This is a genomic window from Mesorhizobium sp. M4B.F.Ca.ET.143.01.1.1 (assembly GCF_004792275.1).
Taxonomy (GTDB): Bacteria; Pseudomonadota; Alphaproteobacteria; order Rhizobiales; family Rhizobiaceae; genus Mesorhizobium; species Mesorhizobium abyssinicae.
In genome coordinates this window covers 611,074-662,223 of sequence record NZ_SRSR01000003.1, presented here as the reverse complement: position 1 = coordinate 662,223, position 51,150 = coordinate 611,074, and the positions used below count along the sequence as shown (strand labels likewise).

The 51,150-nt window shown below is 64.7% G+C and carries 49 protein-coding genes and 1 riboswitch (1 of these 50 only partly in view); of the genes, 24 read left to right on the top strand and 25 right to left on the bottom strand.

The window, feature by feature from the left end:
• Nucleotides 1–200: 200 nt before the first annotated feature.
• The 3 genes from EN786_RS10515 to EN786_RS10505 form a co-directional block, all read right to left on the bottom strand.
• Entirely contained in the window at nt 201–932 is a 732-nt protein-coding gene (locus tag EN786_RS10515) for a dienelactone hydrolase family protein (RefSeq protein ID WP_127311889.1), read from the bottom strand.
• Nucleotides 933–1,036: 104 nt separating this feature from the next.
• Nucleotides 1,037–1,726 carry a 4Fe-4S dicluster domain-containing protein gene (locus EN786_RS10510; protein ID WP_127311888.1) on the bottom strand — a complete coding sequence of 230 codons (690 nt, stop codon included), beginning with the start codon at nt 1,724–1,726 and terminating at the stop codon, nt 1,037–1,039.
• An 89-nt stretch (nt 1,727–1,815) separates the two neighbouring features.
• Nucleotides 1,816–3,390 carry a trimethylamine methyltransferase family protein gene (locus EN786_RS10505; protein ID WP_127285138.1) on the bottom strand — a complete coding sequence of 525 codons (1,575 nt, stop codon included), beginning with the start codon at nt 3,388–3,390 and terminating at the stop codon, nt 1,816–1,818.
• Between the two features lie 274 nt (nt 3,391–3,664).
• Here EN786_RS10505 and EN786_RS10500 point away from each other — a divergent pair, with 274 nt between their 5' ends.
• Nucleotides 3,665–4,363, top strand: coding sequence for a B12-binding domain-containing protein (locus tag EN786_RS10500; protein WP_127285137.1), 699 nt, complete (start codon nt 3,665–3,667; stop codon nt 4,361–4,363).
• A gap of 84 nt (nt 4,364–4,447) precedes the next feature.
• Here the strand turns inward: EN786_RS10500 and EN786_RS10495 are convergent, their stop codons facing one another.
• On the bottom strand, nt 4,448–4,588 hold the full coding sequence (locus EN786_RS10495; protein WP_127393868.1) for an entericidin A/B family lipoprotein: 141 nt from the start codon (nt 4,586–4,588) through the stop codon (nt 4,448–4,450).
• Between the two features lie 64 nt (nt 4,589–4,652).
• Here EN786_RS10495 and EN786_RS10490 point away from each other — a divergent pair, with 64 nt between their 5' ends.
• The 7 genes from EN786_RS10490 (at nt 4,653) to EN786_RS10460 (ending at nt 10,075) form a co-directional block, all read left to right on the top strand.
• Entirely contained in the window at nt 4,653–5,282 is a 630-nt protein-coding gene (locus EN786_RS10490) for a DUF1638 domain-containing protein (RefSeq protein WP_127311102.1), read from the top strand.
• 25 nt (nt 5,283–5,307) lie between these two features.
• The gene (locus EN786_RS10485) at nt 5,308–5,886 is read left to right on the top strand and encodes a DUF4893 domain-containing protein (protein WP_127311103.1); all 579 of its coding nucleotides are present in this window, start codon (nt 5,308–5,310) and stop codon (nt 5,884–5,886) included.
• Between the two features lie 144 nt (nt 5,887–6,030).
• Nucleotides 6,031–6,813: a formyl transferase gene (locus EN786_RS10480; RefSeq protein ID WP_127311104.1), complete on the top strand. Its 783-nt coding sequence runs from the start codon at nt 6,031–6,033 to the stop codon at nt 6,811–6,813.
• A gap of 227 nt (nt 6,814–7,040) precedes the next feature.
• Nucleotides 7,041–7,343, top strand: coding sequence for a virulence factor (locus EN786_RS10475; protein ID WP_127285133.1), 303 nt, complete (start codon nt 7,041–7,043; stop codon nt 7,341–7,343).
• Entirely contained in the window at nt 7,336–7,935 is a 600-nt protein-coding gene (locus EN786_RS10470) for a methylenetetrahydrofolate reductase C-terminal domain-containing protein (protein ID WP_127285132.1), read from the top strand. The genes EN786_RS10475 and EN786_RS10470 overlap by 8 nt, the downstream gene beginning before the upstream one ends.
• Entirely contained in the window at nt 7,932–9,023 is a 1,092-nt protein-coding gene (locus tag EN786_RS10465) for a methylenetetrahydrofolate reductase (RefSeq protein ID WP_127285131.1), read from the top strand. The genes EN786_RS10470 and EN786_RS10465 overlap by 4 nt, the downstream gene beginning before the upstream one ends.
• A gap of 80 nt (nt 9,024–9,103) precedes the next feature.
• A complete protein-coding gene (locus EN786_RS10460; protein ID WP_127285130.1) occupies nt 9,104–10,075 on the top strand; it encodes a methyltetrahydrofolate cobalamin methyltransferase in 972 nt (323 codons plus the stop codon).
• Between the two features lie 79 nt (nt 10,076–10,154).
• On the opposite strand, the gene EN786_RS10455 is transcribed toward EN786_RS10460, so the two are convergent.
• Complete coding sequence (locus EN786_RS10455) at nt 10,155–10,415, bottom strand: hypothetical protein (protein ID WP_127285129.1); 261 nt, start codon at nt 10,413–10,415, stop codon at nt 10,155–10,157.
• Between the two features lie 71 nt (nt 10,416–10,486).
• On the opposite strand from EN786_RS10455, the gene EN786_RS10450 reads away from it, so the two are divergent.
• The 3 genes from EN786_RS10450 (at nt 10,487) to EN786_RS10440 (ending at nt 14,116) form a co-directional block, all read left to right on the top strand.
• The gene (locus EN786_RS10450; RefSeq protein ID WP_127311105.1) at nt 10,487–12,556 is read left to right on the top strand and encodes an ASKHA domain-containing protein; all 2,070 of its coding nucleotides are present in this window, start codon (nt 10,487–10,489) and stop codon (nt 12,554–12,556) included.
• Between the two features lie 184 nt (nt 12,557–12,740).
• Nucleotides 12,741–12,926 carry a hypothetical protein gene (locus EN786_RS10445; RefSeq protein WP_127284688.1) on the top strand — a complete coding sequence of 62 codons (186 nt, stop codon included), beginning with the start codon at nt 12,741–12,743 and terminating at the stop codon, nt 12,924–12,926.
• Between the two features lie 242 nt (nt 12,927–13,168).
• A complete protein-coding gene (locus EN786_RS10440) occupies nt 13,169–14,116 on the top strand; it encodes an alpha/beta hydrolase (protein ID WP_127284689.1) in 948 nt (315 codons plus the stop codon).
• Between the two features lie 26 nt (nt 14,117–14,142).
• Here EN786_RS10440 and EN786_RS10435 read toward each other — a convergent pair whose 3' ends face one another.
• Nucleotides 14,143–15,042: a LysR substrate-binding domain-containing protein gene (locus EN786_RS10435; RefSeq protein ID WP_127284690.1), complete on the bottom strand. Its 900-nt coding sequence runs from the start codon at nt 15,040–15,042 to the stop codon at nt 14,143–14,145.
• Nucleotides 15,043–15,250: 208 nt separating this feature from the next.
• Between EN786_RS10435 and EN786_RS10430 the strand changes: the two genes are divergently transcribed.
• The 3 genes from EN786_RS10430 to EN786_RS10420 all read left to right on the top strand — a co-directional run bounded on the left by EN786_RS10430 (nt 15,251) and on the right by EN786_RS10420 (nt 17,206).
• A complete protein-coding gene (locus EN786_RS10430; RefSeq protein ID WP_127284691.1) occupies nt 15,251–15,436 on the top strand; it encodes a hypothetical protein in 186 nt (61 codons plus the stop codon).
• Nucleotides 15,437–15,634: 198 nt separating this feature from the next.
• Complete coding sequence (locus tag EN786_RS37660; protein ID WP_187331318.1) at nt 15,635–15,928, top strand: hypothetical protein; 294 nt, start codon at nt 15,635–15,637, stop codon at nt 15,926–15,928.
• A 339-nt stretch (nt 15,929–16,267) separates the two neighbouring features.
• Nucleotides 16,268–17,206, top strand: coding sequence for a GlxA family transcriptional regulator (locus EN786_RS10420; protein ID WP_348627112.1), 939 nt, complete (start codon nt 16,268–16,270; stop codon nt 17,204–17,206).
• A 64-nt stretch (nt 17,207–17,270) separates the two neighbouring features.
• Here EN786_RS10420 and EN786_RS10415 read toward each other — a convergent pair whose 3' ends face one another.
• The 18 genes from EN786_RS10415 to EN786_RS10330 all read right to left on the bottom strand — a co-directional run bounded on the left by EN786_RS10415 (nt 17,271) and on the right by EN786_RS10330 (nt 37,915).
• A complete protein-coding gene (locus EN786_RS10415; protein WP_127284694.1) occupies nt 17,271–17,618 on the bottom strand; it encodes a peptidase inhibitor family I36 protein in 348 nt (115 codons plus the stop codon).
• Nucleotides 17,619–17,714: 96 nt separating this feature from the next.
• Nucleotides 17,715–18,560, bottom strand: a complete 846-nt coding sequence (locus EN786_RS10410; protein ID WP_127284695.1) for a DUF1194 domain-containing protein — start codon at nt 18,558–18,560, stop codon at nt 17,715–17,717.
• Nucleotides 18,561–18,640: 80 nt separating this feature from the next.
• Nucleotides 18,641–21,202, bottom strand: coding sequence for an FAD-dependent oxidoreductase (locus EN786_RS10405; RefSeq protein WP_135908296.1), 2,562 nt, complete (start codon nt 21,200–21,202; stop codon nt 18,641–18,643).
• Between the two features lie 158 nt (nt 21,203–21,360).
• Nucleotides 21,361–22,119, bottom strand: a complete 759-nt coding sequence (locus tag EN786_RS10400) for a hydroxymethylpyrimidine/phosphomethylpyrimidine kinase (protein ID WP_127284701.1) — start codon at nt 22,117–22,119, stop codon at nt 21,361–21,363.
• Nucleotides 22,110–22,715 carry a thiamine phosphate synthase gene (locus EN786_RS10395; protein WP_127284697.1) on the bottom strand — a complete coding sequence of 202 codons (606 nt, stop codon included), beginning with the start codon at nt 22,713–22,715 and terminating at the stop codon, nt 22,110–22,112. The genes EN786_RS10400 and EN786_RS10395 overlap by 10 nt, the downstream gene beginning before the upstream one ends.
• Nucleotides 22,712–23,485 (bottom strand): thiazole synthase, encoded by a 774-nt coding sequence (locus EN786_RS10390; protein WP_127284698.1) that lies wholly within the window; start codon nt 23,483–23,485, stop codon nt 22,712–22,714. Before EN786_RS10390 ends, EN786_RS10395 begins: the two co-directional genes overlap by 4 nt.
• A gap of 2 nt (nt 23,486–23,487) precedes the next feature.
• Nucleotides 23,488–23,685, bottom strand: a complete 198-nt coding sequence (gene thiS / locus EN786_RS10385; protein ID WP_095783628.1) for a sulfur carrier protein ThiS — start codon at nt 23,683–23,685, stop codon at nt 23,488–23,490.
• On the bottom strand, nt 23,606–24,655 hold the full coding sequence (gene thiO / locus EN786_RS10380; protein ID WP_127284699.1) for a glycine oxidase ThiO: 1,050 nt from the start codon (nt 24,653–24,655) through the stop codon (nt 23,606–23,608). The genes thiS and thiO overlap by 80 nt, the downstream gene beginning before the upstream one ends.
• Nucleotides 24,652–26,487, bottom strand: coding sequence for a phosphomethylpyrimidine synthase ThiC (gene thiC / locus EN786_RS10375; RefSeq protein WP_135908293.1), 1,836 nt, complete (start codon nt 26,485–26,487; stop codon nt 24,652–24,654). The genes thiO and thiC overlap by 4 nt, the downstream gene beginning before the upstream one ends.
• A gap of 103 nt (nt 26,488–26,590) precedes the next feature.
• Nucleotides 26,591–26,707, bottom strand: a riboswitch (TPP riboswitch).
• A 95-nt stretch (nt 26,708–26,802) separates the two neighbouring features.
• Nucleotides 26,803–27,555 (bottom strand): FkbM family methyltransferase, encoded by a 753-nt coding sequence (locus EN786_RS10370; RefSeq protein ID WP_127311338.1) that lies wholly within the window; start codon nt 27,553–27,555, stop codon nt 26,803–26,805.
• Entirely contained in the window at nt 27,552–28,793 is a 1,242-nt protein-coding gene (locus EN786_RS10365; RefSeq protein WP_127283748.1) for a DUF2029 domain-containing protein, read from the bottom strand. The genes EN786_RS10370 and EN786_RS10365 overlap by 4 nt, the downstream gene beginning before the upstream one ends.
• An 18-nt stretch (nt 28,794–28,811) precedes the next feature.
• Entirely contained in the window at nt 28,812–30,278 is a 1,467-nt protein-coding gene (locus tag EN786_RS10360) for an aspartate aminotransferase family protein (protein WP_189340632.1), read from the bottom strand.
• A 33-nt stretch (nt 30,279–30,311) separates the two neighbouring features.
• A complete protein-coding gene (locus EN786_RS10355; RefSeq protein ID WP_127283746.1) occupies nt 30,312–31,319 on the bottom strand; it encodes an NAD(P)-dependent oxidoreductase in 1,008 nt (335 codons plus the stop codon).
• Entirely contained in the window at nt 31,316–31,750 is a 435-nt protein-coding gene (locus EN786_RS10350; RefSeq protein WP_127311339.1) for an EamA family transporter, read from the bottom strand. Before EN786_RS10350 ends, EN786_RS10355 begins: the two co-directional genes overlap by 4 nt.
• Before the next feature lie 122 nt (nt 31,751–31,872).
• Nucleotides 31,873–33,219, bottom strand: a complete 1,347-nt coding sequence (locus EN786_RS10345) for an FAD-binding oxidoreductase (RefSeq protein ID WP_135908291.1) — start codon at nt 33,217–33,219, stop codon at nt 31,873–31,875.
• Between the two features lie 2 nt (nt 33,220–33,221).
• Nucleotides 33,222–34,655, bottom strand: coding sequence for a UbiA family prenyltransferase (locus EN786_RS10340; RefSeq protein WP_127311274.1), 1,434 nt, complete (start codon nt 34,653–34,655; stop codon nt 33,222–33,224).
• A 220-nt stretch (nt 34,656–34,875) separates the two neighbouring features.
• Nucleotides 34,876–35,139 (bottom strand): hypothetical protein, encoded by a 264-nt coding sequence (locus EN786_RS10335; protein ID WP_187331283.1) that lies wholly within the window; start codon nt 35,137–35,139, stop codon nt 34,876–34,878.
• A 292-nt stretch (nt 35,140–35,431) separates the two neighbouring features.
• The gene (locus EN786_RS10330) at nt 35,432–37,915 is read right to left on the bottom strand and encodes a mechanosensitive ion channel family protein (RefSeq protein WP_127311275.1); all 2,484 of its coding nucleotides are present in this window, start codon (nt 37,913–37,915) and stop codon (nt 35,432–35,434) included.
• Between the two features lie 204 nt (nt 37,916–38,119).
• Between EN786_RS10330 and EN786_RS10325 the strand changes: the two genes are divergently transcribed.
• The 5 genes from EN786_RS10325 (at nt 38,120) to EN786_RS10305 (ending at nt 44,919) form a co-directional block, all read left to right on the top strand.
• A complete protein-coding gene (locus EN786_RS10325; RefSeq protein WP_127283740.1) occupies nt 38,120–39,379 on the top strand; it encodes a sarcosine oxidase subunit beta in 1,260 nt (419 codons plus the stop codon).
• Between the two features lie 11 nt (nt 39,380–39,390).
• Complete coding sequence (locus tag EN786_RS10320; RefSeq protein WP_127283739.1) at nt 39,391–39,687, top strand: sarcosine oxidase subunit delta; 297 nt, start codon at nt 39,391–39,393, stop codon at nt 39,685–39,687.
• A complete protein-coding gene (locus tag EN786_RS10315; protein ID WP_135908289.1) occupies nt 39,684–42,677 on the top strand; it encodes a sarcosine oxidase subunit alpha in 2,994 nt (997 codons plus the stop codon). The genes EN786_RS10320 and EN786_RS10315 overlap by 4 nt, the downstream gene beginning before the upstream one ends.
• On the top strand, nt 42,670–43,272 hold the full coding sequence (locus tag EN786_RS10310) for a sarcosine oxidase subunit gamma (RefSeq protein WP_135908286.1): 603 nt from the start codon (nt 42,670–42,672) through the stop codon (nt 43,270–43,272). Before EN786_RS10315 ends, EN786_RS10310 begins: the two co-directional genes overlap by 8 nt.
• 204 nt (nt 43,273–43,476) lie before the next feature.
• Nucleotides 43,477–44,919, top strand: a complete 1,443-nt coding sequence (locus EN786_RS10305) for an MFS transporter (RefSeq protein ID WP_135908283.1) — start codon at nt 43,477–43,479, stop codon at nt 44,917–44,919.
• Between the two features lie 25 nt (nt 44,920–44,944).
• On the opposite strand, the gene EN786_RS10300 is transcribed toward EN786_RS10305, so the two are convergent.
• On the bottom strand, nt 44,945–45,649 hold the full coding sequence (locus EN786_RS10300) for a nitroreductase (RefSeq protein WP_127311983.1): 705 nt from the start codon (nt 45,647–45,649) through the stop codon (nt 44,945–44,947).
• A 236-nt stretch (nt 45,650–45,885) separates the two neighbouring features.
• Between EN786_RS10300 and EN786_RS10295 the strand changes: the two genes are divergently transcribed.
• The 5 genes in view from EN786_RS10295 to EN786_RS10275 are tightly spaced (at most 15 nt apart) and all read left to right on the top strand, a layout consistent with a single transcriptional unit that may run on beyond the window.
• Nucleotides 45,886–46,473, top strand: a complete 588-nt coding sequence (locus tag EN786_RS10295) for an XRE family transcriptional regulator (protein ID WP_127311982.1) — start codon at nt 45,886–45,888, stop codon at nt 46,471–46,473.
• A 15-nt stretch (nt 46,474–46,488) separates the two neighbouring features.
• Nucleotides 46,489–48,942 (top strand): FAD-dependent oxidoreductase, encoded by a 2,454-nt coding sequence (locus EN786_RS10290; RefSeq protein WP_135908281.1) that lies wholly within the window; start codon nt 46,489–46,491, stop codon nt 48,940–48,942.
• Nucleotides 48,939–49,835, top strand: a complete 897-nt coding sequence (locus tag EN786_RS10285; protein ID WP_127311498.1) for a homocysteine S-methyltransferase family protein — start codon at nt 48,939–48,941, stop codon at nt 49,833–49,835. The genes EN786_RS10290 and EN786_RS10285 overlap by 4 nt, the downstream gene beginning before the upstream one ends.
• Nucleotides 49,835–51,016, top strand: coding sequence for a pyridoxal phosphate-dependent aminotransferase (locus tag EN786_RS10280; RefSeq protein ID WP_127284947.1), 1,182 nt, complete (start codon nt 49,835–49,837; stop codon nt 51,014–51,016). The genes EN786_RS10285 and EN786_RS10280 overlap by 1 nt, the downstream gene beginning before the upstream one ends.
• A protein-coding gene (locus EN786_RS10275; RefSeq protein WP_127284948.1) for an FAD-dependent oxidoreductase crosses the window boundary here: on the top strand, nt 51,013–51,150 show its 5' end (the start). The gene runs 2,310 nt beyond the window's last position; 138 of the gene's 2,448 nt are visible here — the first part of the coding sequence; its start codon is at nt 51,013–51,015; its stop codon lies beyond the right edge, outside the window. Before EN786_RS10280 ends, EN786_RS10275 begins: the two co-directional genes overlap by 4 nt.

Sequence of the window (51,150 nt, the reverse complement as noted above, 5' to 3'; positions counted from 1 at the left end):
CGGGGTCGATGGAACGGCGGACGAAGACCCTCGCTCTCCCACGGGCTTCAAGGCCCAAAGATGCTCCGGTCTCTCGTCCGCCACCGCACCTGCTGCAATAGCAGAGTCGGCAAGGGACAAGTTACAAAGGTGTCCGAAGGACGGACAACGTTCGAAGGCTCGCGCTACATGGTGCCCTCGCCGCGATCTGCGAGAGAAGGCTAGCCAAGCGTCTCGGCAAACAGCGTCGTCAAGCGCTTCCAATGGCGCTCGGCGGCGGCCGCGTCGTAGACGCTGTGGTCGGGCACGCACCAGCCATGCGCCACGCCGACATAGTTCTCGATCGCGTGGTCGACCTCGGCCACCCTCAGCGCTTCGGCCAGTCGCGCCGACTGCTCCGGCGGAAAGCTGCGGTCGACGCCGGCTACGCCGACATAGACCCTGGCCTTGATTGACGCCGCCTTGCGATGCGGGCTGTCGGCGGCATCGCTGGCCAGATTGCCGCCATGGAAGCTCGCCGCGGCGGCGATCCGGTCCGGATAGCTCGCCGCCGCGTTAAGCGCCCGCGCGCCGCCCATGCAGTAGCCGACGACGCCAACCGGCCCGGTGATCCCTGCGGCGGTCAGCGCATCGAGGAAGGCGGCGCCGTCGCGGATGGTCATGCCCTGCGTCGTGCCGCCGCTCAGCATCAAAAGCGCAGCCTTGCTCTTTTCCTCGGCAAAGGCGGTCTTGGGGTCGAACGGACCATAGGGCACATAGCGATAGAAGAGATCGGGCACCAGCACCGCATAGCCATGCCCCGCGAGCCGCCCGGCCATCTGGTCGAGCGCCGGGCGCGGACCGAAAATATCCATGTACAGGATGATTCCGGCCTTGGCCGGCGCGGCTGGACGAAACAGCCGGGCTTTCGCCGAACCATCCTGGGTCTTGATCTCAAGGTCCTGCTTCGTCATTGCGCGCTCCGCTTGTTGCCACGCGATAGATATCCGCGTCGGCCGTCAGGGCAAGCCAGGACATCTCAATCGCAGTCAAGTTCCCGTGCGACTCGGAACCATCTCTACAGGCCGGCGAACGCCGCCATGTGGAAGGCCTGAACATCGGCTGGGTAGCGATAGTCGGAGCCATAGGGGCAGGCGTTGCGGTCGAGGCAGCCGCCGCTGCGGCAAGGCGCGCCATCGGCGCCGCGCACATGCGCCAGACAGGCCTGGTTCGTGAAGCCGTCCGCCGCATAGGCGTCGACCGGGCAGGATTTCAGGCAAGGTTTGTCGACACATGCATCGCAAAGGTGAATCGATGCCTCAGGTGCGGGGATGGCAATCGCCTCCTCGAACAGCAGCGCGCCGCGATAGGCATGCCAAAGCCCGTAGCGCGGGTGCATGAGGATACCCAGTGGCGACGGCCTTAGCCCCTCCGCCCGCATCGCCCATTGCTGGAACGGCAGATAGGGCCTGTCGGAGGGCGACACGGCGCGCGCGCCGAACTTTTCCGCGACCGAACCGATCACCCCGCGCGCCCATGTGTCGAGCGGATCGGCGATGGCCTGCGGTTGCCGCTCCCGCCAGCGCAGGAAATGCGGCCACGGCGCAGCACCCGCCTGCCCGACCAGCAGGATGGACCTGGCGGGCATGCCGGAGCGCCCGGCGGGTGCTGTGTCCTGGCTGGTGAAACGGAAGCCGCCGCGCAGGATCAAGCCATCGACCGCGAGCACGGCCGAGATATCGTCGACCGTGCCGCGCGAAACAATCATCCCTTCTTGCCCGGCTCGGAGAATGCGCTCCGCCAGACTTCCTTGTGGATGATGTCGGCCACTTTAGCCCGGCCTGACTCGGGCTCCTTTCAAGTGAAGGCGTCGGCCATCGAGCCTTTCTTCCTGGCGATGAAGTCGGTCAGGGCTTCCTCGATCGCCGGATCGAGGTAAGGCGCCTCGTAGCTTTCCAGCCAGCGGCGGGCGAGCTCGTTGGCCCGCTGCGGCGCGGTCTTTTCGCCTTCCGCCAGCCACTGCTCGTAGGAATTGTTGTCGGCAATGTTGGAGCGGTAGAAGGCGGTCTGGAAATTGGCCTGGGTGTGGTCGCAGCCGAGATAGTGGCTGCCCGGACCGACCTGGCGGATGGCGTCCATCGCCTGGCCGTTTTCCGACAGGTCGACGCCCTCGGAGAATTTCTGCTGCATGCCGAGCTGGTCGATGTCCATCATGAACTTCTCGTAGCAGGACGCCAGCCCGCCCTCGAGCCAGCCGGCCGAGTGCAGCACGAAATTCGCACCGGCAAGAATGGTCGAGTTCAGCGTGTTGGCGCTCTCGTAAGCCGCCTGCGCGTCCGGAACCTTCGCGGCGCAGAGCGAGCCGCCGGTGCGGAACGGCAGGCCGAGACGGCGGGCAAGCTGCGCGGCGCCATAGGAGACCAGCGACGGTTCCGGCGTGCCGAAGGTCGGCGCGCCCGACTGCATCGAGATCGACGAGGCGAAAGTGCCGAACAGCACCGGCGCGCCCGGCCGGATCAGCTGCGTGAACGAAGCGCCGGCCAGCACTTCGGCCAGCACCTGCGTCAGCGTGCCGGCGACAGTCACCGGGCTCATCGCGCCGGCAAGGATGAACGGCGTGACGATGCAGGCCTGGTTGTGGCGCGAATAGACCTTCAACGCGCCGAGCATCGTCTCGTCGAACACCATCGGCGAGTTGGCGTTGATCAGGCTGGTCAGCACCGTGTTGTTCTCGACGAAGTCGTCGCCGAAAACGAGTTTGGCCATCGCCACCGTGTCCTCGGCGCGCTCCGGCGCGGTCACCGAGCCCATGAACGGCTTGTCGGAATATTTGATATGGCTGTAGACCATATCGAGATGGCGCTTGTTGACGGGAACGTCGACCGGCTCGCACACCGTGCCGCCCGAATGGTGGATCGACGGCGCCATATAGGCGAGCTTCACGAAGTTCCGGAAATCCTCGATCGTCGCATAGCGGCGGTTGCCGTCGAGATCGCGCACGAAGGGCGGGCCATAGACCGGCGCGAACACCGTCGCTTTACCGCCGACCTGCACCGAGCGTTCGGGGTTGCGCGCATGCTGGGTGTAGACGGACGGCGCTGTCTTCAGCAGCGAACGGCAGAGCCCCTTCGGGAAATGCACGCGCTCGCCCTTGACGTCGGCGCCGGCCTCTTTCCAGAGCTGCAGGGCTTCGGCGTCGTCGCGGAAGATGATGCCGATCTCTTCGAGCACCGTGTCGGTGTTCTTCTCGATCAGCGCCAGGCCTTCCTCGTCCAGCACTTCATAGACGTTGATCTTGCGCTTGATGTAGGTGAGCTGGGTGCCCGGACCGCCGCCCGAGCGCGCTGCCCGTCGCGCCGCCGCGCCACTGCCAGCGCCGCGCCCGCGTCTGCCGCTCGACGGCTCCTGCTCGACTGCCGCGTTCTCGCTCATGATCGTTCTTCCCTGATTTTGTTCTGACCTGATGTGGATTGCGGCCGCGTGCGGCTGCTTCTCGCCGGATCGTAGCCATGCACCCTATTCGAAACGGCCAGCCAGCGCCAACGCCTGTCGCAAAATCGACAAGAATTCCAATAGATTTGCGGTCGCTTTCCTTTTGCGGGAAGTCGCAAATCAGCTATGGATACGCGGCCCTCGCGGGTTAGGTATTGGCGCATCGATTTTAGGCTGCCGCAGACATTCCAAGCAGCAAGGAGCCCGAGAAAAAATGTCCGACGACGAGATCATCCTTTCCGAGCTTTCCGACGACGAGCTCGTGCAGCAGATGCACGACGACCTTTATGACGGGCTGAAGGAAGAGATCGAGGAAGGCACCAACATCCTTCTCGAGCGCGGCTGGGTTCCCTACAAGGTGCTGACCGAGGCGCTGGTCGAAGGCATGCGCATCGTCGGCGAGGATTTTCGCGACGGCATCCTGTTCGTGCCGGAAGTGCTGCTGTCGGCCAACGCCATGAAGGCCGGCATGGCCATCCTTCGTCCACTGCTCGCCGCCACCGGCGCGCCCAAGCAGGGCAAGATGGTGATCGGCACCGTCAAGGGCGACATCCACGACATCGGCAAGAACCTGGTCGGCATGATGATGGAGGGCGCCGGCTTCGACGTCATCGATCTCGGCATCAACAATGCGGTCGAGAAGTATCTGGAGGCGATCGAGCAGCACCAGCCCGACATCATCGGCATGTCGGCGCTGCTGACCACCACCATGCCCTACATGAAGGTCGTCATCGACACGATGAAGGAGAAGGGCATCCGCGACGACTATGTCGTGCTGGTCGGCGGCGCGCCGCTCAACGAGGAGTTCGGCAAGGCCGTCGGCGCCGACGCCTATTGCCGCGACGCGGCGGTGGCGGTCGAGACCGCCAAGGACTTCATGAAGCGCAAGCACAATGTGCGGGCTTCGGCTTGAGCCCAGCGGCTTCGCAATGAACGATGAAAAAAGCCGCGCCTTGCAGCGCGGCTTTTTTGTTCCCAGATTCTGGAAGACCGTGGATCAGGGATTCTTGACCGTGTCCTCGACGGCATTGGCGGTCGATTTGACGTCCTTGCCGACACCGCGGATCGTATTGGCGCAGGCCGAAAGGGCCAGCGCGCAGGCAAGAATGGCGATGGGGCCAAGGCGCGACAGTTTCATGGACGGTGTCTCCCTCGTTCTGTAGGTAAGAAGATAACGCAACCAAATCGGTTCGGCTGGTTCTATGAGTGCGGTGCGAAAAGCGCAACCCGATCAAGGCGAAAGGCTGCTCGTCATCGCCTGCGGGATGATTGCGCGCGAAGTTCTGGCCGTCAAGCAGCAGCTCGCGCTCGACCATCTCGACCTGACCTGCCTGCCGGCGGAGTTCCATTTCTATCCGGACCGCATCCCGCCGGCGATGGACAAGGCGATCGAAAAGGCCAAGGCGGAGGGCTACCGGCACATCTTCGTCGGCTATGCCGACTGCGGCACCGGCGGCATGCTTGATCGCATCTGCGAGAAGCACGGCGTCGAGCGCATGGCCGGACCGCACTGCTTCGCCTTCTACCAGGGCATGGACGCCTACGCGAAGGTCGCCGACGACGACATGATGTCGTTCTACATGACCGACTTCCTCTGCCGCCAGTTCGACGCCTTCTTCATGAAGCCGCTTGGCCTCGACAGGCATCCCGAGCTGATCAAGGACTATTTCGGCAATTACCAGAAGCTGGTCTATATCGCCCAGACCGACGATCCGGGGCTCGACAGGGTCGCGGAGAAGGCAGCCGCGCTGCTCGGCCTGGCCTATGAGCGCCGCTCGACCGGCTATGGCGATCTGACGACGGAACTGGCCGAGGCCGCCGCGTGCGGCTGACCTGCTGATCAAGAGGGGGGAATCGATGCGTTTTCGGACTTTGCTTCTGTCTGTGTGTCTGGGTGCCGGCTTGACCCTGCCGGCTCACGCCGATGGCGAGGTGCAAAAACTGATCACCGCTGCCGACAAGACGCGGCTCGACAAATATGGCGAGACGCGCAAGGCCGCCCTCGAGGAGGCCAAGGCCGGCGACCCGGCCGAGGTCAAGCAGTTGGATACCCTCCTCGCCAAGCCGCTGGTGGCGTTTTCCGACAAGGACCTGACCGGCACCTGGAAATGCCGCACCATCAAGGCCGGTGGTTTGAGCCCGCTCGTCATCTATGGCTGGTTCAAATGCAAGGTGAGCGATGACGGCTCCGGCTGGAGACTGGAAAAGATCAGCGGCTCGCAGCGCACCAAGGGCCGCTTCTTCGACGAGAGCGAAAAGCGCGCCATCTATCTCGGCTCGTTCACCGTCAACGAAGATCCGGCCAAACCCTATGGCAGCGGCCCGCAGAGCGACCAGGTCGGCTATGCCTTCCGCAACAGCGCCGCCGAATGGCGCATTGAATTCCCGGCGCCCTACTACGAATCAAAGCTCGACATCATGGAATTCAAGCGCTGATTCCTCCCCCAAAGGCCGTCGGCCTCGCGCCGTCACCAAGGATTAACCCCGCCAGCCTAGCATGCCGCGCGTTTGCGCAAGCCGCTCCCATCCGGGCGCGCCGGGCGCTCCGACACCAGGTGTTCCCAGGGGGCGGCACGAACCATGGCAGCGCCAATGGCAGATCCACGACCGATCGTCGTCGTCACCGAGGGCGGTCCGCACATCTGGGCGATCGTCAACGCCATCGCCGATCGGCTCGGCCCTGTCAGCGTCGTCCTCGAAACACCTGAATCCAAAAAGCAATTGCTTCTCGGCCGGGCTCGGCGCCAGGGCTGGATCTCGGCCATCGGACAGCTCGGCACCATGGTGCTGACGCGGCTCGGCAAACGGTTCTTTTCCGGCCATGCGGCACGATTGATCGCCGAGCAGAAACTGGAGACCGAACCCCGCCCCGGCCAGACCATCATCGACATCCCCTCGGCCAATGGGCCGGAGTGCCTTCGGGCGATCGCCGACCTCCAGCCGGGTGTGGTGCTGCTGGCCGGCTGCCGGCTGCTGTCGCGGCAGACGCTGGCGAAGATAGCCTGTCCGGTGCTTAACTATCATGCCGGCATCGCCCCCAAATATCGCGGCATGAATGGCGGCTACTGGGCGCTGGCCTCGGGCGACGCGGGCAATTTCGGCAGCACCGTGCATCTGGTCGATGCCGGCGTCGACACCGGCGGCGTGCTGCGACAGGCGCGCGGCAAGCCTGAACCGGGCGACACCATCTCAAGCTACGCGCTGCGGCAGGCGGCATTCTCGCGCGACATCTGCGTCGAAGCGGTCGGCGACGCACTGGCGGGCAAGCTCGCCACATTCGATCCCGGCCTGCCCTCGAAACAGTGGTATCATCCGACGATCTGGTACTACCTTTGGACCGGCTTGACGAAGCGCATCTGGTAGCCGGCTGGCCGCGCTATTTCACCTTTCTTTTTGCGACCTCCAATAGCGTCGCTTTTGAATGCGCGCGCGTCGTCCCATAACAAGCGGCCCCAGTGCGCATGCGGCAATGCTCGCAGCTGCTGCATCGGCCCGAAGTCGGAAAGCACGATGCAGCGAAGTTGAAGTGGTAGAGCGTCCTTTGTGCGTCCGAGAAGGACGCACGGCGCTCTACGGGGAGTGAGAAATTTATGGCCGATCTGATCGTCGTCTACTGGCGCGACATCCCTGCCCAGGTCATCGTCAGGAAGGGCCGGCAGAACGCCAAGCGCGAACTGCCGCTGCGCTTCACCGAGGCGATCGACATGTGCGCCATGCGCACCGGCGCTGGCGGCACCGACGACTATCTGGCCGAATGGCGCAAGGCCGACCCGGTTCCGGTCGGCGACGACCTCGAGGCCGAGGTCGAAAGGGCCTTCCACGAGCTCGACACGAAATACGACCGCGAGCGGCTGGTCGCTCTGGTCAAGGCGGGCGGAAAAGAAAATGTCTGAACAGCAACCGGCGGTTACCCAGGCCACTCTGGTCAAGAAGGCAGCGCCGAAATCCGACTACAAGCCGGCCGACGTTTCGCCGCAGCGGCGCGTCCAGCGTTCCTTCGCGGTGAGATTGTGGTCTATCCGGCACTCGCGATTGCTCGAATGGTTCTACAGCCGCTTCGCCGACATCTTCCTGCTGTTGCATCCCTTGTGGAAAGGCATCGGCTACGGTCGCGTCGAGGCTCCGGTCAAGTTCGTCGAGAAGCGCGTCAAGGGCTTCATGTTCGACTGTCGCATGTGCGGCCAGTGCGTATTGTCCTCGACCGGCATGTCCTGCCCGATGAACTGCCCGAAGCAGCTTCGCAACGGCCCGTGCGGCGGCGTGCGCGCCAATGGCAATTGCGAGGTCGAGCCCAACATGCCCTGCGTCTGGGTCAAGGCCTGGGAAGGTTCGCGCAACATGGTGCATGGCGACAAGATCCTCGACGTGCAGAAGCCGGTCGACCAGTCGCTGCGTGAAACCTCCGCCTGGCTGCGCGTGACCGCGCAGGCAGCCGCCGCACGCCAGCCGGCCGACAATGCAACCAAGACCGGAGCGTCCGCATGACCATCCGCCAGCGCGACGAGAACCCGGCCGGCATCCACCTGCCACTCGATCCCTTGCCCGGCCACACCTCGCGCGGCCGTCTGGAGCGCGTGCTGAGGCGCGGCGAGTTCGCGGTGACCACCGAGCTCAACCCGCCGGACAGCGCCGATCCGGAGGACGTTTACAACCGAGCCAAGATCTTCGACGGCTGGGTCGACGCCATCAACGCCGTCGATGCCTCCGGCGCCAACTGCCACATGTCCTCGGTCGGCATCTGCGCGCTGCTCACCCGCATGGGCTATGCCCCGATCATGCAGATCGCCTGCCGCGACAAGAACCGCATCGCCATCCAGGGCGACGTGCTGGGCGGCGCCGCGATGGGCGTCGCCAACATGCTCTGCCTCACCGGCGACGGTGTGCAGGCCGGCGACCAGCCCGGCGCCAAGCCGGTGTTCGACCTCGATTCCATGTCGCTGCTCGAGACCTGCCGCATCATGCGCGACAACGGCAAGTTCCTTTCGGGCCGCAAGCTGACGACGCCGCCGCAGATCTTCCTCGGCGCCGCCGTCAATCCCTTCGCCCCGCCCTTCGACTTCCGCCCCATCCATCTCGGCAAGAAGATCGCCGCCGGCGCCCAGTTCGTGCAGACGCAGTACTGTTTCGACGTACCGATGTTCAAAACCTTCATGCAGAAAGCGCGTGACCTCGGCCACACCGAGAAGGTTTTCGTCCTGTGCGGCGTCGGGCCGCTGGCCTCGGCCAAGACGGCCAAGTGGATCCGTTCCAACGTGCCGGGCATCCATATCCCCGACGCGATCATCAAGCGGTTGGAAGGCGCCCAGGACCAGAAGAAGGAAGGCAAGCAGCTCTGCATCGACATCATCAACGAGGTGAAGGAAATCCCAGGCGTCGCCGGCGTCCATGTGATGGCCTACCGCCAGGAGGAGTACGTCGCCGAGATCGTCGATGAATCGGGCGTGCTGAAGGGCCGCCAGCCATGGAAGCGCGAAATCCGCCGCGACGACCAGCTGGTCGCCGACCGGCTCGACCACATTCTGCATGACGAGATTACCGAAACCCAGGTGGACATGGTGAAGACCGCGCATTGAAGGACGCGGCCGTCACCATTCGCTTGAACGAAATCAGATAACGATATAAAGAACTCTTTATATCACGACGGAGAGATTGCATGACCCGCACCATCGTCGCGTCCGCGACCAAAGAAATCATCATCGGCTTCGACCAGCCCTTCTGCGTGATCGGCGAGCGCATCAACCCGACGGGCCGCAAGAAGCTCGCCGCCGAAATGGTGGCCGGCAACTTCGAGACCGTCATCAAGGATGCGCTGGAGCAGGCCGCGTGCGGCGCCACCATGCTCGACGTCAATGCCGGCGTCACCGCCGTCGACCCCAACGCCACCGAGCCGGCGCTGCTGGTGCAGACGCTGGAGATCGTGCAGGGCCTGGTCGACCTGCCGCTGTCGATCGACAGTTCGGTCACCGCCGCCATCGAGGCGGCGCTGAAGGTCGCCAAGGGCCGGCCGCTGGTCAATTCCGTCACCGGCGAGGAAGAGAAGCTTGAAGCCATCCTGCCGCTGGTCAAGAAGTACAATGTCCCGGTCGTCGCCATCTCCAACGACGAGACCGGCATCTCGATGGACCCGGATGTCCGCTTCGCCGTCGCCAAGAAGATCGTCGAGCGCTGCGCCGATTTCGGCATTCCCGCCCATGACGTCGTCGTCGACCCGCTGGTGATGCCGATCGGGGCGCTGGGCGATGCCGGCCGCCAGGTGTTCGCGCTGCTGCGCCGTCTTCGCGAGGAGCTCAAGGTCAACACCACCTGCGGCCTTTCCAACATTTCGTTCGGCCTGCCGCACCGCCACGGCATCAACGCCGCCTTCATCCCGATGGTGATCGGCGCCGGCATGACCTCGGCGATCATGAACCCGGTGCGTCCGCAGGAAATGGAAGCGGTGCGCGGCGCCAATGTGCTCAACGGCACCGACGAGAACTGCACCAACTGGATCCGCACCTACAAGGACTACAAGCCGGCCGAGGGCGGCCACGCCGTCGCCGCCCCCGTGGCGGTTACCGCTCCTGGCGAAGGCGCCGCTGGCGGCCGCCGCCGCGGTGGCCGTGAAGCCCGGATGGCCAGGGGATAAGCGCGCAATCGTGAGCCTTTCCGCAAACCTCGCTGAACCGATCGCACCTTTGGTGTGGTCGGTTCAGTCTGCTTTGCGCTCAGGCCAGGCCCAGGATCGCGTCGAACACGGCCATCCCCGCCCACGATCCGAAAATGCCGGTCGCGCCGCCAACGATGAGATCATCGTCGGCGGCAGGCCAGAAGGCGTGCAGCAGCAATGCCGCAACGATCGCGCCGACAATGCCGGACGCCAGATATTGCGGATTGTGCAGCCAGCGGCCCTTCAGCACCCGCACCATCGTGAAAGCGGTGAATATGGCGGACAGCAGGAGATCGGACATGGTTGGCCTCTGGACCATCAAACACTCCACCCAACAGTGAAACGATCCGTTAAACGGCATCGACAATCATCACCGAGACCCATGCAGGCATGAACTCGCACACCAACATCACCGACCCGCTCGTGCTGTTCATGCCGTCCGGCAAGCGCGGCCGGTTCCCGGTCGGCACGCCGGTGCTCGATGCCGCGCGCCAGCTCGGTGTCTATGTCGAGAGCGTGTGCGGCGGGCGCGCCACCTGCGGACGCTGCCAGATCGAGGTGCAGGAAGGCAATTTCGCCAAGCACAAGATCACCTCCTCCAATGACCACATCTCGGCCAAGGGCGCCAAGGAGGAGCGCTACGAACGCGTTCGCGGTCTGCCCGAGCGGCGGCGCCTGTCCTGCTCGGCGCAGATCCTCGGCGACCTCGTCATCGACGTGCCGCAGGATACGGTCATCAACGCCCAGACCATCCGCAAGGACGCCGACACCAGGGTCATCGCCCGCGATACCGCGATCCGCATGTGCTATGTCGAGATCGAAGAGCCCGACATGCACAAGCCGCTCGGCGATCTCGATCGGCTGAAGATCGCGCTGATGAAGGACTGGGGCTTCAAGAGCCTCGAGTTCGACTTCTATCTGCTGCCGCAGGTGCAGGGCATCCTGCGCAAAGGCAACTGGACGGCCACCGCCGCCATCCACAAGGATGCCGACAGCGACATCGCGCGCGTCATAGCGCTTTGGCCGGGCCTCAAGAACGAGGCCTACGGGCTGGCCTGCGACATCGGTTCGACCACCATCGCCATGCATCTGGTGTCGCTGCTGTCGGGCCGCGTCGCCGCCTCGTCGGGCACGTCCAATCCGCAGATCCGCTTCGGCGAGGATCTGATGAGCCGCGTCTCCTATGTGATGATGAACCCGGACGGCCGCGAGGGCATGACGGTCGCCGTGCGCGAGGCGGTCTCCGGCCTCGTCGACAAGGTCTGCGCCGAAGGCAATGTCCATCGCAACGACATCCTGGATTCCGTCTTCGTCGGTAATCCCATCATGCACCACCTCTTCCTTGGCATCGATCCGACGGAGCTTGGCGGCGCTCCCTTCGCGCTCGCTGTGTCGGGCGCCGTGCGCATCAAGGCCTCCGACATCGGCCTGAAGCTGAACCAGGGCGCGCGCCTTTACATGCTGCCCTGCATTGCCGGCCATGTCGGCGCCGACGCTGCGGCCGTCACACTGTCGGAAGGGCCGCACCGCCAGGACGAGATGATGCTGATCGTCGACGTCGGCACCAATGCCGAGATCGTGCTCGGCAACTCGACGCGGGTGGTGGCGGCCTCCTCGCCCACCGGGCCCGCTTTCGAAGGCGCGGAAATTTCCGGAGGCCAGCGCGCCGCACCCGGCGCGATCGAGCGCGTGCGCATCGATCCCGAGACGCTGGAGCCGAAATACCGCGTCATCGGCTCGGAGCTTTGGTCGGACGAGCCGGGCTTCCTCGAAAGCGTGCAGGCGACCGGCGTCACCGGCATCTGCGGCTCCGGCATCATTGAGATAGTGGCGGAGATGTACCTTGCCGGCATCATCTCCGAGGACGGCGTGGTCGACGGCTCGCTCGCCGCGCGTTCGCCACGCGTCGTCGCCAATGGCCGCACTTTCTCCTATGTGCTGAAGGACGGCGAACCCAGGATCACCATCACCCAGAACGACGTGCGCGCCATTCAGCTCGCTAAGGCAGCCCTTTACGCCGGCACCAAGCTGCTGATGGAAAAGCAGAACACCGAGCATGTCGACCGCATCCATTTCGCCGGCGCCTTCGGCTCCTTCATCGATCCGAAATACGCCATGGTGCTTGGCCTGATCCCGGACTGCGATCTCGACAAGGTCTCGGCAGTCGGCAACGCCGCCGGCGCCGGTGCGCGCATGGCGCTGCTCAATCGCGGCTACCGCCGCGAGATCGAGGAGACGGTAAGCCGCATCGAGAAGATCGAGACCGCGCTTGAGCCGAAATTCCAGGAGCACTTCGTCTACGCCATGGCGCTGCCGAACAAGGTCGATCCGTTCCCCAAGCTTTCGGCTGCGGTGAAATTGCCGCCGCGCAAGACGGTCAGTGAGGACGGTGTTGCCGGCGACGCCACGCCGCGCCGGCGCTCGCGCGAGGGCCATGCGGCAAGGCGCGGCCGGGAATAGTAGCCTCTCGCCGCCTCCCAAAGTCTCCCATTTTCATTTGCATGCAAATGTTTCCGGATCTCCCGATCCGGAAACCGAAACGCCGTTTTCGTGAAATCGGCTGGAAACACGCCGGGCGCATTTAGGCACCCGTCGAACGGCAGGCCGGAAATGTCTTCCCGCCGCCGCTTCCGGAGGAAACACCATGTCGATGTTCGAAAGCCTCGGCCGCTATGGGGTGGCCATCAAGCATGCGCACAGCAGGAACAAGTCGATCCGGGCTCTGAACAGTCTGCCCGTCGACATCCAGAAGGATATCGGCTGGCCGGCGTCGCCTCCGAATGATCCGCAGGCCGTGCTTTCCCAGTTGCTCCTGGGCTCGGCGCGCTGATGACCTTCGCCGACAAATGCAAGTTGCTGGCCAAGCGCCGGGGCCGTGATGCGGCTCCGGCCGCCGGCGACAACAAACTGCGCGTCGCCTTGCTGCCGCGCCGCTAGACTGGATGCAGCGGCACGGCAGGATCACACAAGCGTGTTGCACCCGGCGCAAATCTTGACATTTCCGCCCCAGACACGATCTTCGGATTAGAGGGGAATTCTCTTAGTCGGCTCCGCCGAAGTTCGTGTATCCGCATGCCCAGCTTCAAAAGCCACGTCGTTTCTTTTGTCCTCAGGCATAGCCGCAAGCAGGCCTTTTCCAGTCCGGAAAACCTGCAGCGCTGGATCGCCTATGCGCGCAAGACCGAGGATCACCATCCGCCGGCCTCGCTGCGTTCCCGCTTCGACATCGCCGAGCGCATGGTGAACGGCTTTCCCGTTTATGAGATCGCGCCAAGGACCGGCGAGCTCAAGCGCATGCTCTATCTGCATGGCGGCGCCTTTGTCTTCCAGATCACCTCCTACCATTGGGGCCTGATCGCCGAGATGGCCGAGCGGCTGGGCTTCGGCATCACCGTGCCGATCTACCCGATCGCGCCCGAGCACGACTTCCACGCCATGTTCGGCATGGTCGGCAAGGTCTACCGGCAGATGCTCGAGGAGACGGAAGCCGCGGACATCGTCTTCATGGGCGATTCCGCCGGCGGCAACATGGCCGTGGTGCTGACCATGATGGCGGCCGAGGACGCCTTGCCGCTCCCCTCGCACCACGTCCTGATTTCGCCCGGGCTCGACATGTCGCTCTCCAACCCCGAAGTGTTCGAGGCTGAGCGCAACGATCCGTGGCTTGGCATAGCCGGCGGGCTGGAGGCGATCCGGCTCTACAGCGCCGGCATCGATCGCGCGGACTGGCACATCAGCCCGCTCTACGGCGACCTTTCGGTATTGCCGAAGACGCTGCTATTGACCGGCTCGCACGACCTGCTCACCCCCGACAACCTGATCTTCGCCGAGAAGGCGCGGGCCGCCGGCGTCGAGGTGGAGGTCGTCTATGAGGAAGGTATGTTCCACGTCTGGCCGCTGATCGAGATGCCGGAGACGCGGCGCGCGCGCAACAGCATCGTTGCCTTCCTGACTGGGGAAACCAGGGCGCGGCCGGTCAAGGCTCGTGGCTGGTCGCTTGAGGGTCAGGCCGCGACCTGACCCTTACCCGGACTTGCCAGCCAAGCTCAGAACTTGCCGGTTTCCTTGAACACTTCGAAAGTAGCGCGGATATGGTCCGCGACCGCCTTCACCGGCGCACTGGCGTCCGGCGTCACCACCATGGCCAGGTTGTAGGTGCCGATATCGGGCATGCCGTCCTTCGGGCTAAGCGCGACCATCTCGTCGCCGAGGAACGATCGCGGCAGCGGCGCGACGGCGAGGTCGGCCATGATGGCGGCGCGCTGGCCGGCCGTGTGCGCGCTCATATAGGCGACGCGGTAGTTGCGGCCCTCGCGGCCGAGCGCCTCGAGGGCGCCGGCCCGCCACACGCAGCCCTCCTCCCACAGCGACACCGGCAGCGGCTCGCGCAGATGCGCGCAGCCGCCCTTGGCGCCGGCCCAGACGATCGGTTCGGTCAACAGCACCTCGGCGCCGAGCGCGCTGGTCTTGTAGGAGTTGGTGAGCAGCGTGATGTCGAGCGCTCGGTCGTCCATGCGCCGGCGCAGATTGATGCTCTGGTCGATGGTGACGTCGACGGCGATCGAGGGATGCGACTGTGCGAAGCGCTTCAGGACATGCGGCAGCACGCGTTCGCCGTAGTCGTCCGGAGAGCCCAGCCGCACCACGCCGACAATGTCGGGGATGATGAACTTCGACACCACCTCGCGGTTGATCGACAACAGCCGGCGGGCATAGCCGAGCAGCATCTCGCCGTCCGTCGTCAGCGTCACCGAGCGCGCGTCGCGCGCGAAGACGGAGCGGCCGAGGATGTCCTCTAGCTTCTTGATCTGCATGGAGACGGCCGACGGCGTACGGAAGACGGCGGTGGCGGCCGTGGTGAAGCTGCCGGTTTCGGCAATCGCCACGAAGGTGCGCAGGACATCGAGATCGAGCAGCGGCAGCGGATGATTGAGTGGGGCGTTCATCGGGATCGGCCTTCAATTTTTCTGATGCGAACGATCATTCCATTTCGTTTGATTGAACATCAGTTTGGGAGGATAGTCAACTCCATCGAAGCAGGCTGTTGCCACAAACAGCCATCAAACGACCCCGGCACGGACCTGCATTCGACAGAAATGAAGCTGAAACAGACTGCCGCCGGGCAACTCCCGGCCCAACGCAAAGGAGAATGAAATGTCCATCCTTTCCTCCATCGGCCGGCTTGCGACCGAATTCACCGCGGCCCGCGCCCGTTACCAGACCGAACGCGCCATCCATGCGCTGCCGATCGAACTGCAGAAGGATATCGGCTGGCCGGAAGCCGCCGATGCCAGGACCGGTGCTCGCCACGGTGTCGGATCCTGGGCTGGAGCAAAGTAAATCGTGTGTATCAAAACCTAAAGGCCTGCCCGGCGGACCCAGCCCGGCAGGCCTCTCTATTTTGTCCAACCGCCTGTTTTGTTTGCATTCAAATGATTTTTCCGAGCCATGCTACGGCTGCATGACGCATATGAACCAATCGCATAACGCTGCTTTTTCGATTTAACGCGTTGTAAACAATCGTAAATCCTGGGCACATTGCCCAAAAATGTCGCAATTGGTGTCGCTTTTCATAACAAGCGCTTCGCTTTTGCGATTTCGTTTTCGTTCGCACAAGCCTATATCAACGCCAGCAAACGAGCTGCCCCACTCCATCACGCGAAGGCGACCCGTCTGAGCAACCGAATGGAGATGATTATGAAGCTTCTTGCCCGCCTGTTCCACCGCCGCGAAATGAACCTGACGACCGCGCTCGAGCGCCAGCGCCTTTCGAAGACCATGCCCGGCCAGACCGGCGCCCTGGCCGCCGCGCGCCTCGGTTTCGTCGCCTGATATTGAGACTTTAGCGCGGCGCCTCCCAGCCGACGCTGTGAAGTTGACCTCCCCGCCGCTTCGGCAAGACCGAAGCGGCGTTTCTTTGCCCAGGGGCCGTTCTGCCCGCTCCGGTAGCACATCGGGGCCCATTCCCCAGGCGATTGCCCATTTGCGACCCATGTCGCAAATTTAATTGTCCCAAACCTCTCTAGGCGATTGACAGGAATGGTTTTTCCTGATGTCGCTATGCTATTCGCGACATCCTGTTCGCGTCATGGCCGCGTGAGGTTTCCCGTGAATGCCGTAAAGCACCCGATCAAGAGATCGTTTGTATTTTTCCTCGTCCCCGACTTCACCATGATCGCCTTCGCGACGGCGCTCGATCCGCTGCGCTCGGCCAACCGCATGCTTGGCTACGAGGCCTATAGCTGGCGCCTGGCGAGTATCGACGGCAAGCCTGTGCGCGCCTCGAACGGCGTCGAATGCGCCGTCAACACCTCGCTTGAGGAGGAGCGCAGGAAAATGGCCGGACCGGACCGGCCGAACATGGCCATCGTCTGCAGCGGCGTCAATGTCGAGCGCTACCAGAACAAGTCGGCCTTCGCCTGGCTGCGCGAGGAATACAATCGCGGCGTCGCCGTCGGCGGGTTGTGCACGGGCGCGCATATCCTTGCCGCCGCCGGCCTGTTGTCCAACAAGCGCTGTGCCATCCATTGGGAGAATCTGCCCGGCTTTTCCGAGGCCTTCCCCAAGGCCAACGTCTTTGCCGACCTGTTCGAGATCGACCAGAACATCTACACCTGCGCCGGCGGCACCGCCGCGCTCGACATGATGCTGAAGCTGATCGGCGACGATTTCGACGAGAGCCTCGTCAACCGCGTCTGCGAGCAGGTGCTGACCGACCGCGTGCGCAGCCCGACCGACCGCCAGCGCCTGCCGCTGCGCGCCCGCCTCGGCGTGCAGAATTCCAAGGTTCTGACCATCATCGAACTGATGGAAGCGAACCTCTCCGAGCCGCTGTCGCTGATCGAGATCGCCGACCATGTCGATCTCTCGCGCCGACAGATCGAGCGCCTGTTCCGCACCGAGATGGGCCGTTCGCCCGCCCGCTACTACCTGGAGATCCGGCTCGACCGCGCCCGCCATCTCTTGATCCAGTCGTCGATGCCGGTGGTCGAGGTGGCGGTGGCCTGCGGCTTCGTCTCCGCCTCGCATTTCTCCAAATGCTACCGCGAGCTCTATGCCCGCTCGCCGCAGCAGGAACGCGTCGACCGCAAGCAGCTGCTGGCGGCCTGACCCTCATAGGTGTCCAAAAAAGGCTAGATCGCTGGAGCGGCTTCCCGCTCCAGCTGGGATAGTTTTAGTACCTCTCGCCGCAGTAGCATTCGGCCGATGAGATGCGATCGTTCCAGCCGGTATTGCTGAAATCGCGGACCCTGCGATTGAGCTCGATCGACCGACCTCGCATCCTCGTATCCGAATAGGCGACGAGGGTGCAGCCGCGGCTCACGATCACCGAGGAGACGCGATCGTTCCAGAACTGGCCGCCACGAAAGCTCACCGAATCGTCCGCTCCCAATTCCAGCGCGCGGCCGCGAAAATTCGAGTGCTCGAACATGATGCAGCCCGCATCGCCGTAATACTGAGCACTGGCGCTGCCGGCGCAAAACACCGATGCGGCCGCCATCAGGATTGCGACAGATTTCATGGGACGTCTCCTCGTTTGCGCATGGAAGCCGTATGATCGGCACGGCGCGACGACTTTGCATGGCCGACACCGGACAGGCAAGCCGGGGCATGACAACTAGCGGCTGTCGAACATCCAGCTGCGGTCGCGCCACATTTTCTCGCCGACCTGACAATCCACGATCGGCTTGTCCTGGGCGAGCACCATCGGCGGATCAGCTGCCTCATCGGCCGCCCGTTGCGGCGAACCTGGACCGGCAAGCTCCAGCACCAGCTTGCGGCGGATCGCTTCCGGAAACTGCGTCCAGTCGTTGACCGGGATCATGAAGGCGCCGGGACCACCGATGACGCAGTCGCTGTAATAGCGGTCGAGATCATTGACGTCGTAGGCGCCGGTGAAGCCGCCGCGCGTCATCAACGGCAGCCCGTTGATGGTGATGCCCTGGCTCACCACGATATCCCGCGCGAGGTTGACGGGCGCCCCCTGGTTGTTGGGCCCGTCGCCGGAAATGTCGATGACGCGCTTGACGCCCTGAAAGCCGCTTTCGGCGAAAAGATCGCTGCCGAATTCCAGCGCGCCGGAAATCGAGGTGCGCCTGGCGCTGTCCGGCGGGTGGGCGTTGAGCTGCTCGACCACGCGCTCGGCATCGGCCCGGTTGGCGATCGCCGTCCACGGCACGATGACCCGCTGCCAGTTGCTGCCCGCCCATTCGACATAGGTGACGGCGATCTTGCCATAGGCGCCGTCGGCAATCGCCTTGAGCACCAGATCGTGCGTCAGCGCCGCCGCGTAGCCATGGCGCTGGATCTCGAGCTCTTCAGGCGACATCGACAACGAGACGTCGACGGCAAGCACCAGCTCGATGTCGACGGATTCCGCGGAGGATGCGGGCGTCGCGCAAAGTGCCGACGCCAGCGCGGCGCAGAACGGAAGGAGATGTCTTGCACTGGCAAAAGCAGACATGCCGCGACGGTAAGCGAGAATCGCGGCCGGACAAAGCGAAAAGCCCGGCGGGGGCCGGGCTTCTCGTGCGCTTGGAAAACTCAGCTGCGCGGCTTCAGACTCTCCGGATCGTAGAGCGGCTTGTAGCCGACGCCGGCAACCTCGACCGGATAGGTCTCGCCGAAATACTCGACCTGCAGCTTGCGCCCTTCCTGGGCGTAGGCCCAGGGCAGATAGGCAAGCGCGATGTTCTTGCCGATGGTCGGGCCGTAGGCGACCGAGGTGGTGAAGGAGCGGCGGCCGAGTTCGTCGACCAGCGTCTCGCCGGTCGCGGGGTCCAGCACCGGCATGGTGCCGACCGGATAGCGCGCGACGCCGTTCGCATCGATGTTGTCGGTCATTACCAGCGTGCACAGCATCGCCGGCTGATGCTCGCGGGCGCGATACTCCACATGCTTGGCCTTGCCGCAGAAATCGTTCTCCTTGACCTTCGGACGTGCAAGGTCGGCCTCGAGCAGATTGTACTCGGTCAACAGGTCGGCGTTCTGCAGCCGCAGGCTCTTTTCCATGCGGCGCGTGTTGGCATAGGTCTCGACGCCGAACGGCATGACGCCGGTCGAACGCAGCGCGTCCCAGACGGCGAGGCCATCCTCGTAGCGCATGTGCAGTTCCCAACCCTGCTCGCCGACATAGGAGATGCGGAACGCCGTCACATCCTTGCCGCCGATCCGGATCGGCTTGATCGCGGCGAAGGGGAAATTCTCCGGCGTCAGCCCGTTCGGATCCTCGACCACCTTCTGCAGAGTGGTGCGCGCGTTCGGGCCCCAGATGCCGATGGTGACGTATTTTTCGGTCACGTCGGTGACGGTGACGTCGAAGCCCTTGTCCTGCGCGGTGCGCTGCATGTAGCGGAAGTCGCGCGGACCGGCGTCGGCGCCGTCGATCACACGGCAGCGGTCGGCCATGCGGATGACGGTGAAGTCGGCGCGCACCATGCCTTCCTCGTCGAGGAAGTGGGTGTAGATGCCCTTGCCGATGTTGTTGTCGCCGCCGATCTTGGCCGCGCACAGCCATTCGAGCAGCGCGACATGGTCGGGCCCTTCGACGTCATACATCGAGAAATGCGACAGGTTGACGATACCGCAATCCTCGCTCATCGCCAGATGCTCGGCATTGGAGACGCGCCAGAAGTGGCGGTTGTCCCATTCGTTCTGGCGCACCGGCACGCGGTTGCCGTATTTCTCCAGCAGATACTCGTTGGCGGCATAACCGTGGGCGCGCTCCCAGCCGCCGAGTTCCATGAAATAGCCGCCGAGTTCCTTCTCGCGCTCCCAGAACGGCGAGCGGCGTATGTTGCGGCCCTTCGAGAACGGCTCGCGCGGATGCACAGCCGGATTGTAGACCTTCATCGCCGTCTCGGTGCAGCGCTCCCAGATGAACTCTTCCTTCGTCTGGTGCGGGTAGAAGCGCGCATAGTCGATTGCGTGATGGTCGATCGAGGTGCGGCCGTCGGTCATCCAGTCGGCGATCAGCTTGCCCATGCCGGGGCCGTCCTTGACCCAGATGGCGACGGCGTACCACAGGCCCCTCACCTTCTGGCTCTCGCCCATCGATGGGCCGCCGTCGGTGGTCACCTGCAGCAGGCCGTTGAAGGAATGGCTCTCATTGTAGCCGAGCTCGCCCAAGATCGGCGTCAGCTCCATGGCGCGTTCCAGCGGCGCCAGGATCTGCTCCATGTCGAGATCGCGCTGCGACGGCGACAGCCGCGCCTGGTACTTTTCGAGCAGGTCGCGCGGGTGGCAGAGACGCGGATTGTTCTCTTCGTAATAGCCCCACTCGATCTGCCCGCCCTCGGCGGTCTTGGGATCGCCGGTGTCACGCATATAGGCCGAATTGCCCTGGTCGCGCAGCAGTGGCCAGCCGATCTCCTTGCCGGTGCCGGCGAACTCGTTGTAGGGGCCGAAGAAGGTCAGCGGATGGTCGATCGGCATCACCGGCAGGTCCTCGCCGACCAGCGCCGCGGTCAAACGGCCCCAGATGCCGGTGCAGACGACCACATAGTCGGCCATGATCGTTCCGCGCTCGGTCACCACGCCCTTGATGCGCCCGTTCTCGACGATCAGCGACTTGGCCGAGGTGTTGGCGAAAGACTGGAGCTTGCCGGAGGCCACACCCTGGTCGACGAGCTTGCCGGCGACCGTCTGCGAGCGCGGAATGACCAGGCCGGCATCCGGATCCCACAAGCCGCCCTGCACCATGCTCTCTTCGATCAGCGGAAACTTTTCCTTGATCTCGGCCGGCTCGATCAGCCGCGCCCGGGTGCCGAAGGATTTGGCCGAAGCGATCTTGCGCTTGATCTCCGCCATGCGGCTGTCGTCGCCGACGCGCGCGACTTCGAGGCCGCCAATGCGCGCGTAATGGCCCATCTTCTCGTAAAAATCGATCGAATAGAGCGTTGTCCAGCAGGACAGGAAGTCATGGCTGGTCGTGTAGCAGAAGTCGGACGCGTGCGCCGTCGAGCCGATATCGGTCGGGATGCCGGACTTGTCGATGCCGACAATGTCGTCCCATCCGCGCTCGATCAGGTGATGGGCGATGGAAGCGCCCACGATCCCGCCCAGCCCGACGATGACGACCTTCGCCTTTTCCGGAAACCCTGCCATTGCCCGTGACTCCAAAGTGGTAAAGCGGGCGGACTATAGGGCGGAGCGGTGTCGCGATTGAAGCCTGTTTGCGACATTACGAAAAGACCGAGCGACCCTGACGACCGAACATGCTTCCTTCGGACGCCACAGGCGAGGATTTTTGCCATGCGACGGAGTCAGTCGGACCGCTCCATGAGCTTCTGGAAGACAAGCTGCTTACCTTCGCGCACGCTGTCTTCAAGCGGCTTCGCCTTCGCCAGATGCGCGGCGATCGCGCTGGCCAGCATGCATCCCGTCCCACGCATCGATGCTGCAAGGCGTGGTGTGTCGAAGCGGAGTGGTTCTTGGTTCGAGCGCAACAGAATGTCGGTCGATCGCGGTCCCGATGCATGACCGCCCTTGATCAGCAGGGCCTGCGCACCTGCGCCGAGCAATTCCTGACCCTGCCTGATCGCGCCATCCTCGTCGGTTGCGCGTTCCGCCGGGACAAGAAGCGCCAGCTCGATGAGATTGGGCGTGACCAAGCGGCAAAGCGGCATCAGGTCATGCTTCATCGCCGCGACCGCGTCAGCTTCCAGCAGCGCCCGGCCTGAGGTGGAGGCCAACACCGGATCGAGTATTGCCGGCACCCGAGGACTTTCGCGCAGCACGGCCGCAACGGCCACGACGGTCTCGGCAGTCGCCAGCATGCCGATCTTGATGGCGACCACCTCGTTGGCCTGCAGCGCGGCGCGCATCTGGTCGGCCACCAGGCGTGGCGATGAGCGGTGTATTTGCGCCACGCTTTCTTGCGTCTGTACTGTCAGCGCGGTCACGGCCAGGCAGGTGCGCACGCCAAGCGAAGAGATCGTCTCGATATCGCGTGCAAGTCCGGCACCCCCGCTGGAGTCGGATCCGGCAATGACAAGGACGTGCGGTTCTTGCCTCAGCGCCATCGCTCCGTCTTTGCGATCCATTCCCGCGTGCGCGCCTCGGGATCGGCATTCAATGTGATGTCAGTCACAACCGCCGCGCTGTCGGCGCCAGCCGCAAAGACATTGTCGAGCCGGTCAGGGTTGAGGCCGCCGATGGCGACCAAGGGGATTGGCGCGACCCGGCGCTTCCACTCGCCGATCCGCTCCAGCCCTTGCGGCACCCATTTCATCTTCTTCAGGATGGTGGCATAGACGGGACCGAGCGCGATGTAGTCGGGCTTGGCGGCGATGGCCGTTTCCAGTTCGGCATGATTGTGCGTGCTGAGCCCGAGCCTCATACCGGCTGCGCGTATCGCCGAGAGGTCGGCGGTCTGCAGATCCTCCTGGCCGAGATGGATGAAGTCGCAACCTTCCTCGATTGCCAGTTGCCAGTGGTCGTTGACGATGAGCTGGCATTGGTGCTCGGCACACAAGGCTTTCGCCTTGCGGATTTCGGCGCGCAGTCCGGCCTCGTCCATAGCCTTGATGCGCAACTGAACCAACCTGACGCCGAGGGGCGCCAACCGTTCGATCCACGCGGCGCAATCGACGATCAGGTAGAAGGGATCGAGCTTCATACGAAAACCGCCCTGCCGAATGTCGGCGTCGACGGCATCGCGACCTCGCGCGGTTCGAGCATTCCCGAGCGGAACGCCTCATGGCCGGCTTCCACCGCCTTGCCGAATGCGCGCGCCATGCCGACCGGGTCGGCAGCCTTGGCGACCGCCGTATTCAGCAGCACCGCATCGAAGCCGAGTTCCATCACGGTCGCGGCATGTGATGGCCGGCCCAATCCCGCGTCGACGATCAGCGGGATGCCAGGGAAATGTGCGCGCATCGATCGCAGCGCCGGGATGTTGACCGGCCCCAGCGCCGAACCGATGGGCGCGCACCACGGCATCAGGACCTTGCAGCCCGCCTCAAGCAGCCGTTCGGCGACGACGAGGTCGTCGGTGGTGTAGGGGAATACCGAAAAGCCGTCCTCGCTGAGGATGCGCGCCGCCTCGACCAGGCCGAACACATCCGGCTGCAGCGTGTCGTGGTTGCCAATCACTTCCAGCTTGATCCAGTTCGTGCCGAACACTTCGCGTGCCATCTTCGCGGTCGTGACCGCTTCCTTGACGGAATGGCAGCCGGCGGTGTTGGGCAGGATTTTCGTGCCAAGCGTGCTGATCAGCGCCCAGAATTTCTCGCCGGCTTTGCCGCCCGCCATCTCCCGCCGCAAGGAGACGGTCAGCACCGATGTGCCCGACGCCGTAACCGCATCGGCAAGGATGGCTGGCGACGGATATTGCGCCGTTCCGAGAAGCAGACGAGAGGGAAGCGTCGTCCCGAAAAGCTCCAGCATCGCTAGCCTCCCTGCATGGGCGAGAGGATTTCGATCCGGTCGCCGTCGCTCAAATGGAATTCCGCCCGATGGGCTTTGTGCACGAGGTCGCTGTTGACGGCCGTTGCCAGCCAATCGCCCTCATAGTCGAGCGCCGCAAGCAGCGCCGCCAGGGTTGTCGCCGTGATCTCGAGCGCTTCGCCGTTCACGATCAGTTTCATGTGTAGACTCCACAGGTTCGTGCTGCCTGAAGACAATTTCGGCTGCTTGCCGTGCCATGGCAGGCGCCAGAAGAAAGCCATGACGATAGAGGCCGTTGATCCTGACGGTGTCGCCGCTGGTTTCGACGCGCGGCAGGTTGTCTGGAAAGGCCGGGCGAACGCCGACGCCGGTCTCAAGGACCTCCGCCTCGCCAAAGGCCGGATGGAGCGCGCAGGCAGCGCTGAGCAACTCCATGATCGAACGGGCCGTGATCGATCCCCCGGACTGGCTTTCGATCATCGTCGCACCGATCATGAAACGGTGGTCGGCGCGCGGCACGATGTAGAGCGGAAAGCGCGGATGAAGCAGCCGGACCGGCCGCGACAGCGAGACGTCGGGCGCACGCAGGATCAGCATCTCGCCGCGCACGCCGCGCAGCCTGTCGTCGACAGCGGCCATTCCCGTGCAGTCGATCCGGCGATCGAAACCGCACACCTGCCTGATATCGGCGCCGAAGTGGAATGCGGCGCCCATGGCCGCGAGCCGGTCATGAAGTTTCGCCATCGCCTGGCGCGGGTCGAGGTGGGCCTCGTCGGGGAAGAGCAGCCCACGACGGAAGCGGCCGGCAAGGTCGGGCTCGAGGCGCGCGACTTGGTCTTCATCGACACGCCGGTGACCCGTCGTGCGGCTGGCGAAGCGGTCGAGCTCGCCCGCATCGCGCGGCGCGGCCACGACCAGCGTTCCGGCCCGCGTCACCTGGCCGGGCGTCGCCGCATCCCACCAGTCGGCGGCGTCGCGTCCGAGATCGAGCACCGGCTGCTCGGCGCTTTCACGCTCGCACCAGGGCGCCAGCATGCCGCCGGCGAACCACGACGCATTGCCGCCAAGGCCGGGCCTTGTCTCCGCAACCGTCACAGTCGCGCCGCGGATGGCGAGCTCGAAGGCGGCGGTGAGGCCGGCGACGCCGGCCCCATTGACCAGCACCTTCATGACGGCTCACGCCCCTGTGGTATGAGCGGTGCGCCGATCTCGTCCGCCGGCACATAGAGATCGCCGCCCTCACGGTATTTCAGCGCCATCGCCGCCATGCCTTCTTTCTGTGCCTCGGCCCGGATGTCGTGGGAAATGCGCATGGAGCAGAATTTCGGCCCGCACATCGAGCAGAAATGCGCCAGCTTGTGCGCCTCCTTGGGCAAGGTCTCGTCGTGGAACGAGCGCGCCGTTTCGGGGTCGAGCGACAGGTTGAACTGGTCTTCCCAGCGGAACTCGAACCGCGCGCGGGAAAGAGCATCGTCCCTGACCTTCGCCGCAGGGTGGCCCTTGGCGAGATCCGCGGCGTGTGCGGCGATCTTATAGGTGATCACGCCGGTCTTGACGTCATTACGGTCGGGCAGGCCGAGATGCTCCTTCGGCGTGACGTAGCAGAGCATTGCCGTGCCGAACCAGCCGATCATGGCAGCACCTATGCCGGAGGTGATGTGATCGTAGCCCGGCGCGATGTCCGTGGTGAGCGGCCCCAGCGTATAGAACGGCGCCTCGCCGCAGACGGCGAGCTGCTTGTCCATGTTCTGCTTGATCTTGTGCATCGGCACATGACCGGGCCCCTCGATCATCACCTGGCAGTCCTTGGCCCAGGCGATCTGAGTCAGTTCGCCTAGCGTTTCCAGCTCGGCGAACTGCGCGGCGTCGTTGGCGTCGGCGATCGAGCCCGGACGAAGGCCGTCGCCTAGTGAGAACGACACGTCGTAGGCACGGCAGATGTGGCAGATCTCGGCGAAGTGTTCGTAGAGGAAGCTCTCCCGGTGATGGTGCAGGCACCATTTGGCCATGATCGAGCCACCGCGCGAGACGATCCCGGTCACCCGGTCGACGGTCAGCGGGATATAGTGCAGCCGCACGCCGGCGTGGATGGTGAAATAGTCTACGCCCTGCTCGGCCTGCTCGATCAGCGTGTCGCGGTACACCTCCCAGGTCAGGTCCTCGGCGATGCCGCCCACCTTTTCCAGCGCCTGGTAAAGCGGCACCGTGCCGATCGGCACAGGCGCATTGCGCACGATCCATTCGCGAATGTTGTGGATGTTGCGGCCCGTCGACAGGTCCATCACCGTGTCGGCGCCCCAGCGGATCGCCCACACCATCTTCTCGACCTCTTCGGCCATCGACGAGGTGACGGCGGAGTTGCCGATATTGGCGTTGATCTTGACCAGGAAATTGCGCCCGATGATCATCGGCTCGCTCTCGGGATGATTGATGTTGGCGGGAATGATCGCCCGTCCGCGCGCCACCTCGTCGCGCACGAATTCCGGCGTCACGAAGTCGGGGATTGCCGCGCCGAAGGCTTCTCCGTCGCGCTCGAGCTTGCCGCGCAGGGCCTCGCGGCCCAGATTCTCGCGGATCGCGACGAACTCCATCTCGGGCGTGATGATGCCGGCGCGCGCATAGGCAAGCTGGGTCACCGCCTTGCCGGCTTTCGCCCGCAGCGGGCGATTGCGGATCGGAAATTCCGGCGTCAGGCGCTCGCCTGTCGCGAACCCGTTGTCTTCCGGCCGTACATGGCGGCCGTCATAGGCTTCGACATCGCCGCGTGCTGTAACCCATTCGTGGCGAAGCCGGGCAAGGCCCTTTTCGATGTTGGTTTCGACAGCCGGGTCGGTATAGGCGCCGGATGGATCGTAAACGGTAACGGGCGGCTCGCCGGCCGTCGGATGGACAGAGATCTCGCGCATCGGCACTTTGATCTGGGGGTGGAGGCTGCCTTGCTTGTGGATCTTGCGCGAGGCGGGCAACGGCCCCATCGACACGGTGGGGGTAAGGGCATTCATCTTGAGGCTCCTTTGCTCATGCATTGGAGACCCAGTTCTGTGCCGGAAGGATGAAAAGACGCTTTGGTCGCCCTGCCGAAACAGGACCTCGGGCATAGACTCCCGCAAAGCGCTTGCACCGTCCCTACGCCAGTATGAACTGGATCAGGTTCAACGGGTCACTGCGCCGCGAAAGCCAGCAGTATCTCAGCCCCTTGCCGGGACTCCCCTGGTGATTGCCTCAGGTTGGACGGGCCGGCGCCGCTTTGTCAAGCCGTGTTCGGCCGGCGCGGCGGCGGGAGAGACTTGCCCTTGTGGACGGGAGGTCGGCGAAACTCAGGCGAAAGCCCAGACGTCCTCGGCCTGGAAGCCGACCTGGTAGCCAGCGGTCTTCAGCTTGACCACCACCTGGCCGATCTCGGCCGCCGGCAGCGCGCCGACTTCGATCTTGATCATGCCGGGACGGTAGCGCTTGAGGTCGAGCTGCTCGAACACCATCCAGTCGGCGCCCTCGCAATCGACGAGGAAGGCGTCGATATAGGCAATGCCGTTGCGGTCGAGCAGCGTCTGCAGTGTCTCCGACGGCACCTCGATGTCCTTGAGGTGCGGCGCGAACTTGTTGAAGTTGGCGTCCGCCTCGCCCCAGGCGTTCTTGCCCGACATCAGATTGGTGTCGGTTACCGACGAGCAGCCGATGAACTCGATCGGCAGCGTGCCGTCTTCGAGCGCGGCGGCGTCAAATGTATGAACGGTGATCGTCCCCCTGGTCCGCGTCACCGCCACAGGCTCGATGATGAAGCGCCCGGTATCGGGATAGTTGGCGCGCAGGCGCTTCTGATTGTAGGGGATCGGTTCGACCAGCATCGCCCGCGCCCGCGCAATGCGGTGCAGCCAGGGCGTCACGTCGTCGAACAGCGCGCCGTCGCAGGCGCCGACATTGACCATCTGGAACGGCCTGCCGCCGAAGCGTGCCTTCAGCGCCGCCCGGGCGAGGAATTTCGTGCCGCGCAGCGCCGGCCCGCGATCGAGCAGCCCGGCCGGAAGGCCGAACGAGAGCGCGATGCGCGCCAGGTTGGAAGCGGAACTCATTGCGGGTCTCCGGGCTTGTCTCCGCCAACGACGTGCGGCGCGACGCGACGCTGGCCGGCCGAGGCCCATAGCGCCATCAGCGGGCAAGCAAGCAGCAGGAAGGGCGGCAGCAGGTTGGGGAAATAGATGCGTGTGTCGTGGATCGGGAACACCGTGAACTTGGCCAGAACGCCGAGCACCAGCGCCGCAAGCAGGATACCGGCGCGACGATCGAGGCGGAAACCGGCGCGGCCAAGCGCGTACCATCCGGCCAGCGCTAGCACCGAGACGCCCACCCAACTGTTGGCGTTGATCGCACGCAGCAGCGAGGCGGCGAAGGCCTTGAGGTAGGCCGCGAGCGAGAATGGCGGCTCGAAGCCGTCCATATTGTAGTGCTGCTCGATCGTGGAGAACCACAGATGCGGCCACCAGCCAGGGTGCTGGGCCCAGTGCGAAATGGCGAAATAGGCAATGAAGGAGGCGGCAAAGCCCGCCAGCGCGCCCCAGGCCCTTTGCCGGAAGATGATGAGCAGCATGGCGAAGATGGCCAGGAAGACGATGTTGTCCGGCCGCGCCATGAAGGCGAGGAACAGCAGGATCGCGGTCGCCGCCTCGCGTTTGCGCACATAGGCGAACAGGCCGCCGAGGAACAGTGCGGAGCACATCAGGTCCGGCGTCGACGCGCGCGCCGCGTCGCCGAAATCGGCCATGATCAGCACCGCGCCGACTATCGGAGCCAAGGCCAGCGCGCCTTCCGAACGCAGCCAGATGAGCGTGATGCCGCCGAACAGCAGCACCGAGACCACGGAGACCAGCCGCATAGCCTCGACCGGCGACACGACATGGCTGAGGCCGGACAGGATCTCGGCATAGAGGAACTTGATCCGGTACATGCCGAGCAGCGAATGGAAGTCGGCGGCATTTTCCGCCATATGGCTGCGGTAGCCGCCGCCATCGTCGGTCAGCGTCTTGTAGTCGGCGGCCGAGACGCCCGCCTTAACCGTGCTGTAGGCATAGTCGTGCAGGACCTGCGGATCGGGATAGGTGCCTTCCTCGGCGACCGCCAGATAGGGCAGCATATCCCAGTTGGCGTCGGGCATGATCCAGGCCGTTGCCGCCGTCAAAAGGATGTAGAGCGAGAAAGCCGCCGCGCCGATGGGTGCCGCCAGCCGCGCATAGGTCCCCTCGCCCCAGGCGAGACCAGCCCCGGCGAACCGGTCGAGCGGATTGGTCGGGACAGTCGGCGGCCTGGTCAGCATCGTTCTGCTCAGCGCCCTCTACTTGCCGACCTGGCTTTTGACGAAATCCTTCACGATCGCCACGATGCCGCGCGACAGAAGGTTGTCGAAGGCATCGACGAAGCGGTCGACATGCTCGCGCTGGCAGATCAGCGGCGGCTCCAGCCGGATGACGTTGCGATTGTATTCGGTGAAGGCCACGAGCACGTCGTAGTCGCGCAACAACAGCGAGCCGACGAAGCCGGACAGCGAGCCCTTCAGCTTGTCGTCGAGCACGCTGACGATTGGCCTCAGCACCATCGGCAAGGTCTGCGAGAAATCGTGGAACTCGAGCCCGATCATAAAACCCCTGCCGCGCACGTCCTTGATGATCTTCGGATACTTCTCCTTGAGCGCCTGCAGCCGCTGCAGAAGGTAGTCGCCCGTCGCGGCCGCATTGTCGATCAGGCCTTCGTCGTAGAGCACGTTGAGCCCCTCGATCGCGGTGACGCAGGCTTCGCCCATGCCGCCGAAAGTCGCCATGGCATGGATCATCGCCGTCTTCGGCGTGCCATAGGCCTTCATGTATACGTCGCGCCTGGCGATCATGGCGCCGACCGCCGCCTTGCCGGCGCCGAGCGATTTCGCCAGCGCCGTCACATCCGGCACGACACCGTAGTGCTCGAAAGCGTAGAAGCGGCCGGAACGGCCATAGCCGCACTGCACCTCGTCGGCGACCCACAGCACGCCGTACTGGTCGCAAAGCGCGCGCAGCTTCTGCCAGTATTCGGCAGGCGCCTGGATGATGCCGCCGCCGCCCTGGATGGTTTCGAGCACGATGACGCCGATCTCGGGATCGCTCCTGAACAGGCGCTCGACCGCATCGATGTCGGCGAAGGGCACCCGCACGACATTGTCCGCCACCTTGAAGTCGGCGCGGTAGAGCGAACCGTCGGTGATCGCCAGCACGCCCTTGGTCTTGCCGTGGAATGAATTCTCCGCATAGACGACCTTCGGCCGCTTCGGGCCGGCGGCGCGCTCGGCAAGCTTCACAGCCGCTTCCATGGCTTCCGAACCGGACGAGCCGAGGAACACCATGTCGAGGTCGCCGGGCGAGCACTTGGCGATGTTGTGCGCAAGCGCCGCTGCATATTGCGACATGAAAGCGATGGCGATTTCCTGCCTCTTCTCCTCCTGGAATTTCTTGCGTGCTTCGAGGATGCGCGGGTGGTTGTGGCCGAAGGCCAGCGAGCCGAAGCCGCCGAAGAAGTCGAGGATCTTGCGGCCGTTCTGGTCGATGTAGAACATGCCCTCGGCGCGCTCGATCTTGACCTTGTGGAAGCCGAGCAGCTTCATGAAATGCAGCTGGCCCGGATTGAGATGGGCCTTGAACAGGTCGGTGATGCGGGCGACGTCCATCGCCTTGGCCTGCTCGACGCTCATCAGCTCGGGCTTGGCGATGGTGGCGGGCGACAGCGCCGGCGCCTCGACCAGCGTGCGCGTGCTCGTGTGTTCCGGCTTGGCCATGACGGTCATCTGAAAATCTCCCCTTCGTCGCCTTTATTCGGCAGGAACGTGTTTGGTGGCGACGGCGTGGCCGTCCTTCTTGGCGCGGTACTCGCTGTAGGCGGCGATCAGCATGTCCTCGTCGCGATATTGCGGCACCCAGCCGAGCTGGCGCTCGGCCTTGGACACGTCGAGCACGCACTCCTCGTCGGCGATCAGATACTGCTCCGGATCCATGATCGGCATGTTCATGAGGTCGAGCAGGTCGAGCGTGCGCTTGACCGCCCAGCCCGGTGTCGGGATCAGGACCGATTTCGAACCGGCATGCCGGATCAGGTCGCCAAGCAGCTTCTTCACCGGCGGCGGGTTGAGGGAGCCGAGATTATAGGCCTCGTTCGGCACGCCGGCCTTCCAGGCCGCGCGGGCAGCTTCCGCGCAGTCGAAAACAGAGATGAACTGGTAGGGATTCTTGCCCGAGCCGATCATAGGCACGGGCAAATTCCAGTCGATCAGCTTGAACAGTTTCTCCAAAATGCCGAGGCGGCCGGGACCGATGATCAGGCGCGGCCTGAACAGCGAGATTGACATGCCGCGCTTGCGCCATTCGGCAGCCAGCTCCTCGGTCCTCAACTTCGACAGGCCGTACTCGCCGAGCGGCGCGACCGGATGCTCCTCGGTCATCGGCATCGTCACCGTGTGCCCGTAGATCATGTCGGTCGTGTAGTGGACGAGCTTCGAGGCGCCGGCCTTGTCCATCGCCTTCATGATGTTCTCGGTGCCGTGGAAATTCACCGGGAAGAAGAAGTCGTGCCGCTTGGCGCGCACCTGGATCGGCGACAGCATCTTCGCCGACAGGTTGTAGACCATGTCCTCTCCCCTGAGCCCGACGGTCGCGACAGAGGCCGGATCGGTGACGTCACATGTGACGAAACGAGCCGAGCGATAATGCGGCAGATCGCTCTTGACGATGTCGGCGACAACGACCTCTTCGCCGTCGGCAACAAGCTTGGGGGCAAGGTGGCGGCCGACGAAACCGTCGCCGCCGAAAATCACATGTCTCATCGAACGATCTCGCTTGTGCCGATCTTGTCTTGGGTGATGGAAGCGGTCTGGTCCTCGTGCCCTCGCCCACTTTGGGCGATCAGCACCGTGCCGACGCAGATGCAGGCGATGCCGGCGACGCGCCAGCCATTGAGGTCCTCGCGGAAAACGAAATAGGCGAAGACCGCGACCGCGACATAGGCGAGGCTGAGGAATGGATAGGCGAAGCTGAGCTCGACCTTGGACAGCACATAGAGATGCGAGGCCATCGAGATGACGAAGGTGCAGAGCCCGAGGAACACCCACGGGCTGAAGACGATCTGCAGCAGCTTCAACAGCGGATTGGTGCCCTCGAACGAAATTGGCCCGAGCGACATCATGCCTTGCTTCAGCATCAGCTGCGCTGCCGCATTGGTCATGACCGTGAAGAGAATGAAGACGATGTATTTCATTGTTGCCACCCTGCCCGCAGCGGTCCTATTACAAACCTGCAAACATTTCGTGAAATCACGTGACTGTTTTGAGTAAACCCTGGCTTTAACGCTTCTTGTACCAAGATTTATTCGAATTCTACCTATTCCGCCGCCTGCGCCGTTCCTTGCCGCTCATCCAGTTTCTTTACCGTGCGCGCCCAGAAGTCGGACATGAAGGCGGGATCGCGCACAGCTTCCAGCCGCGGCCAGTCCGGGAAGGATGCCGCGAAGGTCTCGGCGCCCATGCGCGCGTCCTTGTATGGGTTGACCGCGCCGCCCGCCTCGATCGTAATGCGGTCGAGTTCGGCAAGGAGCCTGAGCGTCTTTTCGCCCCGGTTGGGGAAGTCGAGCGTCAGCGTGAAGCCTGGCCTCGGAAACGACAGCAGCGCCGGCGAGCGGACCCTGCCAAAACGCTTCAGCACGGTGAGAAAGGACCCCTGCCCGGCGCGCCTTGCCGCTTCCAGCAGCGCCGGCACGGCATGCCGCGCCGGCCCCTCCGGCACCACGCTCTGGTGCTGGAAAAGGCCCGTCGGTCCATAGAGCCGGTTCCAGTCGCCAACACCGTCGAGCGGAAAGAAAAAGCCCTGGTAGCCAACCTGGCGCGGCGCCGCCGATCGCCCCTTCTTCCATCGATAGGCAGCATTGAAAGCAGTCAGGAACGGCCGGTTGAGCACATTGAATGGCGGCTGCAGCGGCACCGAAAGGCGCGCGCCGGCACGGGACGCCGCATGCAAGCCATGCTCGGCATGGTTGCCGGTGAACAGCAGGCCGCGCCCTCGCCCTCCGGCGAGCTGGTCGATCCAGGCGACGGCGTACTCATTGGCTTGGTCGGCCGCTTCGGTCAGCTCGAAGAATTCGCCGAGATCGCCAAAGGGCGTCGCCTTCTCGACGATGTCGAGCGAAGGCACCCGCATGAGCCGGATCGACGCCGACAGGATCAGCCCGGTCAGCCCCATGCCGCCGATGGTTGCCCGAAACAGCCGGGCATTGCTGGTCGCCGAGCAGCGATAGGTCTTGCCGTCCGAGCGCAGCAGCGTCAGCGATTCGACATGGCAGCCGAAGGTGCCGCGCCGGTGATGGTTCTTGCCGTGGACGTCGTTGGCGATTGCCCCGCCGAGCGTCACGAACTGCGTGCCGGGAACCACCGCCGGGAAAAAGCCGTGGGGCGCGGCGTGGGCGATGATGTCGCACAACAGAACGCCGGCATCCGCCTCCAGCACACCCGTCTCGGCGTTGAACGCGCGGACGCGGTTGAGCGGCCGCATGTCGACCACCGAGCCGGCCTGGTTCTGGCAGGTGTCGCCATAGGAACGACCATTGCCATAGCCGAGCAAGGAACCGTCCTTCGCCGCGCCGCTCTTCAGCAGCGCGATGGCGTCTTCCGCAGGGATCGCATGGCGCGCCGCCGGCGTGGCGCGGCCGAAACTTTGGAAAATGTCACCGGCCATGCTCACCAGCCTCCGGCAACCAGGAACGCCGCGCCGATGGCGACGACGATCTGGCTGCGCCAGTCGCGGATGATGAAGACGACCGGATCGTCATGCATCTCGTCGCGGCGGGCGAGGATCCAGACGCGCATGGTGAGGTAGAGCACGATCGGCGCCAGTGGCCAGACCAGCCACGGATGCGGATAGAGTTCGCGCACCGAGACGCTGTCCATGTAGAGCGCCAGCACCAGCGCCGAGGAGAAGGCCGAGGCCATGCCCGCCTGGGCGACGATCTCCTGGTCCTCGGTGCGGTAGCCGCGGCCGGCAATGCGCTCGCCGGCCGGGATGGCGGTGGTGCGCAATTCGACGAAGCGCTTCACCAGCGCCAACGACAGGAAGAAGAAGATCGAGAAGGCGAGCAGCCAGAACGAGACGTCGACGCCGGTCGCCGCCGCGCCCGCCAGCACCCGGATCGTGTAGAGGCCGGCGAGCGTCAGCACGTCGACCAGCAGCATGCGCTTGAACGACAGCGAATAGGCCGTGGTGACGACCATGTAGCCGCCCAGCACGCCGAGGAATTCGATCGGCAGCAGAAGCCCGGCGGCAATGCCGAGGGTGATAAGAGCAACCATCGCGCCGAAGCCGAAAGGGATCGACAGCGCGCCGCTGGCGAAGGGGCGATAGCGCTTGGTCGGATGCTTGCGGTCGAGCGCGAGGTCGAAGAAGTCGTTGAGGATATAGATGGCCGAGGCCACCGCGCTGAAGGAAATGAACGCCAGCACGCATTCCCAGATCATGTCGATGTTGAAGTACTCGTGCGAGAGCACCATCGGCACCGCGATCAGCGCGTTCTTCAGCCATTGATGCACGCGCAGCATCTTGACGAATGTCTTCAAGGTCGGCTTCGGCGCCGCAACCGTTTCGCCGCCATGCGCGGCCTGCCAGCGCGCCGCATGACGGTCGGGCGCCACGATGATCGCGCTACGCGCGGCGTCGAAGACCTTGAGGTCGTGCCGGCTGTTGCCGGCATAGTCGAAGCCGCCGTCGCCATAAGCAGCGACCAGCGAGTCGCGTTTCCTGCCCGAGGTCATGTTGTGCGGGCCATCGGTCGCCAGCACGCGATCGAAAATGCCGAGATGCGAAGCGATCGCCTCCGCGAACTTGCGCGGCGTACCGGTCGCCAGCACGATCTTGCGGCCTTCTTGATGCTCGGCGCGAAGCCGCTCGAGCAACGCCTCGCGATAGGGCAGCGAAGCCGGATCGATATCGATGCGGGCGGCGATCTCCTGCTTCAAGCGCGCCGGGCCGCCGGCCAGCCAGAACGGCACCATGAGGACATAAAGCGGGTTCTTCTTGAGCAGGATGAACAGGCCTTCCCACAGAAGATCGGTTGCAATCAGCGTGCCGTCGAGATCGACCGCAAGCGGAATTGCGTTCCTGTCCGACCGCGCGTCCATGATTCCCTGCCTGCCTGATCCTTCGCGCCGCGTTTCGGCGTCTTCGCGGCTGGTATAGCGGGGAACGGCGTAGCGAACGTTAAAACGCCCGGTTGCATCCGGTGTGTACGGTGGTATTTCCCCCGTCATTGTTAAACGACTGCTACCGGAAACAATAAAAGGCCGGGCAATGTGCCCGGCCTTCGCAAGAGATGTTGCCTTGGTTACTTGGTGCGGACGACTACTTGATGCGGCCGACGCCGCCTGAGATCTCAACCGTCTCCGAGCCGGTCAAGGCTTCGAGGTCACCATTCGGCAAGGTGACGAAACAGCCGTTGGGGCAGAATTCCACGGTTTCGCCGGCGGCCAGCGCCAGCTCCGTCTTGCCGCCGCCCTCGGTCACGATCAGCGTCCTGGTCTCGGCGTCCTTGTTGACCGCGCTGGCGGCAAAAGCCGACCCGCTCACGGCCAGGAAAGCGATGGCGGCGACGACAGACTTCCACATTTTGCAATATCGGTGTTTCCACACCGCCTCTTGTTGCATTTCGCAAGGCATTCTCGCCCTTTGCATGCGAGCTTATATGAGATCGAAGCTGAACCGCAACTGAATGCCGCATTCATGCCGCAATTGGTTAGCGAGCACGCTGCGGCGTCTCCAAGGTGTACTGAGATTCAGGTCAGGCCGTGTCGAAAACGGTGGGTTCCGAGAACCGGAGCGAAGCGTTTAAAGTAGGTGAGCACCGGAAGCGCAGGCAGCCGCCGTTTGCAGGCCGGCCTCACCTGAATATCAGCCCACCTCAATCCGGGTCGGGCTTGCTGCCCTTGCGCCTGGACTTCGCCAGGCGCGCCTTCTCTACCGCGGCTTCGGCTTGCTCCTTGTCGGCAAAGTCGGCCTCCATCTTGTCGTCGTCGAGCGGCCATGCCTCGGGCTTCTTCGTCTCGACCACGGCGCGCGGCGTCGACGGGATCTCGATGTGCTCGCTGTTGAACTCATCGAAGATGGCGAAACGGATGTCGTTCTGGACGATGTTGCCGTTGAGGATGTCGGCGAGGAAGACGCGGATCTCGAATTCGAGCGCGGCGGCGCCGAAATTGGCGAACAGCACGAACGGCTCGGGGTTCTTCAGCACCAGCGCATGGCTGCGCGCGATGTCGAGCAAAAGGGCATGCACCCGCTTGACGTCGCTGCCATAGGCGACCCCGACCTTGATATCGACACGGCCGAGCTTGTTGCGGTGCGTCCAGTTGCCGACCGCATTGTTGATCAGGTTCGAATTGGGCAGGATTACCGACTGCCGCTGGAACGTCTCGATCTCGGTGGCGCGCACGCTGATCTTCCGGACCGTGCCTGTGGTGTCGCCGGCGACGATCCAGTCACCGACCTTGAACGGCCGCTCGGCGAGCAGGATCAGGCCGGAGACGAAGTTCGACACGACATTCTGCAGGCCGAAACCGATACCGAGCGACAGGGCGCCGGCAACGAGGGCCAGGTTCGACAGGTCGATGCCGGCCGCCGAGACGCCGACGAGGCCGGCAATGGCGACGCCGGCATAACCGACCGCCAGCCGTATCGAGTTGCGCACGCCGGGATCGACCCTGCCGCGCGCCATCACTGAGCCGTCGAGCCAGCCCTGGAACCAGCGCGTCAGGAAATAGCCGATGACGAAGACGACGATGCCGCTGAGGATGCCGGTGAACGAAATCGTCACCGAGCCGATGGTGACGCCCGTCGCCAGCTTATAGGCCCAGGCCTGGATGTCGCCGGGCTGGAACCCCCACATCAAAAGGATCAGCGGCAGGAACACCAGCACGATCATCAGGTTGATGGCGATGCTGACGACCAGGCCGAGTTGGTCGAGCGCGGTCTCGTCATAGCTGGAATTGGTGGTCAGCCAGCGCCCGATCGATGTGTCGGCGAAGCCGCCCTCCTCGCCGATCGCCCGCGCCGACAGGAAGCCGATATAGGCGGTGACGAGGACAGTGCCGGTGACCACCACCTGCAGGGAGACGAAGAGCGCAAGGCCGATATAGCCGAGCAGCGCCGCGGCGATGGTGAACAGGCCGAGCGCCACGGCGGTGACGCGAAGCCAGGCTGGCCACGGGCGCCATGTCCCATCCCTCGCCCGGAATGGCTTCAGCAATGCCATCAGGATCAGGATGACGCCTACGATGATGGTGGCGACGAAGCTTCTGGCAATGGTCAGCGACAGCGGCGAGCCCATCTTGTCGTTGACGACCGCCAGGAAATTGTTGAAGCCGATGACCACAGCCATCGCCGTCGTCAGCCGCACCAGCCAGCGCGCCGGGCCGGTTGCGACCGGGATCAGGCGCCAGTTCGGCAGGCGCGGCTCGAGTGCGGCATTGGTCAGCCGGTTGACGCAGAACACCACCGCGATGACGGCCAGCAGCGCATTGAGGAAGACGCCGATGTCGCCGCGCAGCACATTGTAATAATTGAAGAAAAACACAGTCGAGGCGAGGAACACTGTGAGCGCCGCGGACGGCAGCAGCGTCGACCAGAACGCCACGGAAAGCCGGCTGAGATAGGACGGCTCCTCGATGGACGGGTCGGGTTCGAAGATCCGCCCGAACAGTCGCCGGCCGCCGACCAGCAGCACCGCCGCCAGCCCCAGCGCCATCAGGGCCGCCGCGAGCACGGCCTGGAGCTTGAATTTGAAGGCGAAGCTCAGCCAGGACGCCACCGCCTTGTAGAGGCCGGTGAACTGATCGTGAGCATCGGAAAAGGCCTGCGGGCTGAGTGCGTCGGTCAGCTCGTAGCGTTTGGTCAGAACGTTGCGGAAAAGCTCGCTGCGCATGATGCCGATCTTGTCGATCAGCCCGTTGATGCGGATCGACAGGTTCTGCGCGCCGGCGATGACGGCGTTGATCTCGGCCTTTTCGGCGGCAAGCGCGCCGCGCTCGTTGGTGACGATCGCGGGCTCCGGCGGCTGCCCCTGCGCGGGTGGCGACCCCAGCACCTCGATGCGGTTGTTGATGTCGGTGAGGCGCGACCGGAAGGCCAGCGCGCTGTTCAGTGCCGCCCGCGACATATCCTCGAGCTGCAGGCGGATGTCGACGAGCGCGGCGTCGTCCTCGGCATCGTCGGTGACCTTCTTTTCGAGACCATCGGTCTTGGCCGTCAAGTCCTGGACGACCTTCTGCTGGTCGGCGATCAGCTGGGCGGAACCCTGGCCGATCGCCTGCGCCATCGCGTCGAACGACGGCTGCGCCGACACGGCGAGCATGAAGACCAGGATCAGGCGAAGCAACCGGAAGAGCATGACGTTGTTGGCGACTCGCTGCCGAAAGACTTGGAAAAACTCCGTTCTTGATAAAGACCGCCATACCATGCGGCAAGCCGTCCCCGTCCAGAGCCGCCGAACGGACCGGAGTCGGCCAGTCGAAAAGCGATGGCGCAATCTTGGCTTTGCGCCCGCCGCCTGCTCTATAGTCTGCCGCATCGCACAAACCGGACGACATGAAACATGGCGGAATATTCGGCCTTTTCGCTCCTCAAGAACGCGCTCAGCGGAAACCAGGACTGGAAGCCGGCCTGGCGCAAGCCGGACCCGAAGGCATCCTATGACGTGATCGTCATCGGCGGCGGCGGGCACGGTCTGTCGACCGCCTACTACCTCGCCAAGGAGCACGGCATCACCAACGTCGCGGTGCTGGAAAAGGGCTGGCTCGGCTCGGGCAATGTCGGCCGCAACACCACCGCGGTTCGCTCGAACTACCTTTTGCCGTCCAACACGCGCTTCTACGAGCATTCGATGAAGCTGTGGGAGAACCTGTCGCACGATCTGAACTACAACGTCATGTTCTCGCAGCGCGGCTGTCTCAACCTAGCGCATACGCCGGCCCAGTTCGATGACTATGCCAGGCGCGGCAACGCCATGCGCCATCTCGGCGTCGATGCCGAACTGATGACGGTCGACCAGATCAAGCGGCTGGTGCCTGTGCTCGACGTCTCCGGCTCGGCGCGTTTTCCGGTCATCGGCGGACTGATGCAGCGGCGCGCCGGCAGCGCCCGCCACGACGCCGTCGCTTGGGGCTATGCGCGCGGCGCCGACCGCCGCGGCGTCGACATCATCGAGAATTGCGAGGTCACCGGCTTCCTGCGCGACGGCGACCGCATCACCGGCGTGTCGACGACGCGCGGCGAAATCCGCGCCAGGAAGGTTGCGCTCGCCGTCGCCGGCAGCACCGGCCGGGTCATGCAACTGGCCGGCATCGACAAGATGCCGATCGAGAGCCACGTGCTGCAGGCCTTCGTGTCGGAATCGCTGAAGCCGATCATCGACACCATCCTGACCTTCGGCATGGGCCACTTCTACATCTCGCAGTCCGACAAGGGCGGCCTGGTCTATGGCGGCGACCTCGACGGCTACAACAGCTATGCCCAGCGCGGCAGCCTGCCCATCGTCGACGAGGTGATGAGCGAGATGCTGGCGCTGTTCCCGGGCCTGGCGCGCGTGCGCATGCTGCGCTCCTGGGGCGGCCTCTGCGACATGACGATGGACGGCTCGCCGATCATCACAACCGGCCCGCTGCCCGGCATGTATCTCAATTGCGGCTGGTGCTACGGCGGCTTCAAGGCGACGCCTGCCTCCGGCCTGTGCTTTGCCTGGACCATCGCCAAGGACGAGCCGCACGAGCTCAACGCGCCCTTCACGCTCGACCGCTTCTATCGCGGCCTCGTCATCGACGACAAAGGCCAGGGCGCGACGCCTCGGCTGCATTAGGGTTTAGATAAATGCTCATTACCTGTCCCTATTGCGGCCCGCGCGACGTCATCGAATTCACCTATCAGGGCGACGGCAACCGCGAGCGCCCGCAACCTGCCTCGCAGGACATCGACGCCTGGAACGCCTATGTCTACGACCGGCTGAACCCCGCCGGCGACCACAATGAGATCTGGCAGCATTCGGGCGGCTGCCGCGCCCATGTCAGGGTCGTGCGCAACACGCTGACGCATGACATCTCCAGCACCGCCTTCGCGCATGGCGGCCACAAATCCGCCGCGCGGCACAAGACGGAGGCGAAGTCGTGAGCCCGCGCCGCACTGAGACCGGCGGTCGCGTCGACCGCCTGCGCACCATCCGCTTCAGCTTCGACGGTGCTTCGTACACAGGCCATGCCGGCGACACGCTGGCCTCGGCGCTGCTCGCCAATGGCGTCACGCTGTTCGGCCGCTCGTTCAAATACCACCGGCCGCGCGGCGTGCTCACCGCCGGCGTCGAGGAGCCGAACGCATTGGTGACGGTGCTGCGCGGCGAGGTCCGCGAACCGAACATCCCGGCCACCATGGTCGAGATCTATGACGGGCTCACCGCCGTCAGCCAGAACCGCTTCCCCTCGCTCGCCTGGGACGTCAGCGCGGTCAATCAGCTCGGCGGCAAGCTGCTGTCGGCCGGCTTCTACTACAAGACCTTCATGGGGCCGGTGATCGGCCCACTCAAGGGCACGCGTTTCTGGATGTTCTGCGAGCATTTCATCCGCCGCGCCGCCGGCCTCGGCAGGGCCGGCACCGCCGCCGACACGTCGCGTTACGAGCGCATGAACGCCTTCTGCGACGTGCTGGTGGTCGGCTCAGGTCCGGCCGGGCTGATGGCCGCCAAGGCTGCCGCCGACCAGGGCGCGCGGGTCATCCTCACCGAGCTGGAGCCGCGCTTCGGCGGCTCGGCCAACTGGTCCGGCGAGACGATCGACGGCATGCCGGCGGCCGACTGGGCGGCGCGCGCAGCCGGCCAGTTCGAAGGCAACGACAATGTGCGGCTTTTGCCGCGCACCACGGTCTGGGGCTACTATGACGGCAACACGCTTGCCGCGCTGGAGCGTGTCACCGACCACAAGGAGAGCCCCGCCAGGGGCGAGCCGCGCCACCGCTACTGGGCGATCCGCGCCAGGACCGTGGTGCTCGCCACCGGTTCCTTCGAACGGCCGCTCGTCTTTCCCGGCAATGACCGGCCGGGCGTCATGCTGGCGCATGCGGCGGAGCGTTACGCCAATGAATATGGCGTGCTGCCAGGCGAGCGGATTGCCCTCTTCACCAACAATGACAGCGCCTACCGCTCCGCCCAGGCATTGAAGCAGGCAGGGGCCGCGATCGTCGCCATCATCGACGTTCGCGCCGAGCTGTCGGATGAGATGCGCAGGCTGGCCACCGAAGCCGAGGCGGAAATCCTGTCCGGCCATGCCGTGATCGCGACGGAAGGCGGCAAGGCGCTCAACGGCCTCAAGGTGCAGCGCTTCGACATGCTGAGCGGCGCGCTCACCGGCGATGCGCGCAGCATCCACGCGGACTGCCTGCTGATCTCGGGCGGCTGGTCGCCGACCATCCACCTCGCCAGCCAGGCCGGCGCCAGGGCCGAGTGGGACGCTTCCCGCCAGGCTTTCCTGCCGCCCAAGCCAACCCAGCGCTGGGTCGGCGCCGGCGCCTTCACCGGCAGTTTCTCGACCGCCGAGGCCATTGCCGAAGGCCGCGCCGCGGGTCTCGCCGCCGCCGGCGGCCCTGGCACGCCGGCGGCGTTGCCGGACGTCGAAGCAGCGCCCGGCGAGCCCGATCCGGCACCGGTGTTCGAGATCAAGGCTAAGGGCAAGAGCTTCGTCGATTTCCAGCACGACGTGACGGCGGAAGATGTGCGGCTGGCGCATCGCGAGGGCTTTGTCTCGGTCGAGCATCTGAAGCGCTACACCACGCTCGGCATGGCGACCGACCAGGGCAAGAGCTCAAACGTGCCGGGCCTCGCCATCATGGCCGAGGCGCTCGGCAAGCCGATCCCCGAGGTCGGCACGACGCGCTTCCGCCCGCCCTATACGGCGGTGTCGATCGGCTCGCTGGCGGCCGAGCGTTTTGGCGACGTCAAGCCCGAGCGGCTGACGCCGATGCATGACTGGCACATCGCCAATGGCGCGAGGATGTATTCGGCCGGCCTCTGGTACAGGCCGATGATCTACGGGCTCGCCGGCGAGACGGTCGAGCAGGCCTATGTCCGTGAGGCCAAGGCCACCCGTGACAGCGCCGGCATCGTCGACGTCTCGACGCTGGGCAAGATCGCGGTGCAGGGGCCGGACGCGGCGGAGCTCCTCGACCGCGTCTACACCAACATGTTTTCCACGCTTGCCGTCGGCAAGGCGCGCTACGGCCTGATGCTGCGCGAGGACGGGCTTGCCTTCGATGACGGCACCACCTGGCGGCTCGGCGAACAGGACTTCCTGATGACCACCACCACCGCCAATGCCGGCAAGGTGATGCAGCATCTGGAATATTTCCTCGACGTCATCTGGCCGGAGCTGAAGGTCACTGTCACCTCTGTGACCGACGAATGGGCTGGCGCCGCCATCGGCGGGCCGAAGGCGAGAGCCATCCTTGCGGCCTGCGTCGCCGGCACCGCCGTCGACAACGCCACCCTGCCCTTCATGGGCATCGTCCACGGCCAGATATCAGGCGTGCCGGTGATGATCTGCCGTCTCTCCTTCTCCGGCGAAATGGCCTTCGAGGTCTATTCCGGGGCCGGCTACGGCACCCATGTCTGGGAGGCGCTGATCGCGGCCGGTAAGCCGTTCGGCCTGGTCACCTACGGGCTCGAGGCGCTGGGCACGATGCGCATCGAGAAGGGCCATGTCACCGGCGCCGAGATCGACGGCCGCACCACGGCGCGCGACCTGCATCTCGACTGGATGCTGTCGAAGAAGAAGCCCTTCATCGGCTCGGCAATGATGGACCGCGAAGGATTGATCGCGCCTGACCGGCTGCAACTGGTCGGCCTGGTCTCGCTCGACAATCGCCCGCTCAACGGCGGCGCCCATATCGTCGAGGAATTGGACGAAGCCAATCCGCACGATTCGATCGGCCACATCACCGCCTGCTGCTACTCGCCGGCGCTCGGCAAGCATATCGCGCTGGCGCTGGTCAAGGGCGGCAAGGCCCGCCACGGCACGCGCGCTTTCGTCTCCGACCCACTGCGCAACCGGTTCGGTCCGATCGAGATCGTCTCCAACCACTTCTACGACCCGGACGGGAGCCGCATGCATGGTTGAACGCCAATTACCCGTGCGCTTGTCTCCGCTCGAGCCGGAGTACCATCCGGGCTCGCACGGCAATTTCGAACAAGGCGTCGACGTCATCCTGTCGGAGACGCGGCCGGGGTCGATCCTGCAGCTCGCCGCCTGGCCGGGCGAGGAGAAGCGCCTGATGTCGGCCATATATAAGGTTGCGGGCCTTGCCCTTCCGGACGGCGCAGGCGGCGGCGTCGCCAACGGCGTAAGAGCGGCATTCGGCTTCGCCCCGGGCAAGTTCACCGTCGTCGACGAAGCCGAGGGCCTTGCGGCCGCGTTCTCCGGCGTCGTCACGCCGGACGTAGGCACCGTCACCGATCTGTCGCACGGCCGCACCGCGATCCGCATCGCCGGCCCGAAGGCCGAATGGGTGCTGGCGAAGTTCTTCGCCATCGATTTCGCCCTGACGGCCTTCCCGGTCGGCGCCGGCCGCTCGACCACGCATCACGACGTCTTCGCGCAGATCCAGCGCAGCGGCGGCGACCAGTTCGACATCTACGTCTTCCGCTCCTTCGCCCGCTCGTTCTGGAAGGCGCTGTGCCACGCCAGCGAGGAAGTCGGCTACGAGGTGCAATAGAGCAATTCCAGGAAAAGGGTGCAGCGGTTTTCCGTCCGGAATTGCGTAAGACAAGAGGACAATTCTGGAAAAACACGCAGCTGGCACTACGGACGGCTGCAACTGCTGCTTGAGCCTTAGGCCAGCCGGGACGATAGATGGGAAATCACGGGCTCCTGTCGGGGCAGGTGCCCGTCCAGGCAACCCGTTCGACCATATCCTCCAATGACCGCAGAGACTTCGGCGACAGCCACAACCCGCTTTGCCCCGGCGGGCGAAGCGTCGATGCTGTTGCCGGCGACGGTCGCCTGCGGCGTCTTCATGACCAGTCTCGATCAGAATGTCGTGGTGACTGCGCTTCCCGGCATCGGTGAAAGCCTGGCCCGTCCGCCGAGCCAGCTTGGCCTGCTGATCACCGTCTATGTCGCCAGCCTCATCATCTCGATGCCGCTCGGCGGCTGGGCAGCCGACCGCTTCGGCCTGCGCAACGTCTATTGCTTTGCCCTGCTGGTCTTCGCCAGTGCCTCCGCACTTTGCGGCCTCTCGGAGAACATCTGGATGCTGGTCGCCTCGCGGGCCCTGCAGGGTTTCGGCGGCGCGCTGATGGGCACGCTCGGCCAGGTGGTAATCCTGTCGAGCTTTCCGCGCGACCGCACGCTGAAGATCAACATGTACATTTCGCTGGCCGGCCAGTCCGGACCATTGGTCGGCCCGCTGATCGGCGGCGCGCTCACCACCTACGTTTCGTGGCGCTGGATCTTCTACATCAACATCCCGATTGCGCTCATTGCCGCGCTGCTCGCCGCCTCGCTGTTCCCCTCCGCGACCAAGCCGGTCCGCACGCCGTTCGACTTTCCGGGCTTCCTGCTGGTCGGCAGCGGCATGGCGCTGCTCGTCTTCGGCATGGATTCGCTCGCCGCCAAGGACGCCGCCGCCGGCATCATCGCCGCCGAGTTGGGTGCGGCCGTCGCCATCCTGACCGTCGCGTCCTTCTATTGCCTGCGCGTCCGCAATCCGCTGCTCGACCTCAAGCTGCTGCGCATCCGCACCTTCCGCGTTAGCTTCCTGACTGGCGGCGGCCTCGATACGATCGGGCTGAGCTCGGTCGTCTTCCTGTTGCCGCTGATGTTCCAGCTCGGCTTCGGCATGAGCGCGGTGCAGGCGGGATCGCTGACCTTCGTTGCCGCGATCGGCTCGCTGCTGACGCGCTTCATGATGCCGCGCATCCTCAACCGCTTCGGCTTCCGCCGCGTGCTGGTCGCCAACACGCCGATCGTCGCCTGCCTGGTCGCTGGCTTCGCCTTGATGCAGGCAAGCCTGCCCGCCTGGATCGTGCTCGCCTATATCTTCGTCTTCGGCGTCTTCCGCTCGGTGCAATGGGCCTCGACCGGCAACCTGTCCTACTCGGACATCGCGCCCGAGCAACTCGGCCGCTTCAGCGCGCTCTACTACATCCTCTGGCAGCTTGCGGTGGCGATCAGCGTCGGCCTGGCGGCGGCACTTCTGTCGCTGCTCGCCGGCGGCGGCCAGGCGAGCGTCAACGATTTCCGCATCCTGTTCGTTATCGAAGGCCTGATCACGCTCTGCGCCCTGTTCGCCTATCTGCGGCTGACACCGCAGGACGGCGCCCATGTCAGCGGCCACGGCGCGCATATGAACACCGAGTAGGCTGCAGGCGTGGCGGTCGCGAGCCTTACTCGCTGAACGTCACCCATTCCTCGAGCGGCGCGCGGTCGGTGCGGAATTCGTTCTCCGGCTTCGACGTGTCCTCGTAGCCCAGCGCCATGCCGCAGACGACTATTTCCTCGTCCGGGATGTTGAGAACCGGGCGGATCTGCCGGTGATATGGCGCGAAGGCCGCCTGCGGGCAGGTGTGCAGGCCCCTGCCCCGCGCCGCCACCATGATGTTCTGCAGGAACATGCCGTAGTCGATCCACGAACCCTTGTTCAGCCGCCGGTCGACGGTGAAGATCATGCCGACGGGCGCATCGAAGAAGACGAAGTTGCGGTCGTGCTGGGCACGCATCCTGTCGACCTCGCGCCGGCCGATGCCGAGCGCGCCGTAGAGGCCGAAGCCGTTGGCGCGGCGACGGGTGAGATAGGGTTCGAAGAACTGGTCGGGGTAGTAGCGATATTCGTCCCACTCCGCCTTCTCGGCGCGAATGCCGGAATTGAGGATGGCGTCGGAGATGCGCTGCTTGACCTCGCCCTTGGTCACATAGACCCGCCACGGCTGCATATTCGTGCCGGAAGGCGCGCGCGAGGCAACGGAAAGGACGTCGCGGATGGTCTCGTCGTCGACCATGTCGGGCAGGAAGGCGCGCACCGAGCGGCGCGACGTGATCGCCTCGTCGACGATCGCCGCGTCCTTGGCAATCCGGCTGTTGTTCTCCAGCATGGGTCGTCCCTTTGCGCGTGGCCGGAAACCGAAACCGGTTCCCGCGAAGGACCACGCGCAGACTGCTTGAAACCTGGTCCACGACCGGACGTCCCCACCCGCCGTTCGTGGCCGAGCCTTTGCATGAACCGCAAAAAACGCGCAAGCAAATCTTGTGGGAGTATGAAAATACTCTTGATTTTTTCATGCGGCTGGCCTCTCATGAAATTTATCGGAATTTTTTCACCGGGAGGCCGATGACCACGACCACCCTCAGATCGGAACAGGACAATGGCGAGCGGCTGCTGGCCGGCGACATCCGTGCGCTGCGCAAGGCGCGCGGGCTGACGCTGGCCGAGATCGGCCTGAAACTCGGCCGTTCCGTCGGCTGGGTCAGCCAGGTTGAGCGCGGCCTGTCGGTCCCTTCGCTCGGCGACCTTAGGGCCTTCGCCGAACTGTTCGGCGTGCCGCTCAGCCTGTTCTTCGGCCACGACGTGCCTACCGAGAAGGAGCGCGGCGTGGTCGTGCGCGCCGGCAGCAGGCGCTCGCTTGGCACAAGCGAATCCGGCCTGGTGGAGGAGCTTCTGTCGCCCGATCTCGGCGGTAGCTTCGAGATGCTGCGCTCGGTCTTCGCGCCGGGAGCGGAACTGAAGACCGAGGCGCGCCGCCCGACGGAAGAAGCCGGCTACGTCGTGTCGGGTGTTTTCGAGATCGAGATTGCCGGCGTCTGGTACCGGCTCGGCGAAGGCGACAGCTTTCGCTTCGAGGGCAAGCCGTTCCGCTGGCGCAATCCGGGCGCCGAGCCGGCGGTGGTCATCTGGGTGGTTTCGCCACCTGTCTATTGATTGAAGGGGAAGAACATGGCGGGTTTGCCGAGCACGGCACGCGTGGTGATCATCGGAGGCGGTGTCGTCGGTGCCTCCTCGCTCTACCACCTCTGCAAGGCGGGCTGGACCGATTGCGTGCTTCTGGAAAAGAACGAGCTGACCTCGGGCTCGACCTGGCATGCCGCCGGCAACGTCCCGACCTTCTCGTCCTCATGGTCGCTGATGAACATGCAGCGCTATTCGACCGAGTTCTATCGCGACCTCGCCGAAGCGGTCGACTATCCGATGAACTATCACGTCACCGGCTCGCTCAGGCTCGCCCATTCGAAGGAGCGCATGCAGGAGTTCCAGCGCGCCAAGGGCATGGGCCGCTACCAGGGCATGGACATCGACGTCGTCGGGCTCGACGAGATCAAGCGCCGCTACCCCTTCATCGAGACGCATGAACTGAAAGGCGCGCTCTACGACCCGAGCGACGGCGACATCGACCCGGCGCAGTTGACCCAGGCGCTGGCCAAGGGCGCGCGCGACATGGGCGCCAAGATCATCCGCTTCTGCCCGGTCACCGGCGTGCGCCGCGAGAACGGCGAATGGGTGGTTGCGACGCCGCAAGGCGACATCCGCTGCGAGATCATCGTCAACGCCGCCGGCTACCGCGCCGCCGAGGTTGGAAAAATGTTCGGCCGCGAGGTGCCGATGATGGTGATGAGCCATCAGTACATCTTGTTCGAGGAAATCCCCGAGCTTGCCGCCTGGACCAGGGAACAGGGCAAGAAGCTGCCGCTGCTGCGCGACGTCGACACGTCCTACTATCTGCGCCAGGAAAAGAGCGGCATGAATCTCGGCCCCTACGAGCGCAATTGCCGCGCGCACTGGGCGACCCACAACGACCCGATACCCGAGGATTTTTCCTTCCAGCTCTTCCCCGACGATCTCGACCGGCTGGAGCACTATCTCGCCGACGCCGTCGCCCGCGTGCCGATCCTCGGCACCGCCGGCCTGTCCAAGGTCATCAACGGGCCGATCCCCTACGCGCCGGACGGCAACCCGCTGATCGGCCCGATGCCCGGCGTGCCGAACGCCTTCGAGGCCTGCGTCTTCACCTTCGGCATCGCCCAGGGCGGCGGCGCCGGCAAGGTGCTGGCCGAATGGATCACCGAGGGCCAGACCGAATGGGACATGTGGTCCTGCGATCCGCGGCGCTTCACGTCCTTTGCCGCGGCGCCCGACTATTGCGTCGCCAAGGGCATGGAAATCTACGGCAACGAATACGCCATCCAGTTCCCGCGCCATGCCTGGCCGGAGGGGCGCAACCGCAAACTGTCGCCGCTGCACGATCGCATCAAGGCGCTCGGCGGCCAGTTCGACGCCTATAATGGCTGGGAGCGCGCCACCTGGTACGCGCATCAGGGTGACGACACATCGGAGCAATCGACGCTGACCTTCCGCCGCGACGGACCGTGGCAGCACCGCGTGCGCGAGGAATGCCTGGCGGTGCGCGACGCCGCCGGCATCCTCGACCTGCCCGGCTTCTCCCGCTTCAATCTCGAGGGCCCGGGCGCCGCCGACTGGCTGGCGCTGCAGGTCACCGGCCTGGTGCCGAAGCCCGGCCGCATCGGCCTCGTCTATTTCTCCGACGACAAGGGCCGCATCGTCACTGAAATGTCGGTCGTGCGCCACGGCGAGGAGCAGATGACGCTGATCACCGCCGCGGTCGCCCAGTGGCACGATTTCGAATGGCTGAAATCGCGCATGCCGAAAGACGCAGCCTTCACCCTGACCGACCGCACCGAGGACTATTCGACGCAAATCCTCGCCGGCCCCAAGTCGCGAAAAATCCTTGCCGAGGTCTGCGCCGCCGACCTGACGCTTCCGTGGCTGACGCATCAGGAAACGACGATCGCCGGACGCTGGGCGAAGCTGGTGCGCGTCTCCTTCGCCGGCGAGCTCGGCTGGGAGATCCACACCAAGGTCGCAGACACGGCGACGGTGTTCGATGCTGTCTGGGCCGCCGGCCAGAAGCACGGACTGAAGCCCTTCGGCATGTACGCGCTCGATTCCCTGCGTCTGGAAAAGGGCTACCGCGCCTGGAAGGGCGACCTTTCGACCGACTATACGATCCTGCAGGGCGGGCTGGAGCGTTTCGTCAAATGGGACAAGCCAGACTTCCGCGGCAAGGCGGCACTGCTCAACGAGAAGCAGCAGGGCGTGAAGAAGCGTTTCGTCACCCTGGTCGTCGAGAGCCCCGGCGAATGCGACGCGCCCTATATGTCGACGCTCTGGCATGACGGCAGGGTCGTCGGCGAGACGACATCGGGCGGCTATGGCCACCGGGTCGAGAAGTCGATCGCGCTCGGCATGCTGCGCGCCGATCTCGCCGAGCCCGGCGCCTCGGTCGAGGTCGAGATCTTCGGCGACCGCTTCAAGGCCGTGGTGCAGAAGGACGAACCGCTCTGGGACCCGAAGAACGAAAGACTGCGGACATGAAATCAGTGATCCTCACCGACGGCGGCATGGGCCAGGAACTGGTCCGGCGCAGCAAGTCCGAGCCGACGCCCTTGTGGTCGGCCAGGGTGCTGATCGACGAACCGGACCTGGTGCGCGACCTGCATGTCGAGTTTATCCAGGCGGGCGCCCGCGTCATCACCCTCAACACCTATTCCGCGACGCCCGAACGCCTGGCGCGCGAAGGCGCGGAAGACCTGTTCAAGCCGTTGCAGAAGCGCGGCGTCGAGCTTGCCAGGCAGGCTTGCGAGCAAGCCGGCGATGCAGCCGTCGCCGGCTGCCTGTCGCCTCTGTTCGGCAGCTACGCGCCTGCGCTGACCATTTCCTACCAGGAGACGCTCGACACCTACCGCCGCATCGTCGCCGAGCAGGCCGATGGCGTCGACCTCTTCCTGTGCGAGACGATGGCCTCCGCCGACGAGGCGCGCGCCGCCGTCACGGCAGCGTCGGAAAGCGGCAAGCCGGTCTGGGTGTCGTGGACGCTCGCCGACCACGGCACGCCGCGCCTGCGCAGCGGCGAGACGATCGCCGCGGCGTCGAGCGCGCTCGGCGACCTGCCGGTCGCTGCCAGGCTGGTCAATTGCTGTCGGCCGGAAGCCGTGAGCGCCGCACTGCCCGAGCTGATCGCGCTCGGCGGACCGGTCGGCGCCTACGCCAACGGCTTCACCTCGATCGAGGCGCTGAAGCATGGCACGGTCGACGTGCTGCATGCCCGCCACGACCTCGACCCGCAGGCCTATGCCGACCAGGCCATCGGCTGGGTCGAGGCCGGCGCCCTCATCGTCGGCGGTTGTTGCGAGGTTGGCCCCGCCCACATCGCCGCCCTGCGCGACCGGCTCGATGAGGCCGGCCACCGGATTTCGGGAGTTCAATGATGCCCAGACCCTCATCGCGCATCGCCGGCATCGTGCCTTCGGGCAAGGACGGCTGGGAGGTGCATTTCGCCGCCTGGACCCGCAAGCAGGCCGGCGAGGACATTATCATGCTGTCGGTCGGCGACCATGATTTCGACACGCCCTCGCAGACGATCGAAGCCTGCGTCAGCGCCGTTCGCGCCAGCAACCACCACTACACGCCGCTGCCCGGCCTGCCGCGACTGCGCAAGGCGATGGCGGCGGCTTCGACCGCTTGCACCGGCGTCCTGACGGAACCCGACCAGGTCATTGCCACGCAGGGCGGACAGGCGGCTCTCTACGCCGCCGTGCAGGCCGTGCTCGATCCCGGTGACCATGCCATCGTCGTCGCGCCCTACTACGCCACCTACCCCAACACGTTCAGTGCGGCGGGCGCCGAATTCACCGTGGTCGAAACCCCGGCCGAGAACGGCTTCCAGCCGCGGGCCGACATGATCCGCGAGGCGCTCAAACCCAACACCCGCGCCATCCTCATCAACACACCGAACAACCCGACCGGCGCCGTGTATTCGCGCGAGCGGCTGGAGGAACTGGCGCAAGTTTGCCGCGAGCATGACCTCTGGCTGCTCTCCGACGAGGTCTACTGGACGCTCGGCGGCGGCGAGCACATCTCGCCGCGCTCGCTGCCCGGCATGGCCGAGCGCACGCTGGTCATCAATTCGATGTCGAAGAGCCACGGCATGACCGGCTGGCGCATGGGCTGGCTGACCGGCCCAAGCGAGATGATCACGCTGCTCATCAACCTCAATTTGGTGACAACCTACGGCCTGCCGGCCTTCATCTCGATCGCCTGCGCCGAGGCGCTTGAAAACCACTACGGCGTCAAGGAGATCGCCGAGCGTTACGCGGGGCGGCGCACGCTGTTCCTCGAAGCGATCCGCGGCATGAACGATGTCACCGTGCGCGGCTCCGAAGGCGGCATGTATGTGATGCTCGATATCTCGGCCGTCGAACGCGACGACGAGAAATTCGCCTGGGCGCTGCTCGACAAGGAAAAGGTCGGCGTCATGCCGGGCTCGAGTTTCGGCGAGGCCGCCGCCGGACATATCCGCATCAGCCTCTGCCAGCCGGAGCCCATCCTCAAGGAAGCAGCGCTTCGCCTGCGCCGCTTCGCTTCCGCTTACCGCCGCGAGGCCGCATGACCAAGAGCATTCCCAGCAAGGCTCGCGCTGTCATCATTGGCGGCGGCGTCTCCGGCTGCTCGGTCGCCTATCATCTGGCCAAGCTCGGCTGGACCGACATCGTGCTGCTCGAACGCAAGCAGCTCACCTGCGGC

What these genes read in the sequence shown, in the direction of transcription:
- EN786_RS10515 (WP_127311889.1), bottom strand. Translation starts at nt 932, where the DNA reads ATGACGAAGCAGGACCTTGAGATCAAGACCCAGGATGGTTCGGCGAAA.
- EN786_RS10510 (WP_127311888.1), bottom strand. Translation starts at nt 1,726, where the DNA reads ATGATTGTTTCGCGCGGCACGGTCGACGATATCTCGGCCGTGCTCGCG.
- EN786_RS10505 (WP_127285138.1), bottom strand. Translation starts at nt 3,390, where the DNA reads ATGAGCGAGAACGCGGCAGTCGAGCAGGAGCCGTCGAGCGGCAGACGC.
- EN786_RS10500 (WP_127285137.1), top strand. Translation starts at nt 3,665, where the DNA reads ATGTCCGACGACGAGATCATCCTTTCCGAGCTTTCCGACGACGAGCTC.
- EN786_RS10495 (WP_127393868.1), bottom strand. Translation starts at nt 4,588, where the DNA reads ATGAAACTGTCGCGCCTTGGCCCCATCGCCATTCTTGCCTGCGCGCTG.
- EN786_RS10490 (WP_127311102.1), top strand. Translation starts at nt 4,653, where the DNA reads ATGAGTGCGGTGCGAAAAGCGCAACCCGATCAAGGCGAAAGGCTGCTC.
- EN786_RS10485 (WP_127311103.1), top strand. Translation starts at nt 5,308, where the DNA reads ATGCGTTTTCGGACTTTGCTTCTGTCTGTGTGTCTGGGTGCCGGCTTG.
- EN786_RS10480 (WP_127311104.1), top strand. Translation starts at nt 6,031, where the DNA reads ATGGCAGCGCCAATGGCAGATCCACGACCGATCGTCGTCGTCACCGAG.
- EN786_RS10475 (WP_127285133.1), top strand. Translation starts at nt 7,041, where the DNA reads ATGGCCGATCTGATCGTCGTCTACTGGCGCGACATCCCTGCCCAGGTC.
- EN786_RS10470 (WP_127285132.1), top strand. Translation starts at nt 7,336, where the DNA reads ATGTCTGAACAGCAACCGGCGGTTACCCAGGCCACTCTGGTCAAGAAG.
- EN786_RS10465 (WP_127285131.1), top strand. Translation starts at nt 7,932, where the DNA reads ATGACCATCCGCCAGCGCGACGAGAACCCGGCCGGCATCCACCTGCCA.
- EN786_RS10460 (WP_127285130.1), top strand. Translation starts at nt 9,104, where the DNA reads ATGACCCGCACCATCGTCGCGTCCGCGACCAAAGAAATCATCATCGGC.
- EN786_RS10455 (WP_127285129.1), bottom strand. Translation starts at nt 10,415, where the DNA reads ATGGTCCAGAGGCCAACCATGTCCGATCTCCTGCTGTCCGCCATATTC.
- EN786_RS10450 (WP_127311105.1), top strand. Translation starts at nt 10,487, where the DNA reads ATGAACTCGCACACCAACATCACCGACCCGCTCGTGCTGTTCATGCCG.
- EN786_RS10445 (WP_127284688.1), top strand. Translation starts at nt 12,741, where the DNA reads ATGTCGATGTTCGAAAGCCTCGGCCGCTATGGGGTGGCCATCAAGCAT.
- EN786_RS10440 (WP_127284689.1), top strand. Translation starts at nt 13,169, where the DNA reads ATGCCCAGCTTCAAAAGCCACGTCGTTTCTTTTGTCCTCAGGCATAGC.
- EN786_RS10435 (WP_127284690.1), bottom strand. Translation starts at nt 15,042, where the DNA reads ATGAACGCCCCACTCAATCATCCGCTGCCGCTGCTCGATCTCGATGTC.
- EN786_RS10430 (WP_127284691.1), top strand. Translation starts at nt 15,251, where the DNA reads ATGTCCATCCTTTCCTCCATCGGCCGGCTTGCGACCGAATTCACCGCG.
- EN786_RS10420 (WP_348627112.1), top strand. Translation starts at nt 16,268, where the DNA reads ATGATCGCCTTCGCGACGGCGCTCGATCCGCTGCGCTCGGCCAACCGC.
- EN786_RS10415 (WP_127284694.1), bottom strand. Translation starts at nt 17,618, where the DNA reads ATGAAATCTGTCGCAATCCTGATGGCGGCCGCATCGGTGTTTTGCGCC.
- EN786_RS10410 (WP_127284695.1), bottom strand. Translation starts at nt 18,560, where the DNA reads ATGTCTGCTTTTGCCAGTGCAAGACATCTCCTTCCGTTCTGCGCCGCG.
- EN786_RS10405 (WP_135908296.1), bottom strand. Translation starts at nt 21,202, where the DNA reads ATGGCAGGGTTTCCGGAAAAGGCGAAGGTCGTCATCGTCGGGCTGGGC.
- EN786_RS10400 (WP_127284701.1), bottom strand. Translation starts at nt 22,119, where the DNA reads ATGGCGCTGAGGCAAGAACCGCACGTCCTTGTCATTGCCGGATCCGAC.
- EN786_RS10395 (WP_127284697.1), bottom strand. Translation starts at nt 22,715, where the DNA reads ATGAAGCTCGATCCCTTCTACCTGATCGTCGATTGCGCCGCGTGGATC.
- EN786_RS10390 (WP_127284698.1), bottom strand. Translation starts at nt 23,485, where the DNA reads ATGCTGGAGCTTTTCGGGACGACGCTTCCCTCTCGTCTGCTTCTCGGA.
- thiS (WP_095783628.1), bottom strand. Translation starts at nt 23,685, where the DNA reads ATGAAACTGATCGTGAACGGCGAAGCGCTCGAGATCACGGCGACAACC.
- thiO (WP_127284699.1), bottom strand. Translation starts at nt 24,655, where the DNA reads ATGAAGGTGCTGGTCAATGGGGCCGGCGTCGCCGGCCTCACCGCCGCC.
- thiC (WP_135908293.1), bottom strand. Translation starts at nt 26,487, where the DNA reads ATGAATGCCCTTACCCCCACCGTGTCGATGGGGCCGTTGCCCGCCTCG.
- EN786_RS10370 (WP_127311338.1), bottom strand. Translation starts at nt 27,555, where the DNA reads ATGAGTTCCGCTTCCAACCTGGCGCGCATCGCGCTCTCGTTCGGCCTT.
- EN786_RS10365 (WP_127283748.1), bottom strand. Translation starts at nt 28,793, where the DNA reads ATGCTGACCAGGCCGCCGACTGTCCCGACCAATCCGCTCGACCGGTTC.
- EN786_RS10360 (WP_189340632.1), bottom strand. Translation starts at nt 30,278, where the DNA reads ATGGCCAAGCCGGAACACACGAGCACGCGCACGCTGGTCGAGGCGCCG.
- EN786_RS10355 (WP_127283746.1), bottom strand. Translation starts at nt 31,319, where the DNA reads ATGAGACATGTGATTTTCGGCGGCGACGGTTTCGTCGGCCGCCACCTT.
- EN786_RS10350 (WP_127311339.1), bottom strand. Translation starts at nt 31,750, where the DNA reads ATGAAATACATCGTCTTCATTCTCTTCACGGTCATGACCAATGCGGCA.
- EN786_RS10345 (WP_135908291.1), bottom strand. Translation starts at nt 33,219, where the DNA reads ATGGCCGGTGACATTTTCCAAAGTTTCGGCCGCGCCACGCCGGCGGCG.
- EN786_RS10340 (WP_127311274.1), bottom strand. Translation starts at nt 34,655, where the DNA reads ATGGACGCGCGGTCGGACAGGAACGCAATTCCGCTTGCGGTCGATCTC.
- EN786_RS10335 (WP_187331283.1), bottom strand. Translation starts at nt 35,139, where the DNA reads ATGTGGAAGTCTGTCGTCGCCGCCATCGCTTTCCTGGCCGTGAGCGGG.
- EN786_RS10330 (WP_127311275.1), bottom strand. Translation starts at nt 37,915, where the DNA reads ATGCTCTTCCGGTTGCTTCGCCTGATCCTGGTCTTCATGCTCGCCGTG.
- EN786_RS10325 (WP_127283740.1), top strand. Translation starts at nt 38,120, where the DNA reads ATGGCGGAATATTCGGCCTTTTCGCTCCTCAAGAACGCGCTCAGCGGA.
- EN786_RS10320 (WP_127283739.1), top strand. Translation starts at nt 39,391, where the DNA reads ATGCTCATTACCTGTCCCTATTGCGGCCCGCGCGACGTCATCGAATTC.
- EN786_RS10310 (WP_135908286.1), top strand. Translation starts at nt 42,670, where the DNA reads ATGGTTGAACGCCAATTACCCGTGCGCTTGTCTCCGCTCGAGCCGGAG.
- EN786_RS10305 (WP_135908283.1), top strand. Translation starts at nt 43,477, where the DNA reads ATGACCGCAGAGACTTCGGCGACAGCCACAACCCGCTTTGCCCCGGCG.
- EN786_RS10300 (WP_127311983.1), bottom strand. Translation starts at nt 45,649, where the DNA reads ATGCTGGAGAACAACAGCCGGATTGCCAAGGACGCGGCGATCGTCGAC.
- EN786_RS10295 (WP_127311982.1), top strand. Translation starts at nt 45,886, where the DNA reads ATGACCACGACCACCCTCAGATCGGAACAGGACAATGGCGAGCGGCTG.
- EN786_RS10290 (WP_135908281.1), top strand. Translation starts at nt 46,489, where the DNA reads ATGGCGGGTTTGCCGAGCACGGCACGCGTGGTGATCATCGGAGGCGGT.
- EN786_RS10285 (WP_127311498.1), top strand. Translation starts at nt 48,939, where the DNA reads ATGAAATCAGTGATCCTCACCGACGGCGGCATGGGCCAGGAACTGGTC.
- EN786_RS10280 (WP_127284947.1), top strand. Translation starts at nt 49,835, where the DNA reads ATGCCCAGACCCTCATCGCGCATCGCCGGCATCGTGCCTTCGGGCAAG.